The sequence below is a fragment of the Mesorhizobium sp. M7A.F.Ca.US.005.03.1.1 genome (assembly GCF_003997975.1).
GTDB lineage: Bacteria > Pseudomonadota > Alphaproteobacteria > Rhizobiales > Rhizobiaceae > Mesorhizobium > Mesorhizobium ciceri.
The window spans coordinates 1-46,722 of sequence record NZ_RZRO01000041.1 but is presented as its reverse complement, the minus strand read 5'-3'; the positions used below and the strand labels follow the sequence as shown (position 1 = coordinate 46,722).

38 protein-coding genes and 6 pseudogenes are annotated in these 46,722 nt (G+C 58.8%); 25 read left to right on the top strand and 19 right to left on the bottom strand.

The window, feature by feature from the left end; translation table 11 throughout:
* Nucleotides 1–560 precede the first annotated feature (560 nt).
* The 11 genes from EN990_RS18160 to EN990_RS18110 all read left to right on the top strand — a co-directional run bounded on the left by EN990_RS18160 (nucleotide 561) and on the right by EN990_RS18110 (nucleotide 12,486).
* On the top strand, nucleotides 561–842 hold the full coding sequence (locus EN990_RS18160) for an acyl carrier protein (RefSeq protein WP_029356603.1): 282 nt from the start codon (nucleotides 561–563) through the stop codon (nucleotides 840–842).
* Entirely contained in the window at nucleotides 843–2,051 is a 1,209-nt protein-coding gene (locus EN990_RS18155; protein ID WP_095794006.1) for a beta-ketoacyl-[acyl-carrier-protein] synthase family protein, read from the top strand. It abuts the gene before it with no gap.
* Nucleotides 2,052–2,904: 853 nt separating this feature from the next.
* Entirely contained in the window at nucleotides 2,905–3,495 is a 591-nt protein-coding gene (locus tag EN990_RS18150; RefSeq protein ID WP_063169401.1) for a NodA family N-acyltransferase, read from the top strand.
* Nucleotides 3,492–4,151, top strand: coding sequence for a chitooligosaccharide deacetylase NodB (gene nodB, locus EN990_RS18145; protein WP_063169400.1), 660 nt, complete (start codon nucleotides 3,492–3,494; stop codon nucleotides 4,149–4,151). The genes EN990_RS18150 and nodB overlap by 4 nt, the downstream gene beginning before the upstream one ends.
* Before the next feature lie 15 nt (nucleotides 4,152–4,166).
* The gene (gene nodC / locus EN990_RS18140) at nucleotides 4,167–5,492 is read left to right on the top strand and encodes a chitooligosaccharide synthase NodC (protein WP_063169399.1); all 1,326 of its coding nucleotides are present in this window, start codon (nucleotides 4,167–4,169) and stop codon (nucleotides 5,490–5,492) included.
* A 261-nt stretch (nucleotides 5,493–5,753) separates the two neighbouring features.
* Nucleotides 5,754–6,668, top strand: coding sequence for a nodulation factor ABC transporter ATP-binding protein NodI (gene nodI, locus EN990_RS18135; protein WP_024505873.1), 915 nt, complete (start codon nucleotides 5,754–5,756; stop codon nucleotides 6,666–6,668).
* Between the two features lie 3 nt (nucleotides 6,669–6,671).
* Entirely contained in the window at nucleotides 6,672–7,460 is a 789-nt protein-coding gene (locus tag EN990_RS18130; protein ID WP_063169398.1) for an ABC transporter permease, read from the top strand.
* Between the two features lie 283 nt (nucleotides 7,461–7,743).
* On the top strand, nucleotides 7,744–8,505 hold the full coding sequence (locus EN990_RS18125) for a sulfotransferase domain-containing protein (protein WP_063169397.1): 762 nt from the start codon (nucleotides 7,744–7,746) through the stop codon (nucleotides 8,503–8,505).
* 392 nt (nucleotides 8,506–8,897) lie between these two features.
* A complete protein-coding gene (locus tag EN990_RS18120) occupies nucleotides 8,898–10,181 on the top strand; it encodes a dicarboxylate/amino acid:cation symporter (RefSeq protein WP_210326678.1) in 1,284 nt (427 codons plus the stop codon).
* A 275-nt stretch (nucleotides 10,182–10,456) separates the two neighbouring features.
* Nucleotides 10,457–11,518 carry a LacI family DNA-binding transcriptional regulator gene (locus EN990_RS18115; protein ID WP_051695606.1) on the top strand — a complete coding sequence of 354 codons (1,062 nt, stop codon included), beginning with the start codon at nucleotides 10,457–10,459 and terminating at the stop codon, nucleotides 11,516–11,518.
* 164 nt (nucleotides 11,519–11,682) lie between these two features.
* Nucleotides 11,683–12,486 carry a TIM barrel protein gene (locus EN990_RS18110; protein WP_063169395.1) on the top strand — a complete coding sequence of 268 codons (804 nt, stop codon included), beginning with the start codon at nucleotides 11,683–11,685 and terminating at the stop codon, nucleotides 12,484–12,486.
* A 48-nt stretch (nucleotides 12,487–12,534) separates the two neighbouring features.
* Here EN990_RS18110 and EN990_RS18105 read toward each other — a convergent pair whose 3' ends face one another.
* Nucleotides 12,535–13,452, bottom strand: coding sequence for a LysR family transcriptional regulator (locus EN990_RS18105; RefSeq protein ID WP_063170390.1), 918 nt, complete (start codon nucleotides 13,450–13,452; stop codon nucleotides 12,535–12,537).
* A 701-nt stretch (nucleotides 13,453–14,153) separates the two neighbouring features.
* On the opposite strand from EN990_RS18105, the pseudogene EN990_RS18100 reads away from it, so the two are divergent.
* The 5 genes and pseudogenes from EN990_RS18100 (at nucleotide 14,154) to EN990_RS18075 (ending at nucleotide 20,933) form a co-directional block, all read left to right on the top strand.
* Nucleotides 14,154–15,377: pseudogene (locus tag EN990_RS18100) on the top strand (IS110 family transposase).
* Between the two features lie 1,218 nt (nucleotides 15,378–16,595).
* Nucleotides 16,596–16,877, top strand: coding sequence for an acyl carrier protein (locus EN990_RS18095; RefSeq protein WP_029356603.1), 282 nt, complete (start codon nucleotides 16,596–16,598; stop codon nucleotides 16,875–16,877).
* Entirely contained in the window at nucleotides 16,878–18,086 is a 1,209-nt protein-coding gene (locus tag EN990_RS18090) for a beta-ketoacyl-[acyl-carrier-protein] synthase family protein (RefSeq protein WP_095794006.1), read from the top strand.
* A 772-nt stretch (nucleotides 18,087–18,858) separates the two neighbouring features.
* Nucleotides 18,859–19,902, top strand: a pseudogene (nifA, locus tag EN990_RS18080) (nif-specific transcriptional activator NifA); the annotation flags it as partial.
* A 464-nt stretch (nucleotides 19,903–20,366) separates the two neighbouring features.
* Complete coding sequence (locus EN990_RS18075) at nucleotides 20,367–20,933, top strand: sugar O-acetyltransferase (RefSeq protein ID WP_024505228.1); 567 nt, start codon at nucleotides 20,367–20,369, stop codon at nucleotides 20,931–20,933.
* 307 nt (nucleotides 20,934–21,240) lie between these two features.
* On the opposite strand, the gene EN990_RS18070 is transcribed toward EN990_RS18075, so the two are convergent.
* The 14 genes and pseudogenes from EN990_RS18070 to EN990_RS18000 form a co-directional block, all read right to left on the bottom strand.
* Nucleotides 21,241–22,134 carry an SIR2 family protein gene (locus EN990_RS18070; RefSeq protein ID WP_024505229.1) on the bottom strand — a complete coding sequence of 298 codons (894 nt, stop codon included), beginning with the start codon at nucleotides 22,132–22,134 and terminating at the stop codon, nucleotides 21,241–21,243.
* Between the two features lie 34 nt (nucleotides 22,135–22,168).
* Nucleotides 22,169–22,381 carry a putative nitrogen fixation protein NifT gene (gene nifT, locus EN990_RS18065; protein WP_024505230.1) on the bottom strand — a complete coding sequence of 71 codons (213 nt, stop codon included), beginning with the start codon at nucleotides 22,379–22,381 and terminating at the stop codon, nucleotides 22,169–22,171.
* A complete protein-coding gene (locus tag EN990_RS18060) occupies nucleotides 22,378–22,698 on the bottom strand; it encodes a nitrogen fixation protein NifZ (protein WP_024505231.1) in 321 nt (106 codons plus the stop codon). The genes nifT and EN990_RS18060 overlap by 4 nt, the downstream gene beginning before the upstream one ends.
* 85 nt (nucleotides 22,699–22,783) lie before the next feature.
* Nucleotides 22,784–22,978 carry a 4Fe-4S binding protein gene (locus EN990_RS18055; protein WP_024505232.1) on the bottom strand — a complete coding sequence of 65 codons (195 nt, stop codon included), beginning with the start codon at nucleotides 22,976–22,978 and terminating at the stop codon, nucleotides 22,784–22,786.
* A 29-nt stretch (nucleotides 22,979–23,007) separates the two neighbouring features.
* Entirely contained in the window at nucleotides 23,008–24,489 is a 1,482-nt protein-coding gene (nifB, locus tag EN990_RS18050) for a nitrogenase cofactor biosynthesis protein NifB (protein WP_063169393.1), read from the bottom strand.
* Between the two features lie 273 nt (nucleotides 24,490–24,762).
* Nucleotides 24,763–24,849 (bottom strand): annotated as a pseudogene (locus EN990_RS18045) (helix-turn-helix domain-containing protein); the annotation flags it as partial.
* Between the two features lie 691 nt (nucleotides 24,850–25,540).
* Nucleotides 25,541–26,257: an alpha/beta fold hydrolase gene (locus EN990_RS18035; RefSeq protein ID WP_063169392.1), complete on the bottom strand. Its 717-nt coding sequence runs from the start codon at nucleotides 26,255–26,257 to the stop codon at nucleotides 25,541–25,543.
* Nucleotides 26,258–26,512: 255 nt separating this feature from the next.
* Complete coding sequence (locus EN990_RS18030) at nucleotides 26,513–26,812, bottom strand: ferredoxin family protein (protein ID WP_024505235.1); 300 nt, start codon at nucleotides 26,810–26,812, stop codon at nucleotides 26,513–26,515.
* A 12-nt stretch (nucleotides 26,813–26,824) separates the two neighbouring features.
* Nucleotides 26,825–28,129, bottom strand: coding sequence for an FAD-binding protein (locus tag EN990_RS18025; RefSeq protein WP_063169391.1), 1,305 nt, complete (start codon nucleotides 28,127–28,129; stop codon nucleotides 26,825–26,827).
* Between the two features lie 10 nt (nucleotides 28,130–28,139).
* Nucleotides 28,140–29,249: an electron transfer flavoprotein subunit alpha/FixB family protein gene (locus EN990_RS18020; protein WP_024505237.1), complete on the bottom strand. Its 1,110-nt coding sequence runs from the start codon at nucleotides 29,247–29,249 to the stop codon at nucleotides 28,140–28,142.
* A 16-nt stretch (nucleotides 29,250–29,265) separates the two neighbouring features.
* A complete protein-coding gene (locus tag EN990_RS18015) occupies nucleotides 29,266–30,117 on the bottom strand; it encodes an electron transfer flavoprotein subunit beta/FixA family protein (RefSeq protein WP_063169390.1) in 852 nt (283 codons plus the stop codon).
* A gap of 188 nt (nucleotides 30,118–30,305) precedes the next feature.
* Nucleotides 30,306–30,683, bottom strand: coding sequence for a nitrogenase stabilizing/protective protein NifW (nifW, locus tag EN990_RS18010; RefSeq protein ID WP_063169389.1), 378 nt, complete (start codon nucleotides 30,681–30,683; stop codon nucleotides 30,306–30,308).
* A 179-nt stretch (nucleotides 30,684–30,862) separates the two neighbouring features.
* Complete coding sequence (nifS, locus tag EN990_RS18005) at nucleotides 30,863–32,074, bottom strand: cysteine desulfurase NifS (RefSeq protein WP_063169388.1); 1,212 nt, start codon at nucleotides 32,072–32,074, stop codon at nucleotides 30,863–30,865.
* Between the two features lie 347 nt (nucleotides 32,075–32,421).
* Nucleotides 32,422–32,742 carry an iron-sulfur cluster assembly accessory protein gene (locus EN990_RS18000; RefSeq protein WP_029356570.1) on the bottom strand — a complete coding sequence of 107 codons (321 nt, stop codon included), beginning with the start codon at nucleotides 32,740–32,742 and terminating at the stop codon, nucleotides 32,422–32,424.
* A 210-nt stretch (nucleotides 32,743–32,952) separates the two neighbouring features.
* Between EN990_RS18000 and EN990_RS17995 the strand changes: the two genes are divergently transcribed.
* A complete protein-coding gene (locus EN990_RS17995; protein WP_126066777.1) occupies nucleotides 32,953–33,276 on the top strand; it encodes a hypothetical protein in 324 nt (107 codons plus the stop codon).
* A gap of 51 nt (nucleotides 33,277–33,327) precedes the next feature.
* Nucleotides 33,328–34,359: pseudogene (locus EN990_RS17990) on the top strand (ChuX/HutX family heme-like substrate-binding protein); the annotation flags it as partial.
* A gap of 261 nt (nucleotides 34,360–34,620) precedes the next feature.
* Here EN990_RS17990 and EN990_RS17985 read toward each other — a convergent pair.
* The gene (locus EN990_RS17985; RefSeq protein ID WP_063169386.1) at nucleotides 34,621–35,853 is read right to left on the bottom strand and encodes an MFS transporter; all 1,233 of its coding nucleotides are present in this window, start codon (nucleotides 35,851–35,853) and stop codon (nucleotides 34,621–34,623) included.
* A 1,487-nt stretch (nucleotides 35,854–37,340) separates the two neighbouring features.
* On the opposite strand from EN990_RS17985, the gene EN990_RS17980 reads away from it, so the two are divergent.
* The 6 genes and pseudogenes from EN990_RS17980 to EN990_RS17960 all read left to right on the top strand — a co-directional run bounded on the left by EN990_RS17980 (nucleotide 37,341) and on the right by EN990_RS17960 (nucleotide 42,951).
* Nucleotides 37,341–38,519, top strand: a complete 1,179-nt coding sequence (locus EN990_RS17980; protein WP_063169385.1) for a cytochrome P450 — start codon at nucleotides 37,341–37,343, stop codon at nucleotides 38,517–38,519.
* Nucleotides 38,510–38,671 (top strand): annotated as a pseudogene (locus EN990_RS36180) (ferredoxin); the annotation flags it as partial. The gene EN990_RS17980 and the pseudogene EN990_RS36180, both read left to right, overlap by 10 nt.
* A gap of 138 nt (nucleotides 38,672–38,809) precedes the next feature.
* A complete protein-coding gene (locus EN990_RS17975; protein WP_050580531.1) occupies nucleotides 38,810–39,397 on the top strand; it encodes a nuclear transport factor 2 family protein in 588 nt (195 codons plus the stop codon).
* 148 nt (nucleotides 39,398–39,545) lie between these two features.
* Nucleotides 39,546–41,147 (top strand): SDR family oxidoreductase, encoded by a 1,602-nt coding sequence (locus EN990_RS17970; RefSeq protein WP_063169384.1) that lies wholly within the window; start codon nucleotides 39,546–39,548, stop codon nucleotides 41,145–41,147.
* A 138-nt stretch (nucleotides 41,148–41,285) separates the two neighbouring features.
* Nucleotides 41,286–42,338: an LLM class flavin-dependent oxidoreductase gene (locus tag EN990_RS17965; RefSeq protein WP_063169383.1), complete on the top strand. Its 1,053-nt coding sequence runs from the start codon at nucleotides 41,286–41,288 to the stop codon at nucleotides 42,336–42,338.
* Nucleotides 42,325–42,951: a nitrogen fixation protein NifQ gene (locus EN990_RS17960; RefSeq protein WP_063169382.1), complete on the top strand. Its 627-nt coding sequence runs from the start codon at nucleotides 42,325–42,327 to the stop codon at nucleotides 42,949–42,951. Before EN990_RS17965 ends, EN990_RS17960 begins: the two co-directional genes overlap by 14 nt.
* Here EN990_RS17960 and rpoN read toward each other — a convergent pair.
* Both rpoN and EN990_RS17950 read right to left on the bottom strand, forming a co-directional pair.
* Nucleotides 42,948–44,381, bottom strand: coding sequence for an RNA polymerase factor sigma-54 (gene rpoN / locus EN990_RS17955; RefSeq protein WP_063169381.1), 1,434 nt, complete (start codon nucleotides 44,379–44,381; stop codon nucleotides 42,948–42,950). The two genes, EN990_RS17960 and rpoN, sit on opposite strands and share 4 nt — an antisense overlap.
* Before the next feature lie 68 nt (nucleotides 44,382–44,449).
* Complete coding sequence (locus EN990_RS17950) at nucleotides 44,450–44,983, bottom strand: peroxiredoxin (protein ID WP_063169380.1); 534 nt, start codon at nucleotides 44,981–44,983, stop codon at nucleotides 44,450–44,452.
* Between the two features lie 1,173 nt (nucleotides 44,984–46,156).
* Here EN990_RS17950 and EN990_RS17945 point away from each other — a divergent pair.
* Nucleotides 46,157–46,429 (top strand): hypothetical protein, encoded by a 273-nt coding sequence (locus EN990_RS17945; protein WP_199489650.1) that lies wholly within the window; start codon nucleotides 46,157–46,159, stop codon nucleotides 46,427–46,429.
* A gap of 161 nt (nucleotides 46,430–46,590) precedes the next feature.
* Here the strand turns inward: EN990_RS17945 and EN990_RS17940 are convergent.
* Nucleotides 46,591–46,722, bottom strand: a pseudogene (locus tag EN990_RS17940) (IS481 family transposase); the annotation flags it as partial.

Here is a 46,722-nt window from a genome sequence, read left to right as displayed (position 1 = left end):
GGCCGCACTCATGACCGGCTGGGCTCGGTTAATCCTGCATGCCGCGCCCATGAGGTTACTTGTCCGGAGTGCGTCGAGCACAACGAGGAGATGTAGTTCACGATCTTTGAAAAGCGTGGTCAACCATCCAAAGTGTGGATGCCTTTCATCGAAACAAACGATTTCATCAATGTTCTGGAATCCTGCATGGGCAGAAGCACCTGATGGACACCGATGCCCCCACTGCCTCATGGCGTGGCGAGCGTCTTAAGAAACCGCCCGAAAGGAGATTTTTCATGCGCTCTACCGGGCAGTGGAGTGCTGGGAAAGGGAGTTGCAACTGACCGGCCATGTCAAACTGTCCGACTTCTTCCGAGCCTATGGACAGACCGGGAGACGCGCACGTGTAGCGGCTCACATCGTCATACTGCACCTACGCCACACACCGGCCGGACCTGATCCGGCTTTATGAGCATTGGGCTTTGTCAGTTGCCCAAGCGTGATGGCTTTCGCGACGCGGCGCGCCTCAGGAACTGAGCCGCGTCCAGGTCGAAACGCGGGAAAGAAAGACAGGAAACAGAATGGCCGATCAATTCGCAACGGACGTCATTGCCCTGATCAAGAAACGCGCCGAGTCGGAGAGCGGTGAGGGAATGCCTGCGTCATTCGTCGGCGAGATAACAATCGCCACGGAACTGGACGCGCTCGGGTTCGATTCGCTGGGTTTGGCGGACGTCCTCTGGGATGTGGAGCAGGCCTACGGCATCAAGATCGACATGAACACGGCCGATGCCTGGTCCAATCTCAAGAATGTCGGCGACGTCGTGGAAGCCGTCCGCGGCTTGCTTGCGAAGGAGGCTTGAATGGACAGGCGCGTCGTTATCACCGGAGTGGGCGGCCTGTGCGGACTGGGCACCGACGCCGCCTCTATGTGGAAAGAGATGCGCGAAGGCCGCTCCGCCATCGGCCCGATCGCCAATTCCGAGCTTCATGACCTGGAGGGCATGACCGGCGCTGAGATCAAGGCGCTGCCCCAGCACGACATCAACCGGGGGCATCTCATCTCCATGGACCGCTTCAGCTTGCTCGCCGTGCTTGCAGCGCGCGAAGCCATGCGGCAGGCCGGACTTTCCTGCGACGAGGGGAATGCCCATCGCTTCGGCGCGACAGTGGGCGTCGGATTTACCGGTTCGTACGCAACAGAACAAACTTACCGCTCACTGCTTTTGGGTAGCGCAATCCGTGCTGAACTCTTCACTGGAGTAAAGGTGATGCCCAGCGCCGCTTCCGTCCATCTTAGCTTGAGCCTCGGCTTGCGCGGGCCGGTCTTCGGGGTGACCTCCGCATGTGCCTCGGCCAACCATGCGATCGCCTCGGCGGTGGACCAGATCAAGCTGGGCCGGGCCGACGTAATGGTTTCCGGAGGCAGCGACGCACCCTTCGCATGGGGCGTGCTGAAAGCATGGGAAGCAATGCGCGTGCTTTCACCCGATACCTGCCGGCCCTTCTCCGCCGATAGGAAGGGCCTGGTGCTGGGCGAGGGTGCGGGCATGGCCGTGCTGGAAAGCTACGAGCATGCCACGAGGCGTGGTGCCACAATTCTTGCCGAGATCGCCGGCGTCGGCCTTTCCGCCGATGCCTTCCACATTGCCGCGCCATCTGTCGAGGGGCCAGCGTCGGCGATGCGCGCCTGCCTTGCCGATGCCGGGCTGAATGCCGAGGACGTCGACTACCTCAACGCGCACGGCACCGGTACCAAGAGCAATGATCAGACTGAAACGGCGGCGATCAAGCGTGTGTTTGGAAACCACGCTTATTCGATGTCCATCTCTTCCACCAAGTCCACGCACGCGCATTGCCTCGGCGCAGCGAGCGCGCTTGAAATGATCGCCTGCGTGATGGCAATCCAAGAGGACGTCGTGCCGCCGACCGCCAACTATCGCGAGCCAGATCCCGCTTGCGACCTCGACATCACACCCAATGTGCCGCGGGAGCGCAAGGTGCGCGTCGCCATGAGCAACGCCTTCGCCATGGGCGGTACGAACGCAGTTCTGGCATTCAGGCAGGTGTAGAAGCCATGCAAGACGCCTCATTTGAGGTCACCTGTCGTATCTAGCTGCTTGCCGGACCACTATGTAAAGCGAGCGCTATTGGCTGCCTCTGCGATGCGGGAATTGGCAGCGGACGTCTCTCGATCAAACAGGCATCTTGCTTGTAGAATTCTTTTAATCGTGAAGCGGCGCGAGTGCGCTATCCGTTGAGGTGAGCAAGGCCGGCGCCCTGGGTGAGCGCTGGTGTCGGGTGGTGGAAAGTACAGGGGGAGCTGTGTGGCCCCTCTTTCTCGGCCTCGACGATGTGCGAAGGAGCCTGCGCGGCGAACGGGCCAACGCCCCAGGCTCAGAACCTGGGCGAACCTAACTCCCGCCAAAGGACAGCCCAGAGCTGGATACACGAAAGAGATACTGAACCCGCGAATCAGATTCTGATCAATCGTCGTGTCTGAGCTCCACTCGGCTCTTACGGAGATAATCGCGCGGCCCGGCAACGGCCGCGCGTGCCGCGGGCGTGAGCTTTGCGCTTCGTCAGAAGTGCCTCGAGCGTGACGACGATAATTGACCAGCCATATGGAACGCATTCGCCCAGTTATCCAAAGCGTGGATACCTTTCATCTAAACAAAGGATTTTACCGTTTTTGCTGCAGGTCCCATAGAAGCGCTTCAAGTTGGAAAGATAGGTAGTTCCGATGGTTGCGTTGGATCTGAGGAGCATCATCTGGTGTGCGGGGCGTACAAAGTCAGTCGCATCTGCATTGCGGCTTGGTCTTTCGGCGGTCCCCACAAGTTACGCCCCGTTGGCGCGACGCCAATTATTTAATCAATGCTTGGACATTTATCTCAACCAGACAGCTACAAGGTGAGGTCTTCCATGCGTCCGAATGTCGAGTGGAAGTTGTGCTGGGAAAATGAGCTGCAACTGGCCGACCATGTCGAACTCTCCGACTTTTTTCGAAAGACCTATGGACGGACTGGCGCCTTCAACGCGGAGCCATTCGAAGGCGGCCGCAGTTGGGCCGGCGCGAGGCCGGAATTCCGCGCAATCGGCTACGACGCGCATGGGGTAGCGGCTCACATCGGCATGCTGCGGCGCTTCATCAAAGTTGGCGAGGTCGACTTGATCGTCGCTGAATTGGGCCTGTACGCGGTTCGTCCGGATCTTGAAGGGCTCGGAATCGGTTTTTCGATGCGCGTGGCGTACCCAGTGCTCCATCAGTTGGGTGTTCCATTCGCTTTCGGCACGGTTCGGCACGCGCTGCGAAACCATGTCGAAAGATTCTGCAGAGCCGGCCTCGCGAACATTGTGTCGGGCGTTCGCGTACGGTCGACCCGTCCAGATGTGCATCCCGACCTGCCGCCCACGCGCCTGGAAGACGTACTCGTGTTGGTTTCGCCGATCGGACGCTCGATGGACGAGTGGCCGTCTGGTACCCTGATCGACCGGAACGGTCCGGAACTATGAAGCCTCTGGACTACATATGCGAAGGGCAGAGTGACAATGCCGATCGCATTGCAGAGCGCAGCGTCTATCTGACGTTTGACGACGGTCCCAATTCATTTTTCACACCGCAGATACTCAATGTGCTGGCGCAACATCAGGTGCCGGCGACCTTCTTCGTTGTTGGGGCCTACGCGGCCGACGAGCCGGAACTCGTTCGCCGAATTATTACAGACGGCCACGGTATAGCCAACCACACGATGACTCATCCGGACCTAGCTAAATGCGGGTCCGTCGAAGTCGACTGCCAGATAGTTGAGGCAAACAGAGTCATAGGGATGGCTTGCCCGCAGGCCATGGTTCGGTACTTTCGTGCACCCTATGGCATCTGGACCGAAGAAGTAATCGCTGCATTAGCGGGTGAGGCATTGGCGCCCGTCCATTGGTCCATTGATCCACGCGACTGGTCTCGCCCCGGCGTTGACGCCATCGTCGACAGAGTGCTCGCCGATATCCGGCCGGGCGCAATCGTGCTGTTGCACGACGGGTGCGCTCCCGACGAATTGCAACCAGGCAATCAAGCCAGTCTGCGCGACCAGACGGTGACAGCGTTGTCACGCCTAATTCCAGAATTGCACGGCCGCGGATTTGTAATCCGATCACTTCCTCAACATCCCTGAACAAACAGAGATCCTATGGACCTTCTCACCACAGCCAGTACTGTTGCCGTTTCGTCTTATGCGGTGCTCTCGACTGTTTACAGAGGCATGCAAGCGGTCTACTCCCAACCGGAAAATGTTACGCCGCCGTCGGAAAGCTTGTTCGGATCCGACCGTTGGCCGAGCGTGGATGTCATTATCCCCTGCTACAATGAGGACCCGCGCACACTCGCGGCGTGTTTAGCTTCCATTGCAAATCAAGATTACTCCGGAACATTTCAGGTCTATCTGGTTGACGACGGTTCTGGAAATCGTAATGCCGTCATCCCGGTACATCACGCCTACGAGGGCGACCCGAGATTCAATTTCATTCTGCTCCGCGAAAATGTTGGCAAACGCAAGGCGCAGATCGCCGCCATCCGCCGCTCATCTGGAGATTTCGTGCTCAGCGTCGACTCTGACACGACACTTGCGTCCGACGTCATCACGAAGCTTGCAGTAAAAATGCGGGATTCCATGGTCGGAGCGGCCATGGGCCAGCTGACGGCATACAACCGCAGCGACACTTGGTTGACCCGATTGATCGATATGGAATACTGGCTGGCTTGCAATGAGGAGCGCGCGGCGCAAGGTCGCTTTGGTGCGGTCATGTGCTGCTGCGGCCCATGTGCAATGTACCGCCGGTCTTGTCTCCTTTCTCTGCTGGATCAATACGAGACGCAGCTGTTCAGGGGGAAACCAAGCGACTTCGGTGAAGACCGTCATCTTACGATCCTCATGCTGAAAGCAGGCTTTCGAACCGAGTACGTTCCAGGTGCCGTCGCGGCGACAGTCGTTCCGGACAAGATGGGACCTTATTTGCGCCAACAACTCCGCTGGGCACGAAGCACTTTCCGGGACACGATGCTTGCGCGAGGTCTACTGCGTGGCCTGGATCGCTATCTAACTTTGGATGTGATGGGAGAGAATCTCGGCCCATTGTTGCTCGGCATCGCGGTAGTAACGGCGCTCGGTGAGTTACTATTTTCACATACAGTAAATTGGTGGACGGTGCTGGCTATTGTCACGATGACCATAATCAGATCTACGGTGTTATCTTTCCGCACTCGGCAGCTTCGATTCATCGGCTATTCAATGCACGCGTTAATCAGGATATTCCTGTTGATCCCCTTGAAGGCTTACGCCCTGTGTACATTGAGCAATAGCGATTGGCTGTCGCGTAAAAGTGTTCCCCTGCCCAACAGCAGCACAAAGGAAATCACAAGCGCGATGCCGCTTGGCGGAGCAAATGCTGCGGGCAATTCTGGAATTGCGGAGTCACTTCATACTGCAGATCTTTCGCTCACAGCTAGTGAAGTCTGACGGCCTTGCAGCGCCGAGTGACCGAGTAAGTTGTGTCAGTCGACACGGGGTGAAGCTTGTCGAGTTACCTATGGTCAGAACGGGGACTATGTGGAAGCGACACGTGGCATCTTGACGTTATTCTTTGGCGGAAGCGATACACACGTCGCTCCGGCCGCGACTTTCCAAAGGTGTCATCTCAAGGCGGTGGCCTGCTCTGAACCAGAATTCGCAAGTAAGCTGCCGGTGGCCAATCGGACTCATTCCGCTTGAGATAGACGCATGTCCAATGTAGCAATCGACCTTACCGGCGTAACCAAATTATTCGGAAACAAGCTCGTTGTGGACGGGCTGTCCTTCACCGTTGCATCGGGAGAGTGCTTCGGTCTGCTGGGGCCTAACGGCGCAGGCAAGAGCACGATTGCGCGTATGCTCCTCGGTATGACCCGGCCTGACGCGGGTGATATAACAGTCCTCGGTCTACCAGTGCCGGCACGCAGCCGCTTGGCCCGCAAGGGCATAGGCGTGGTCCCGCAGTTCGACAATCTCGACCTGGAATTTACGGTACGTGAGAACCTGTTGGTGTTCGGGCGCTACTTCGGCATGAGTACAAGAGAGATCAACGCCGTCATCCCACGGCTGCTCGAGTTCGCTCGCCTTGAGAGCAAGGCGGATTCACGTGTCGGCCTGCTATCCGGCGGGATGAAGCGGCGCCTGACGCTGGCACGTGCTCTGATCAACGACCCCCAGTTGCTTGTGATGGATGAGCCCACGACCGGCCTCGACCCGCATGCCCGCCATCTGATCTGGGAGCGACTTCGTTTCCTGCTGGCGAGCGGAAAAACGATCATTTTGACCACCCATTTCATGGAAGAGGCTGAGCGGCTTTGTGATCGGCTGTGTGTTCTCGAGCGGGGACGCAAGATCGCCGAGGGCAGTCCTCATGCGCTGATCGACGAGTACATTGGGTGCAACGTGATCGAGATCTTCGGCGGTAATCCACAGGAGCTGATTTCGCTGATCAGACCGTACGTTCAGCGTGTCGAGGTAAGCGGCGAGACGCTCTTTTGCTATGCGCCTGAGCCGGAGGATGTGCGCATCCAGCTTCGCGGTCGAGCGGGTCTGCGTATTCTAGAGCGTCCACCCAGTCTGGAGGACGTTTTCTTGCGGTTAACCGGACGTGAGATGGAGAAGTGAGCAATGGGTGAACGTTTTGCGGCCGCTCTACCCGCCAACGCCTGGAACTGGATGGCGGTGTGGCGCCGCAATCATCTGGCATGGAAGAAGGTGGCATTTGCTTCAATGCTCGGCACCCTTGCTGATCCGATGATTTACCTTTTCGGGCTCGGCACTGGCCTTGGACTGTTGGTAGGCCGCATCGAAGGTGCATCCTACATCGCCTTTCTGGCAGCCGGCATGGTTGCGACGAGCGCGATGACAGCATCAACCTTCGAAACAATTTACGCGGTTTTCGGTCGAATGCGCGATCAGGGCACTTGGGAAGCAATCCTGCACACACAACTTACCCTCGGCGACATCGTTCTCGGTGAATTGACCTGGGCAGCCACAAAGGCTTTTCTGGCCGGTACGACAATTGCGATTGTTGCGGCCGCGCTAGGTTATGCCGCGTGGACGTCGGTTCTCTACGTGCTACCGGTCGTCGCTCTCACCGGATTCGCCTTTGCGAGCCTGGCCATGCTCGTCATCGCGCTCGCGCCCAGTTATCACTATTTTATTTTCTATCAGACGCTTGTCATCACACCCATGCTGTTCCTTTCGGGCGCGGTTTTTCCAGTCGGCCAATTGCCAGGAGTGTTTCAGCAGATTGCGGCCTTCTCGCCCCTGGCGAATTCTATCGAGCTAATCCGTCCGGTGATGCTCGGCCGCCTGGGCGACAATGTAGGGCTGCATATAGGCGCACTTTGCATGTTCGCTGTATTGCCTTTTTTTCTGTCGGCTGGACTGTTTCATCGACGACTAATGCGTTGACGCTTGCTTACACCCATTAACCAGAAGGAGGTCCGCAATGCCGGATGCAAACTGCCCACAGCGGCCCGGAGGCATGCGTATGCTAGGAATCGCGAGTGGTACAACGCCGAAGCCGGGCGCCACCCAGCCGCTGCAGGCACCCGCCCAGCTTCGCGACCACACCTCGAAGAACAGGCTGGATGGTGAGGCGCGGACCCACCCGGAGCGTTCAATCGATAGCAGCCAAGCTTCTTGTGCGCGTCCACAGACCGTCGCGGCCATTATTTAGTTGGATACACATGCAATGACCCACAACGAAGCAACTCTTGAGCCTTTTGTGATCCTTGCTATGCCAAGGACCGGAACACACTATTTAGAAGAATTGCTAAACGAGCATCCGACCGTTTTGAGTAACGGTGAGTTGCTAAACGAATATGATCCCAATTGGCCCAGCACTGATCGCCTGCTAGGCACGGATCGCGAGCTTCTTGAGCTTGCCTATGTGCGCTGCCCTATGCGCGACTACAAGAATGTGACGCATCTTGGATGCAAGATCAATGAACCTCAGTTTCGCGAGCGTCCCGCATTCTTTGCGGAACTGGCTCGTTGGCCAGCACTCAAGGTCATCCTTGTTGTTCGCCGAAACGTATTGGAATCGCTCCGATCCTTTGTGCAGGCCAGGGAAAGCGGTCACTGGCTGAAGTTCAGCTGGGACAACGATACCGCTCGGCCACCGAGCGTCAGGTTGTCAATCGCCGACTGTGAGGCTTATTTCAAAGCCGCCGACGATTTTCACGCTCGCGTTATGGACTCCTTCACGTCGACCAACCTGCTTGTAATGGAATACGAGAGCCTACTTCACGAACCTGCCCAATGCCTGGGAGCGGTTTGGGATTTCCTGGGCGTTCCAGCGCTTGAGCCATCAGATAACGCCATCCTGCAGCGCCAGGAAACGCGACCGCTGGATCAAACGGTGGAGAACTTTGACGAGTTGCGGATTCACTTCGCACGGGGACCTTATTCAAGATTTTTTGACCTCGGAGATTCAATGCGCTCCTACGCTTAATCGCTTGTACCGCGTGCTCTGATGGGCGTGTAGGATATCCTGCAGTTTGCGCGCATTCCGTCGCAAAACTGACAAACCAAAGTCACCAAGACGACAGAGATATCGGCCGGCAGTCGATCTGCGGCAGACATCAAAGACACGGCCGCAAGGCGACCTGGTCAATTCCCTCTCTGGCGAAGCACTTCTTCAGACGCGATCTTTGGCGAGCCTTGAGTGCAAATTCCGGCAAAGGTGGAGGGTTCCAGTGCGCAACCCGCACCAATCTCGCTGGACGGGACAGGCCTCCAGTTGGCACGGCGCTTGCTCCGAGATGACAGCAGCGCTCGACCGGAGCGCAGCATGGGAGAAGGAGGAGCCCCCACCCCGATCCGGTCAGGGAGAGAGAAACGGTGTTGGTTCCAAGAGTCCCCCGCGCGATCGCAGCGCCCCGCAAGCCCCATTTTGCCCGGACCTACGTGCAGGTGCTTGCCGCCATAGTCCTGGGAGCCGCAATTGGCTACCTCTATCCGGAAACCGGCCAGAGCCTGAAGCCGCTCGGCGATGCCTTCATCAAAGTCGTCAAGATGATTATCGCACCTGTCATCTTCCTGACAATTGCGACCGGCATTGCCGGCATGAGCGATCTGCAGAAGGTCGGCCGAGTTGCCGCCAAGGCGATGGTTTATTTCCTCACCTTCTCGACACTTGCACTCGTTGTCGGACTGATTGTCGCGAATATCGTTCAACCTGGCGCCGGCCTCAACATCGATCCGGCCTCGCTCGATGTCCAAGCCGTTAAGGGCTATGTGGCCACGGCTCACGAGCAGTCCGTGACCAGCTTCCTGATGAACATCATCCCGTCAACGATTGCCAGTGCCTTCGCGGAAGGCGACATCCTGCAAGTCCTGTTCTTCTCGGTCCTGTTCGGCATTGCTTTGGCGATGACCGGAGAGACGAGCAGGCCGGTCGTTACCTTTCTCCAGGCGCTTACCGCCCCCATTTTTAAGCTCGTCGGCATTCTGATGAAGGCTGCACCCATCGGCGCCTTCGGCGCAATGGCCTTTACGATCGGCAAATACGGAATCGGTTCGGTGGCCAACCTCGCGATACTGGTCGCGACGTTCTATCTTACCGCCTTCCTCTTCGTGTTCGGGGTTCTCGGCGCGGTCTGCCGCTACAACGGCTTCTCGATCTTTTCTCTCGTCCGCTACATCAAGGACGAGCTGCTGCTTGTCCTGGCAACGTCCTCCTCGGAGGCCGCGCTGCCCTCGCTAATGGAGAAGATGGAGAAGGCCGGCGCCGCCCGTTCGGTCGTAAGTCTCGTCATCCCTACTGGATACTCATTCAATCTGGACGGTACCAATATCTACATGACGATCGCCGCCCTCTTCATCGCCCAGGCGACGAACACAGATTTGTCAATTGCCGATCAGATCCTCCTGCTGCTAATTGCGATGCTTTCCTCGAAGGGTGCGGCAGGCGTCACCGGCGCCGGCTTCATCACATTGGCCGCTACTCTCTCTGTCGTGCCGAGTGTTCCCGTTGCCGGAATGGCTCTAATTCTTGGCGTGGACCGCTTCATGTCGGAATGCCGCGCGCTGACGAATTTAGTCGGTAATGCGGTGGCATCGCTCGTTGTCGCTCGCTGGGAAGGCGAATTGGACCAGTCACGGATGGAAACCGCTTTCCGCGGTTAGGGTTACATCAAACTGGCTCCCCGCAAGCAAGATCGCAACAGCGCGACGTGTAAGTAGCGGCCTTGACACAACAGTCGAATTGCCAGCCTCCAAAGAGCGCTGGAAATAGAGTACTAACGCAGTGAGTAATACAACACCATGAAGCCCCTAAGCAAACGAACGGTTCACGGAGACTCATCTGGGTGCGCATGGAGCGCTGTTCGTCGAATGCGCTATCCGCGGGGTGGGGGAACTATTTCAGCTTGCCGCCCCAAGCCGTCGCGGGAGCGCACCGGATGATGGAGGACCGGCCGATCAGAATCGCTAGGGGAAAGCGCGTCACAATAGCCGATCTCGCCCGCGAAGCCGGAGTCAGCGTAGCAACAGTCGATCGGGTTCTGAACGTCCGCCTTCCGGTGCGAGAGGAGACCGCCCAGCGGGTCCATGCGGCCGCGCACGCGATCGGCTATCATGCTGCCGGTCTCATCAAACAGCGCTTGCAGCAGCACCTGCCGCACTACAAGCTGGGCTTCATCTTGAGAAAACCTACCCACGATTTCTACCAAGATTTCGCTCGCAAGATCGAAGAGTCGGTCAGTATGGCTAAATCCTTCCACGGCCTTCCGATCATCGAGTTCGCGCAGTCACATTTGCCGCGTGACCTGCTCCCGCTTCTTAAGGACCTTGGGAGCCGCTGCCAGGCGATCGCCATGGTGGCGGCCGATCACCCGAAAATCACAGCATCAGTCGAGGAGCTCAAGGCGAAAGGTATCCCGGTATTTTCGCTGCTATCCGACTTCGCCGATGGCGTGCGCGAGGGCTACATCGGCCTCAACAACAGCAAGGTCGGACGGACTGCCGCTTGGGTGTTTTCCAAGGCCGCAAAACGGCCCGGCAAGGTGGCGGTGTTTGTCGGAAGCCATCGCTTCCAGGCGCATGCGACGCGGGAAACGGCCTTTCGTGCGTATTTTCGTGAGAACGCGCCAAAATTCGAGGTGCTTGATGCGCTCGTGAACCTTGATGAACGGCAGCTCACTTACGAAAAATTGCTGGATCTTATGCAGCGGGAACCAGAGCTCGTCGGCTTCTATATGGCCGGCGGGGGGATAGAGGGGGCAATTTCCGCGCTCCGAGAAGAGGGGAGCGGTCAGGATCTCGTCGCGATCGTGAGTGAAATGACGCCGCAGTCACGTGGGGCGCTTGCGGATGACATCTTGACGATGGCGGTCGGCACGCCAATGCGCCGACTTTGCCAGGAGCTGATAATGGCAATGGAGCGGGCCATCAAAGCCGGCGTCGCGGAGAGCCCGGGGCAGACATTTCTGCCGTTCGACATTTATCTTCCGGAAAATATTTGACCTTGATGGATTTCTATCATGAGCGCCCATTTTCCTTTCACCGATGAAAGGAAAGCTCGATTGACTCGGCCGTCTCTGTCCGATCTGTGAACCGGCGTGGTTCCGTCTTGAAAGAAGCCGGATGCCGAAATGGCAGCCGCGCTTCATGGAAGGAAAGTCAAGCAATGCGCCAGGTATCGCCCCGCTTTGCACTCGATCACATGGCGGCGCCCCGCCTTGACGTCAGTGCGCTTTTCGCGCTTGCCCGTGACCAAGGCCTGACCGACGTCCAAATCCGTTACCCTCATTTCAGCAATCCTGTCGCACGCGGCATTCCGGCTGCGGACGTTCGGTTGGCCGCTACCGAAGCGGGCGTCACGATCATCTCTGTCAACGCCTTGCAGCGGTTCAACGACTGGACTCCAACGCGTCAGGCCGAGGCAAGCAACCTCGCCGATTATGCGACGGCGTGCGGGGCGGAGACGCTCGTGTTGGTGCCGGCCAACCGCAGCTCGTGGCCCACCAATAGCGAGCGCCAGGACAATCTTCGTTTCGCTCTAAACGAGATCAAGCCAATCCTCCAGTCGCGGGGTCTGATCGGTCTCATCGAGCCGCTGGGTTTCCGAACCTGCTCGCTTCGATCAAAGAAGGAAGCGGCCGAGGCCGTTGCCGCGGTTGATGGCCAGTCCGTCTTTCGCCTCGTGCACGACACGTTCCACCACACCCTGGCCGGGGAGACATGCCTGTTCTGCGAGCTTACCGGCCTGGTGCACATTTCAAGCGTAAACGACCCGACCTTCTGGATTTACCCCGATCGCTTTCTTGCAGGTTCCGACAATGGCAGCCAGATTCAGGCGCTGCTGGATGGCGGCTACGCGGGACCTTTCTCATTCGAGCTGGTCGAGGAAGTCCATTCTCTGGACGATCTCGCAGGCGCACTTGCCGCCAGCATCGACTTTATCCGGCGAGGGCTATTGTCGTCAAAGTAGATGGTGACAGGAGTAGTGACTATAGGTGCGCCTGAATTTTCCGTGGGTTCACAGCGGGGCAGCCATCCGAGATGCCTCCTGTATCATTATCTCCCGCATCCAGATGCTTGCCGGATCGCTATTGTGGAGGGCCGGCCATTGGAGGGTCTCGGTGAATGTGGGAAATGGCAGCGGAAGTTCGATAACCCGCAGGGGGAACGTTTTTTCGAAATGCCTGACCAGCCGTAAGGGCATGGTCGCTATACGAGCTGTGCCGGACACCATAGGTGGAATCATGCTGAAGCCCTGCACGGCGACCTCGACACGTCTCTTAAGGCCATGCTCAAGCAAAAACCATTCCTCGATAGACGGCTTCATCGTACGCCCGAACCTGACCGCGACGTGCCTCATCGACATGTATCTCTCGAATGTAAGCTGCTGTGGCAGCTGCTTGTTTGTGGGACAGCCTACGCACACGAGCTTCTCGTCAAACAGCGCAACGCTTGAATGCACACTCGACGTGAACATATCCGGTAGAATTAGAAAATCGACGTCACCGCGCCGGAGAAGCTCATCGGGGCTATCGTCGACAGGCAGCAGTTCGAAGCTGACGGCGGGGGCTTCCCGTGAAATACGCTCCACAAGCTTTTCGAAAAACACGAGCGTGACGAAATCGGAAAGAATGATCCTGAAGAGGCGATCGGCTCGAGCTGGGTCAAACGGATCCGAAGAAATAATCGAGCACTGGATGTGCTGGAGAGCGTCGCGAACTGCGGGGGCAAATGCTGCCGCACGCGGGGTTAGAAATCTTTCGCGACCTCTTATCGTAAACAGTTCATCGCGGAAATAATCGCGCAGTCGGGCGACGGCCGCACTCATGGCGGGCTGACTCAGGTTAATCCTGCGTGCCGCCGCCGAGAGATTACGCTCCGTCAGGAGTGCGTCGAGCACAACGAGGAGATTTAGATCAAGTCCTTTGAAACGCATGTCATCAGCCATCCATGGGATGGATGCCTTTAACCGAAACAAACGACTTTAACAATTTAGCATTCTTGCAATCTTTTGTCGCAAAAAGTTTATGATGGATGACGTTAAGGTCCGACATATGAGCCGCGTGATCTGCCGAAGCGAGCAATCGTTCGTACTGTGCAGGTCAGAGATTGGCAGTTTGAAACGCCGGGCCGATGGCGCCGGTCTATCAACCAGCGTCTTCGGCGGCCCCGACCTAGCTAGGCGTGGAACCTAATAGGGTGCACCTTTCCAGTCCGAGGCGACTGATGGGCGGTTTGATCCTAAGCTGCCGTGAGGCCTGTGCCAATTGTATCGGCGAGCCAATGCAGCAGTCCGGCAGCGTTTTTGAGAGCTGTTGTAGGCTCGGCCTAAGCCCATTGGCGCAAGCCTATCTGAACGAAGCGCTTGGCCTTGCCGCTATCCGGTATGTGATCTGTGGTGCCTTCTCGTCCTGCTGTTCTTGTTTTGGAACGCCCTTATGGTGAGCCCATCCGGGACGTGGGGCACCGGGAGCACAAAGGTGCAGGCAGGCCGTCAATAGACCGTGGGCTGAGAGCCCGAGCTCGTTACATGGCCGCCCCTCGCGACTTTCCCGGATGCGCTGCGAGCGCGGATCAGTAGATGTCGTGTTGCCCGCCAGCTCCCGTCTTTGACCGAGCCAAGAAGGAGGAACGGGCATGCTTATCATCGGACTGGATATTCACCGCGCCTTCGCCGAAGCAGTGGCATGGGAGGAGGGCAGGCTCAGGCGACTCGGCCGCGTCGACATGCGGCGCGATCTGCTGGCGGCGTTCGCCGCGAAGCTGTCGCCGAACGATGTCGGGGTGATCGAGGCCACCGGCAACGCGACGTCCGCTGCAGCTGTGGTTGCGCCGCATGTGAAGAAGGTGGGGATCGCCAAGCCGAAACAGGTGTTTATCGTTGCCTATGCCAAGATCAAAACGACGATCGACGCCGACGTTCTTGCGCAGCTCTATGCCAGCGGCTTCTTGCCAGAAGTCTGGATTGCGGACGAGCCGACGCAGGCTCTGCGTCGACAGGTGACACGGCGCAATCAGATTGTCCGACAGAGATCTCGATTGAAGAGCGTCATCCAGTCGATCCTTCATAGCCACCTGATCCGTCCTGCCCGCATGCTGACCTGTGCGGCGCCAAGGGTCGGACCTGGTTAATCGAGCAGGTCGTACCGCAGGACGAGCGCCTCGCGATCGATGGGCATCTGCGCGAGTTCGACCGATTGGGCGAAGACCTCCAGGTCATCGAACGCGATCTTGTCCGCTCGGCTCTCGAGGATGAAGGCGTGAAGCGGCTGATGACCATTCCCGGCGTCGACATCACCGTCGCGCTGGCGATGAAGGGCGGCGATCGGCGACGTGTCGCGCTTCGACGATCCGCAGAAGCTCGTGACCTATCTCGGGTTGAACCCAAGCGTCCAGCAGTCCGGCCAGGTCCGGCCTACCATGGGCGGATCACCAAGCAGGGCCGTGGTCATGCGCGCGGCATGCTCGTCGAGGCGGCCTGGGCGGCCGCTCGTGCTCCCGGACCGTTGCGAGCCTTCTCCCTGCGGCGTGCGAGCCCGGCGCGGACAGCATGTCGCGGCCGTGGCAACCGCACGCAAACTCTCTGTCGTGATCTGTCATCTGTTGAGAAGGGCGAGAGTTACGCGTGGGCTCGACCCTCCCTGCATGCCAAGAAGCTTGCGCGATGTGGAACTCAAGGCCGGGAGCAAGGCTGTGCGCGGCCAAAAGGGAGCGCACGCCTACAACATAAAGAGCCACCGGGAAGAAGAGCGCCGCTGGGTGGAGCAGGCCGAGGGCGCCTATGCACGCCTCGTCGCCGGTTGGAACCCACGAGGTCCGAAGAGGGTAGGCACGGATGCCGCAAACGAGGCGCGACGATAGAAGCTGCGCGGCAGGGCTCTCATCTCGGACCCTGCTCTTCGCCACGCGGTCGTCCGTGCGCGACAGGAGAATAGCGCAGATTTATCAAAAAGGCTCTTGTCGATCACATCAGTGGTCTTGGGCGCTGTACGGCCGGGTGAAGACTTTGCAGGTGGCCCGGAAAGCGTTTGACCTGCAGCGAAGCAATTGTCGTCATTACGCGCTCGACCCGGGCGCCCAGCTTGGCATAAGGGCTACGTGGCCTCAGGAAGCGTCGTCGCCAATGCAGACCATGGACGAATTCCCAGCCGATGCCGAGATGCCGGTCGACCGTGCCTGTCGCCGTCCGGTGATGCGATGCCCCCGAGCGGATGAGTTCGCCCCGGATGCTCCCGGTCACGACGCACGGGTTCGGGTTCCAAGGCGCTCAGTTTTGTTCGCGCCCAATCGGTGTAGGACGCGGCAGAAATACGAGCGTGACGAAATCGGAAAGAATGATCCTGAAGCGGCGATTCGGTAGAGCCGGGTCAAACTATCCGACGAAATAAACGATCACTGGATGGGCGGGGGAGCGTCGCAAACTGGAGGGCAAGAGCTCCCGGACGCAGCGTTAAGTTTGAATACCTCCGCGGACATGGTCGCGAGCTTATCGCGCAAATAAATCGAGCAGCCGAGCGCCGGCCGCACTCATGACCGGCTGGGCTCGGTTAATCCTGCATGCCGCGCCCATGAGGTTACTTGTCCGGAGTGCGTCGAGCACAACGAGGAGATGTAGTTCACGATCTTTGAAAAGCGTGGTCAACCATCCAAAGTGTGGATGCCTTTCATCGAAACAAACGATTTCATCAATGTTCTGGAATCCTGCATGGGCAGAAGCACCTGATGGACACCGATGCCCCCACTGCCTCATGGCGTGGCGAGCGTCTTAAGAAACCGCCCGAAAGGAGATTTTTCATGCGCTCTACCGGGCAGTGGAGTGCTGGGAAAGGGAGTTGCAACTGACCGGCCATGTCAAACTGTCCGACTTCTTCCGAGCCTATGGACAGACCGGGAGACGCGCACGTGTAGCGGCTCACATCGTCATACTGCACCTACGCCACACACCGGCCGGACCTGATCCGGCTTTATGAGCATTGGGCTTTGTCAGTTGCCCAAGCGTGATGGCTTTCGCGACGCGGCGCGCCTCAGGAACTGAGCCGCGTCCAGGTCGAAACGCGGGAAAGAAAGACAGGAAACAGAATGGCCGATCAATTCGCAACGGACGTCATTGCCCTGATCAAGAAACGCGCCGAGTCGGAGAGCGGTGAGGGAATGCCTGCGTCATTCGTCGGCGAGATAACAATCGCCACGGAACTGGACGCGCTCGGGTTCGATTCGCTGGGTTTGGCGGACGTCCTCTGGGATGTGGAGCAGGCCTACGGCATCAAGATCGACATGAACACGGCCGATGCCTGGTCCAATCTCAAGAATGTCGGCGACGTCGTGGAAGCCGTCCGCGGCTTGCTTGCGAAGGAGGCTTGAATGGACAGGCGCGTCGTTATCACCGGAGTGGGCGGCCTGTGCGGACTGGGCACCGACGCCGCCTCTATGTGGAAAGAGATGCGCGAAGGCCGCTCCGCCATCGGCCCGATCGCCAATTCCGAGCTTCATGACCTGGAGGGCATGACCGGCGCTGAGATCAAGGCGCTGCCCCAGCACGACATCAACCGGGGGCATCTCATCTCCATGGACCGCTTCAGCTTGCTCGCCGTGCTTGCAGCGCGCGAAGCCATGCGGCAGGCCGGACTTTCCTGCGACGAGGGGAATGCCCATCGCTTCGGCGCGACAGTGGGCGTCGGATTTACCGGTTCGTACGCAACAGAACAAACTTACCGCTCACTGCTTTTGGGTAGCGCAATCCGTGCTGAACTCTTCACTGGAGTAAAGGTGATGCCCAGCGCCGCTTCCGTCCATCTTAGCTTGAGCCTCGGCTTGCGCGGGCCGGTCTTCGGGGTGACCTCCGCATGTGCCTCGGCCAACCATGCGATCGCCTCGGCGGTGGACCAGATCAAGCTGGGCCGGGCCGACGTAATGGTTTCCGGAGGCAGCGACGCACCCTTCGCATGGGGCGTGCTGAAAGCATGGGAAGCAATGCGCGTGCTTTCACCCGATACCTGCCGGCCCTTCTCCGCCGATAGGAAGGGCCTGGTGCTGGGCGAGGGTGCGGGCATGGCCGTGCTGGAAAGCTACGAGCATGCCACGAGGCGTGGTGCCACAATTCTTGCCGAGATCGCCGGCGTCGGCCTTTCCGCCGATGCCTTCCACATTGCCGCGCCATCTGTCGAGGGGCCAGCGTCGGCGATGCGCGCCTGCCTTGCCGATGCCGGGCTGAATGCCGAGGACGTCGACTATCTCAACGCGCACGGCACCGGTACCAAGAGCAATGATCAGACTGAAACGGCGGCGATCAAGCGTGTGTTTGGAAACCACGCTTATTCGATGTCCATCTCTTCCACCAAGTCCACGCACGCGCATTGCCTCGGCGCAGCGAGCGCGCTTGAAATGATCGCCTGCGTGATGGCAATCCAAGAGGACGTCGTGCCGCCGACCGCCAACTATCGCGAGCCAGATCCCGCTTGCGACCTCGACATCACACCCAATGTGCCGCGCGAGCGCAAGGTGCGCGTCGCCATGAGCAACGCCTTCGCCATGGGCGGTACGAACGCAGTTCTGGCATTCAGGCAGGTGTAGAAGCCATGCAAGACGCCTCATTCGAGGTCACCTGTCGTATCTAGCTGCTTGAGGGGCGGGGCATTGTGATACAGGGAGGGCTGTGGGGTCCCTCCTTCTCGGCCTCGACGATGTGGGAGGAGCCTGTGCGGCGAAACGGGCTAGACGCCCCCAGGCCCAGAACTTGGGCGAAACCAACTCCCACCAAAGCACAGCCGCTTTAGTAGCCGAACAATGAAGCCTCGCTCGACGAGCCGCCGCCTCTACTGTCAGCGGCATCACGCGGTTGAAGCGAACAGCGCAGCGGCTACTGTTTCCCGCACAACTCGGACGGCAATTGGGACAAGTCCGCACATGTCGTCACGTAAGCTGAACGCCGCAGGTACAGCCAAATTGGGGGCGGGGCGTTTCTGCCGTTTTGATAGAATTCTATCAAACTGACAATTTTCCTTGCACGAATGCAAGGAGAGCTCGATTGACTCCCCTCCTTTCTTGTCAAGGATGGGTTTGCAGGCTGCGGTGCGGCAGAAGCCGGACAGAACGGCGACCGGTCGAGTAAAGGCCTGCGCAAACAAGCGCGCATATTGCGGGCGCCCGCACGGAGGAGAAGACGCTCGTCCTGGTGAAAGACAACGATGCTCAGGCGCCATTGCCATTTGCCGAGGGGGTCCGCGCGCCGGAAATTTCGAAGCAACAAAGGTGAGATCGAGAATGATGATGGCGAAATACAACACAGCTCACCGTCCAGTGCAGTTCTACCGGCGGGTGGCGGAGTGGGATGGGCTGCCAAATGGAACGTAAAAAGATCAGCAAGGAGATGCTTGGCGATAGTCAGGCGCTGCGCAAGCTGCGTGAGCACCTTGTCAAGGTGGCCAAGGCGAAGACTACGGTCCTGTTGCGAGGTGAATCCGGAACCGGCAAGGAGCTGGTTGCCAAAGCCATTCACGAGCTCTCGCCTCGCGCCAAGCAGCCCTTCATCAAGGTCAATTGCGCGGCGCTCACCGAGACGCTTCTGGAATCTGACTTGTTCGGTCATGAGAAGGGTGCCTTCACCGACGCGAGCAGTTTGCGCAAGGGGCGCTTTGAGGCTGCCGACAAAGGCACATTGTTTCTGGACGAGATTGGCGAAATATCAGGTTCGTTCCAGGCTAAGCTGCTGCGTGTCCTGCAGGAGCAGGAGTTTGAGCGCGTCGGCAGCAACCACACCATTAAAGTTGATGTTCGCGTGATTGCCGCAACGAACAGGGACTTGGAAACGGCAGTTCAACGCAAGGAGTTCCGGCAAGACCTCTATTATCGCATCAACGTCGTCACTTTACGCGTGCCGGCATTGCGCGAAAGGCGAGGTGATATTCCGCTCTTGGCCGCTCAGTTTCTCAAGAATTTCAATACTGAGAATGATCACACGCTGACCTTCGCTCCCGAAGCGATTGAGGTGCTAATGAACTGCGAATTTCCAGGTAACATCCGAGAGCTCGAAAACTGCGTTCAACGGACGGCAGTTCTGGCGACGGGTCCATCAATCCTCAGAACTGACTTTGCCTGTTACGCGGATCAGTGCTTGGCCGCGGCGCTGTGGAAGAACGGACAGCCGACGTCAGAGAAGTCGACTACGATCGAGCCTTCCGCCGCCTGTGCCGCCCCGCCCGTCGGCGACGGGCAAGCGCCGATAGGCCCTGCCACGACTCGTGGTAGGGTGCCCGATGCCGATACGGTCATTGCTGCCATGGAAAAGTGTGGCTGGGTGCAGGCAAAGGCGGCGCGCCTGCTCGGTTTGACCCCGCGCCAGATCGGCTACGTGCTGAGAAAACGCGGTATCGAGATCAAGCGTCTCTGAAACAACCCGCCGAGCAAGAGCTGGAGCAGGTCAAGCATTGGTGCTCTGGCGCCGAGCCCATCGGCCAGGCTTACGAAGTGGGTGTGAACAGCGCTGCCAAGATTCCGGCCGTGTGCTTTCTACCACCAGTCGTACTGGGGCTCTGCGACTGACAAACTAAAAAGGAGTAATCCTCTGGCGGGACCTGGTCGATACATTAGCTGATGGCTTACCGCTCGATATCACGCAATCTGAGATGGGCATGAAAGTGAGTTCGACCGCTGGACAGTTGCCGACTTCGTCAGGTATTGGCCCCTGCGACCGGTTGATCTCCGATATCCAAATTCTTGGAAGTTGGTCGAGACGAAACTGTCGCCCCGGCTCGTGACCGACCGCGCGCCCGGCAAGATCGAGTTACAAAGTTGCCGAGGCAGTTTGATGTGCGTTCCTGCATCACTGTACGGGACACGACCTGACGGGAGACTATGATGCGTAGCCAAAAAGAAAAGATGCTCGCAGGCGAGTTTTACAATGCGGCGGATCCGGAGATCCAAGCTGACCTGTTGGCAACCGGGGCTTGGCTCAAGCGGTACAATGATACGCTGGGGCAGACCACGGGGCATTGGCATGAGCTTTTGTCCGAGCGGCTGGGAGAGGTTGGGCGCGGAACGGTCATCCGTCCGCCCTTTTTTTGCGACTACGGATTCAATATCCGCATTGGAGCCAATGCCTACATCAACTTCAACTGCGTTATTCTTGACGTGGTAGAGGTCAAAATCGGGCAAGGAACGGCAATTGGGCCTGCTGTGCAGATTTATACCGCCGATCATCCACATGATGCCGAGCAGCGGCAGGCCGGCCTGCAGGTCGGGCGTCCTGTTCACATTGGCAGCCGTGTCTGGATCGGCGGTGGAGCAATCATTCTGCCTGGCGTCACGATTGGTGATAATGCAGTGGTAGGCGCTGGCTGCGTGGTCACACGAGATGTTCCCGCCGGGGCAAAGGTAGTGGGAATTCCTGCTCGCGTGGCCGACCCACATAAACAGGCATAATCAACCTCGTTGACCCTGGAGGTGCATGCGAACTGTCGAAACTGTGCCGAATTTTTGTCGAAGCCATTGAGCGCTGCATATGTTGTCGCGACTCGGGCGCTTCAGTTCTTTTGCCACGGGGGTCACAAGATCATGTGCGTAATGCCGCCGCAACGTGCTCACGTCCCGCAGCAGCGGACCCTTTCACATGGCCCAACGAATTCAGAGCCTACGTTGTGCTGCCACTAGCATTACTGCTCACGAATGTATTCCCAACTGAGTTTTCGCCCTTGGAGGCAAGCAGCGACTCACCAGCAATCGCCGGCCATTAATCCTGGCTAGCATCGACCCCGACGAGGCGAGCCGCGGCGTTGCGGATCGGCATGTCGATGACCGTGATTGCGCCTTCGGCAAGGAAACGACGTTCGTTTCTGGTCAGCGTAGCCGAATCGATCACCGCAAAATGTGGGCCAGTGGAGCGCTTCATCAGCTGTCTGGCATATGTGCGCAGCATCTGATCGTTGAAGCGGCAGCCCACGAAGAAAAAACCCCGGTTGACGCGCCGTTGCTTCACCGCGTCCGGGATCGGCGTCTGGATATCAATTTCGGTTAGGACTTCGACGTAATCGGAATCAGCCACGAGGAAGTTTGCCGCCGGCCTGACGCTGCCGTGCGGCGCATAGAGCACCGTCCTAGCCACTTGTTCGGCCTCGAGTTCTGTTCCTGACAAATCGTAAGTTCTCGTCCAGATGTTACCGATTCCGGTCGCGCGCGTCGTTCCTTGTATCTCGACAACGTCTGTTTGGCCGGCCTCTGCAAGGGCTGCTCGCATGGCGCCATCGTACCAGCTGTCGATGATGACAGACAGTTGAAGGGTTGCGAGCCAGGCGTGAAGAACGGTCGGCTCGGCGGGGGCTGCGAATATCTCCGCCATCCACGCTTGGAGAGTCCGACGATGTCGGCGCTGCTCGATAAACTGCGCGACCGACCACATATTGGTGCGAATCCTGGAAGGGGCAGGCGCCCGCTTGTTGAGGGCCGCGGCGACATCTTCAGGGGTGCAAGGTACAGGGGATTCCGGTGGGTTAAGCTGCAGAAGACCAGGACCGAGATAGGGGATCACTCGATCGGCCTTGAGAGCGCCGTTCAGCAGGTCAATCAGTTTTTTGGCAAAACTGCCCCGGACGACGACGAGATGGTCCCAGCTCAGCATCGTGTTCATACGCGTTTCCTCTCCGCCACTGAACCCACCGGCATCAGGCCCCGTCGGAAATCTTCATCGCCTCGACGGTGATCGGCAAACGCGTGTCGCGCGGAAGGTCGGGCAGCATGAGCCGCCAACCGTTCCTGAGCGTCACGGTCCCGCCCCATAAGTCAGCGTTCTCAATCTCGGTGATCGGCTCTTCGAGATCCTTCTTGGGGACATAAGCCGACAAGCCAGTAGCGGTCCTGCGAATCATTACTTTCATCCGGCTGTTCCCCCGTTGGAAATGCCTTCAGCTCCGCAGGGAACCTCGACTTTGTCGAGGCTAATGAGTTCGCGCGCTCGCATGCCGACGACCGTGCCACGATCGATCCATTCGACCGCATAGATGAAGAATTGCTGGAGAAAGGTTCCAATGTCGCGCACGTAGCCTTCGTCGCCCTTCCGCACGAGGTTTTCGCCGATCTCCTTGCCGGGATAGGTGCCGTCGTTTTTTATGTGGCGTATCGCACGGACCCGCTCACCCTGCATGAACCGTGGCGGTCTGCCGATTTCGACCTCCTGTTCGCGTCTGGACCACATGCTGTCCATTCCTTTCTCGAGGCTTTTGTTGTGGTCGCGGGTTGCAGGCGTCGTCGTGCGGCGAACCCGACCGTTTCGGTAGGAATCAAGCGGGAACGCAGGTTTTCGGTACCGGACAGACCGACACGCATTGCTGCGTATCGAAGGCCTCCTTGCATTCGGTGCACTTGTTTGGATCGATCACATAGGCGTCGCCCTTGAACTTGATCGCTTCCGAAGGACATTCGAACTCGCAGGCCCCGCATTGGGTACATTGGGATGCGATGATCTTTAAAGCCATTCTAACTCCTGGTTATCGGACGAGACGGCTCAGGCCGTCGCCGCTAGTGGTCTGATCCCAAACTCTGCCGCGTAAAGTGCGCTGACTGCGGTCTCGATGTAGTCATGGCCATAGGCGTCGGTTACGCGCAGTCCAACTCGCGAGAGTTGTTCCTTCGGGCGATTTCCGATCTTGGCGCATAGCACTATGTGTATGCCTTCGAGCGCTGCGATGACGCCCTCGAGGATGGCGTCTTCGCCCCCGCCTCCGAGGCAATACCGCTCGACCTTCCGATGCCCGACCAAGCTGATCCCTCTAGGCGAGACTTCATAAACCTGGAATTCCTTCGCGTGGCCGAAGTGTTCGTTGACCCGTCCACCTCCCTTAGTGGCCACCGCAACCAGAAGCGACTTTTCGGAGTCTGTTGCCTTGACCATACCGATGGCCTCGCTCCTCGCCGCCTCATGATCACGGCGCTCGTGTGCGACCACCTGCCGATAGGCCTGACGCTTGCCAGCATCGTAGGCGACATCGTCGGGAATACCGTCCAGCGTGAATTCCTGGCCACGATCTTCACCGAGCAGGCCGACAGCATCTGCCCGGCACTGCCGGCAGTGGCGCATCAACTTGGCGCCACCTTCAAGTCGATCCTGAAGAGCCATCATCTCCGTTGCCGTTGGGCCGCGCTGCCCGATGAGTCCGTAGTGGGTACCGTGCGCCGGGTCCGAAATCAGAGGCATCACGTTGTGCAGAAACGCGCCCCGCTCCCTGACCATTTTGTTCACCTCAAACAGGTGCTGGTCGTTCACTCCAGGAATCATCACCGAGTTGATTTTGGTGAGGATGCCGCGCGCGCTCAGCATCTCCAGGCCCAGCATCTGCCGCGCGTGCAAGATTCGAGCGGCTTCGATGCCGAAGTAGCGGCGATTTTCATAAAAGATCCATGGATAGATCTTCGCGCCGACTTCCGGGTCGACCATGTTGATGGTGATCGTCACGTGATCAACATTCATTTCGGCAAGCTCGGCGACATGGTCCGGCAGCACGAGCCCATTAGTGGAGACGCACAGCTTTATGTCGGGGATTTCCCTGATGACGCGGTCGAACGTTGCCTTCGTTTTCTCCCAATCGTAACAGGCATCCCCCGGCCCAGCGATGCCAAGAACCGAAAGCTGCGGAACTTTGTTGGCAACGGCGATGACCTTGCGTAGCGCTTGGTCGGGCGTCAACTTCTCAGACACAACACCAGGCCGGCTCTCGTTGGCGCAATCGTATTTGCGATTGCAATAGTTGCACTGGACATTGCAAGCCGGCGCGACCGCCACATGCATACGCGCGAAATAATGATGCGCTTCCTCCGAAAAGCAGGGGTGATCCTTGATCCTTTCCCAAATAGCCGGATCCTCTTCGCCCGGGCTGGTCGGCGACGAGCCGTAGGAAGACGATGCGCAGCCACCGGATTTCGCGGCTGCCAGAAGACCCTCGGATGTCGTGCTAGTCGGCCCCTCAATCGAAACTGTCGGTGAGGACATCAAACGGCTCCGTTGCTGGTAACGTCGCGGTTCAAGGTGCAAGAGCCATACCAACTGAAAAAAGCGGCTTCAGTTCACTATTCGGGTCGATATCGCATTGTGTCAGGCCGGCGCGACACAATTTTGTCCTGCTTGCGACAGTGCAAGTCCAAATCCGTTCAGAAGCACGAAGCACTCCTTGTCGCGCACAGGGCGCGCAAGACCACTGGCCTGACGATTGGCTCATCAGGCTCTTAGAAGTTCCTTCACCTCGATACTATGCCGGCGTATCGCCTAGCCGACTTGTCGCAGCTTGAGGCCGAGAATTCGAGCCGCATTAGCCTGAACCCAGCCGGCCTTCTCCATTGTGTCGATCAGCCGTCACGCTTCGTCCGCCGCGGTCCCAGCCCCCGTCCGGCCGTATCGTTAGAATCGCAAGTGGCCATCTCGTGTTCAGGCGGGCGCCGATGCGCCGAACCGGCATCGTGCTGGCCCGTGAGAGCTCGTCGATGACATTGCCACGTTCCGAAAGATTGGTTCCTTCCAGAGGAGAACGCCAAGCACGCAGTTCTCCGGCTCGCGGACGTTGCCGGGGAAATAGCATTGCGAGATCAGCTCAACTGCCGACGGCGCAAAGCCATGGTTCTCCATATTTCAAGGGTAAGCGCTGTGTCCTTCCAGGAGGACCCGCGATCTGTGGGCCTGCCGATTCTGAGGTGGATCGGAGATCGGCTTGTGTCTGAACTTGAACTTACGATTGACCCTGAGCGGCAGCCTCGGCGTTTTCGAGGGTGATCAACGGCGCTGTTGGTCGGCGGCATTGGTCGATGGACGACAAGGCACGGAGTCATCTCCGAGACCCTGGAGCCGACGCGGTGATCTCGGAGGTTGCCCGGCGCTACGGGCTGCGGCCGCGGCGGAACGCTCGCAAGCTTGCGACGTCGGCAGGACAGGCCACTCCCGCCTAGTGGTTTCGGTGGCGCCACCGGAACGACCCGTTGGGCCTACATCCTTGCACCAGAGCTCAAGGCCACGGCCTGAGAATCGGCCGCCGCTCCCCCTACTTGGTTCCTCAGCCGACAGCGCTAAGAAGGAGAGCAACTTCCGTCGGCGCGAGGATCATTGCGTCGTGGCCAGTGGCGAGTTCCTGCCACGCCCAGCCATCCTGCTTCGCGACCCATTCTCGCGCTCCCGCCATCGGCGGGTGGAGTGGATTAGTGCAGACGACATAGGTTCGGGGTCTGCCGTTGCCGAGCGGGTGCTCGAGCTTAAGTCCGCTTTCGTAGGTGCCTGCCGGATGCGGTGTTATCCGGCGCCGCACCCAGTCCGTGAGCGAGTGTCCCTCGGGAGTGCCGAATGCTGTTGGCGGCGGAGTCGGCATGAAGATACCCCGTCCTTCCTCCGCAACCAATTTTCGACGGGCGGCGACGATGTCGGGGGGCATGGTGCTGAATACACTTTGACCGCTCTCGACGATGGCGCCGTCGAGATAAACGAGATGGCTGATATGGTCGGGTATCCGGTCGGCGGCGCCGGTGATGCTGATGCCGCCTAGACTGTGACCGACAAGGATCACATCGCTCAGCTCTTCCGTTACAATGTGGTTGACGATGTCGGTCACGAATGTGTCGGGCGTGATGTCCTTGCACAGCAAACGTGCGCGTTCGCCGACACCTGTCTGGGTAGGCGTGGTCACGTGGCATCCCATCTTGCGAAGATTGGCGGCGACGTCCCGCCAACACCATCCGCCATGCCAGGCACCATGCACTAGCACATACGTCTTTATCATGGATTGTGCCGTTCCATTTGCTCACCGGCCGTTGTGGCTGCCATCCGGCACGATGGCCGGACATTGTCCAAAGGGGCTCGACCACGTTACCGGTGGTAAGTCCGGCACAGGCGCCCCGTGGCCTGAGGATACCCCTACCAAGTCGAGGAAACTTGAATTGCGAAACCCAATATTCACTAGCTCTTTGCAAGTGGATGGAGAGGCTCATGGTGTGCCGCAGTTGCTCGCTGCCGGCATGCTCTTGGCACCGGCTGATCATCCGAACTTGAACAGGACACCAAAGCCGCCGCGCGGATAGTTCCACTCGATGTCGCCGCCTTTCTCGCACAATATCCGGCAGGTGCCGCATTCCATGCAGCCGTCGGCGGTGATCTCGACTTGACCCTTGTCATTCAACTCATAGCATTTCGCCGGACAGACGTAGGTCAACGCAAGCAAGTTCGCGCTTGGCTTGTCGTGCGGTCGCACTATGATATGGGGGCGGCCGGAATCGACCAGATAGCGGTTCTGGTAAAGTTTGTCCTCGACACGAACCTTCGTCACTGCGATCGTCATCTTGTACCCTCTTCAGCGCCATGCCAATGCCAGGCGGACCGCGTCGCTGACCAACCCCCAGCGCGAGCGCGCGTTGATGAAGGCGGCCGTGGTGTTCTTTTCCTTCTCGATCTTCGGCGTGCCGTCGACACGCATGAAGGTCTGAGCGGCATGCGACATCAACCGCGGATAGCTGTCAAAAAAGTTGCTGGAATTGGTGTGGAGTAAGGCTGGCATGTCCTTGTATTTCTTAAGATCCTTGATCACAAAGGAGTCATCCAGCATCGTCTTGTAGAGCGCAAGGTTCGCTTTGGTCATAGGACCGTTGCGGCTTTTGACTTTGATGATCGCCTCAGCCGCGACACGACCCGAGGTCATGGCAAGGTTCGAACCCTCACGGTGAATGGCATTGTTCAGTTGCGCTGCGTCGCCGACGATGACCCAACCGTCGCCGAATAGCTGCGGAATGGCCCTGTAACCACCTTCGGGGATAAGATGGGCGGCATATTCTTTCACCTCCGAGCCAGCGATCAGCGGCCGGATCGAAGGATGGTTTTTCATCGCATCCAGGAGGGCGGACGGGCTCTCCATCGTCGCGGCGAAATCCGAGACCAGGCAGCCGATGCCGAGTGAAATCGACTCCTTATTGGTGTAAAGGAAGCCGAGCCCGGCCATGCTGCGAGAGATCGTGCCCACGGCCTCGATTACGCAGCCTTCATCGCCCTTCACCCCGAACCGCTGGCCAATGACCTCTTCGGGCAAGAAATGCATTTCCTTGACGGCAATCGCCACGGTCTCCGGCTTCGGCATCTCGCGCAGGCCTGCGCGAGTGCCAAGCAATCCCGACACCCCTTCTGCGAGAACGACCACATTCGCGAAGACCACTCCGCCAGCCCGGTCTGTGCGGACGCCGATCACCTTGCCATTGCCATCACGGACGAGTTCCGTCGCGGTCGTCTCACACAGGACCGTCGCGCCAGCCTCGCGCACCTTGCGGGAAAACCATTTGTCGAACTGGGCGCGGATGATCGTGTAGCGGTTGGGTTTCGCCTCATTGAAGTCGTCCGACCGGTAATGAATTCCGGTGTGAGACGTGTCGTCCATCACCCAAAGTCGCTGTTCGACCAGGTGCCGCTCGAGGGGCGCATCATCCCGGAAGTCCGGGATGATCTTCTCCAGCATGTTCGCGTACATTATGGCACCCTGGACGTTCTTAGAGCCCGGATATTCCCCGCGCTCCAACTGCAGGACCTTCAGCCCCTGGCTTGCCAAAGTGTAAGCAGCTGCGTTTCCAGACATGCCGGCTCCGACCACAATGGCATCGAATTGTTCAATCATGTCCTCTCCCTCAACTCGCAAGCTTGTCTCGACTGTGCGGCGACAGCCGCCGGGTGAAGGCTTCCGTCAGTGCGGGCAGGAAGCGGATTGCATCCGTGACGATCCCGAGGTGGGCGAACTCGAAAATCGGCGCGTTCGGATCGGTGTTGATCGCGACGATGAGATCGGCCCCCTCGACCCCAACTCGGTGCTGGATGGCGCCGGAAATTCCGGCCGCGATGTAAAGCTTCGGTCGAATGGTCTTGCCAGTTTGTCCAATCTGTCGATCAGCCGGCATCCAGCCCTTCTGGACCAAGGGGCGCGAACAGCCATGCTCGGCGCCGATCGCTCGGGCAAGATTCTTCACAAGCTGAAGGTTCTCCGCCGCTCCGAGACCGAGGCCTCCCGCAACCACGACATCCGCATAGGCAAGATTTGCCATTGCCGACTGGTTATCCGGTAGGAAGCCGAGGACTTTGGTGACGATATCGTCCTCAACGAGCGACAGCTTGTGCCGCATGACACGCCCGACCGGCTTATCCACCCGTTGCGGCATAGGCATGACCCTTGGTCGCACCGTCGCCATTTGCGGCCGGTAATTTAGTGTATAGATCGTACACAACAATGAGCCACCAAAAGTCGGACGGGTCGCGGCGAGTGAACCGTCGGAATCTACATCAAGTTCGGTGCAGTCGGCCGTGAGCCCCGTCTGCAGGGTCGTCGCTACCGAGCCTGCAAGATCCCTGCCCAGTGTGGTCGCGCCGAGAAGGAGGATTTCGGGTTTATGGGTATTGACCAGATCCGTGAGCGCCTTGGCGAACGGCTCGTTCCGGTAGTCGGCGAGCGGCGGCGCATCGACGATGTAGACAAGATCCGCCCCGTAAGCGAAGGCCTCGGCAACAGCGTCCTCGACCATCTCGCCCGGCGGTCCCAGCACGACGCCCGCGAGCTGGACTTCAAGCTTGTCGGCTAATTTGCGGCCTTCGCCCAGCAGTTCGAATGATACAGGATGCACATTGCCGCGTTCGAGCTCGAGGAAGACCCACACGTGCCGGTAGTCTTTGAAACGGTCGGGAAGTTCTTTCTTTACACCGGCACGGCCGGGGGCAATGCGAGGGGTAGTTTGGCTTGCGGTCGACATTTTCTGCTCCTGGCCGTCACGTGCCGCTGTTGAAGGCCAGCTCATGTTCCAGCGCCGGCCGGCGGGTTAAGATATCGGCGATGAGTTCATCGGCTATGTCCTGCAAGCCCCTTTCCGCGGTGTCGATCTGCGCCGCCCTTTCTGCCCGTGCGGTGGGGGCGAAAACACGCTTGACGACTGTAGGCGAGCCACGCAGACCGCACCGGGTGAGATCGTCAATGCCGGCGTCGGCTGCAGTCCACTTCACGACTTGGCTGCGCGCCGCGCACAGAGCCTGCTGGAGCGAGCCCCGGCGGATTTCGTTGGTGTCTTCCAGCATGGTAATGAGGCAAGGGAGTCTGCTCTTCAGCAACTGGGTGCCGCCTTCGGCGCGACGAGCGACTTCGATCTCTCGCGTATCGAGATCGATGGAGGCAATCTTCGCGACATAGGTAAGTTGCGATAAATCTAGGCGCTTGGCTATGCCCGGTCCGACCTGGGCGGTATCGCCGTCAATCGTCTGCTTGCCGGTGAAGACGATGTCCGGCCTGCCGAAAGTCTCCCCAATTTTTGCGATTGCTTGCGAAAGAGCAAAGGAAGTCGCCAGCGTATCGGATCCGGCAAAATAGCGGTCCGTCAAGAGAACTGCTCGGTCAGCACCGTAACCGAGCGCCTTTCGCAGCGAGTCCTCCGCCATGGGCGGACCCATTGTGAGCACAGTAACCTCGCCACCATGAACGTCGCGCAGTTTGAGCGCTTCTTCGAGGGCGAACAGGTCGTAAGGATTGATGATGGTCGGAACACCCTGACGCATGATCGTGTTCGTCACCGGGTGCACGCGGATCTGTGCCGAATCCGGCACCTGCTTGATGCAGACTACGATATGCATTGGCGGTTTCTCTAAGCTCCCAGTCCGGATTCGTGCTTGGCGGTTCACCTCATTGCCTGCATCGTTCATGCCAAGTCGTCTTCCTGCCTCTATTCCAGAAGGTGGCTTCGTTTGCTTCCGAGGAGGCGTCATGAGGACTGGATTTGTCGACTTCTCGACATTGTCGCGTCGCAGCCGTGTCGGGCTCATTACTTTCCGAACCGCTTCAGTGCAGAGTCGAGCGGGACGAAGGCGCGGCCAGGTGCGGGACATATGTTTGGATCGTGGTCCCTTAGCACCTTGAACACACGTTGCGTGAGCGGCGAGGAAGTCGCGAAATCTTCGTAGGCGCGTTCCAGCTTGGCGCGCACCCGCGCGGCGATTACCTGGTTAGGCAGACCGGAGAAATCTTCTTCGGCAAGGTATTGGCCCACGCGCTTCATGATATGGAGCCGCGAGACATTCATCACTTTCGGGTCGTAGGAGACGTCAAGGCAGGCGAAGAAGTCCTCCGCGGCCGACAGGCCCTTCAGTCGCGCTAGGATATCGGTGCGATCGATCGGGCGGCTATCAGCGGAGCAGTTCATTGTATTCTCCCGGCGCGAAATTGTGGTGTCGATGCATTGGTGACATTGCTGACGGCGTGCCGACCTCTGGCACGGCGGCTGGGCAAGAGACTTGGCGATCTCAAGCTTTTCTGAAGTGGTGAAGGCGACCCCGAGTTTAACTGCTCTCCTTGCGCAGGGTCGTCACGTTGAGGAAGACCTCACGGCTCGTCGGCTATTGTGCCGCTCGGACCCGGGCCGGAATGAAGCTGTTCTGCACCTCGCCCGCACAGTCCAGCACTGGGAACGGCCCGTAGCTTCTCGGTGATCGCAGGCAGGACCTCAAGCACGCGGTCTACGTCATCTTCGCCGTTGTCACGCGACAAGGAGAAGCGGACTGCCCCACATGCCGCGTTCATAGCGATCAGAACATGGCTCGGTTCCAGTGAGCCAGAGGCACAGGCGGACCCGGCGGAACAGGCGATTCCCAGCCGGCTCAGGACAATTGGAATTGCATCGCCTTCGATACCTTCGAATCCAATGTTTGCAGTGTTTGGCAATCGCTCTTGCGGATCGCCGTTGATGGATGTGTTTGGGATGCGCTGGATGATCCCGTTCTCAAGGCGGTCGCGCAACCATTTTATTCGTTTTGTCTCGTCCATGAATTTCAAGGCGAGTTCGGCCGCCATGCCCAGTCCGACTATGCCGGGTGTGTTTTCAGTGCCTGCACGCCGGTCGCGCTCTTGGTGCCCACCCTTGATCATGGAGGAGAAGCGCACGCCACGTCTTACATAAAGCGCGCCTATCCCCTTTGGACCATGCAGCTTGTGGGCGGAGAGCGACAGCATGTCGATCGCGGTCGATTTCAGCTCAATCGGAAGCCTTCCGACCGCCTGCACTGCATCAGTGTGGAAAAGCGCGCCGACTTCCCTGGCTAGATCGGCAAGCTTAACCACGGGAAAGATCGTACCGGTCTCATTGTTCGCCCACATTATCGAGACGATTGCCACTTGTGGGGTGAGGGCGGTTCTGTAGGCGTCCAGGTCGAGCCGGCCGTAGTGATCGACTGGGATAATGTGCACCTTGACGCCGCGCGTCTTCTCAAGGTGCGCGCACAACTTCAGAACGGCCGGATGTTCAACCGCGGAAGTCACTATTTCCGTTCGGTCGGGCATCACCTCCAGCGCCGAAAGGATGGCTGTACTGTCGCTTTCAGTCCCGCCCGAGGTGAAGATGATCTCGTCCTCGAATCCCGCGCCGATGAGGGCTTGCAACTGTTGCCTCGCCTTTCTCACGGCTTCAGCAACCGATGCGCCATAGGCGTGCATGGACGAATGATTGCCAAATTGCTCCGTAAAGAAAGGCAACATCGCTCCAACGACTGCAGGATCAACCCGCGTCGTTGCGTTGTTGTCGAGATAGACAGGGTTCATGGGAGTGATCCTTCAACTGCTGAAATGATTCAAGGGTAGTCGGGCCATTGAACCTCTGGCGCATATCGTATCTGGTAAGGTGGGCGGCCGGGGGAGCGATGGCTTGGCTGACCGGTCGCTGTCGACATTGCCCTTTGGTGGCGGCATCCGCCGGGAATTCAGCTGTTTCGGGCAATTTTGTTTGCTTGCCCACGGCAACGATCGATGATCGCGATTTGGTGCATCACCGAACGCAATTGTTCCGGGCCGACAGTGCGTGTCGGCCGGTTCCAGAGCGCCGGCGGTTACCGGTTCGACGCAGTATTCCTTGGCGTCGCTATAGTCGAACATAGCCTGTTCCCTCGCAATCATTTGCAGGACTTGCCGCAGCCGCACGTCTCACGCGCATTGGGGTTATCGAAAACAAAGCCGGATGTTTCGAGCCCAGTGACGAAGTCCACGGTCATGCCGGCGGCATGGGGTTGGGAGCCTCTATCCATGAACACCTTGAGCCCATCTCGCTCGATGATCGCATCGCCCTCACGTGAGACGCTCTCCAGGCCCATTGAGTATTGGAAGCCGGCGCAGCCGCCGGCATGGACCATGATGCGAAATCCTTCCGCCGGCTCGCTGGCGCGGTAAAGAGCGGCCTTGATGGCGGCAACAGCGTTGTCGGTGAGCGTAATCATGGCTCGATTTCTCCTCGGTCCGGCGTTTTCGTGGATCATCTCGCATGGACCGTGCCAAAGGGAAGACGTGTCAAAAACCGTAGGACATCCCGACGTCTCTTATGCTCGATTGCTGGGGAGACGTCCGACAACCGACACTTACTGTCGGGTTTGTCGCGTCCGCGTCACAGGAAGGGCGCCTGAGTTCGCGATGCACTCACGCGTAAAGCAATGAACAGAGCCAAAGATGTTCAGAGCTTGCCGCGGAGCAACTGGCACGATTTTTGTGAAGCCTTCGTTGCGGCGGCAAAATTGCCGGCCGATTCACCTTTGGGTTGCCCTCGCAATCGAAGAACGAAGGAAAGCAATATGATCCATCAGACCCGCCTTGGTGGGAAAGCAGCACCGCCGGTGGTACCCGAATGCTCGATCGGCCGATTGGCGCCGACCACCCAACAATCGCTCGCTACCGGCGATTGGCCGCTGACCGCCCGGAGACAGGATTCGACTGGCATGTGCCTGACGATCGATCGCGTCCGCCGTGCACATCCCTGAGGCCCGTTTTTCGATCGATCGTCAAAAGAAGAACGGGGCAGGGGTAAAAACATGGATCAGCGCAAGAAGCGGTCGCCCAACGAAATCCGGCGTGCGTGGGAAGTCTGTCCGAACATTCCCGCGCGTGATTTCGCCGCCCAATTGGCCATTTCGGAAGCGGAACTGGTCGCGGCCCATTGCGGTTTCGGCGCGGCACGCATCGACCCGCGCGTCAATCACCTTCTGACGGGCCTCGAATTCGTGGGCGAAGTGACGGCGCTGACCCGCAATCAAGGTGCCGTGCACGAAAAGATTGGCGTCTTCAACAGAGTGATAACCGGCAACAATCACGCCATGGTCCTTGGTGACGAATTCGACCTTCGCGTCTTCCCGCAGGCTTGGAGGTATGGTTTCGCTGTTGAAAGGCGCCATCGCGGCGGAATCCAGCGCAGTTTGCAATTCTTCGACGCCGCCGGCGCAGCAGTGCATAAGGTGCATCTCAGGCCGGTCTCCAACCTTCATGCCTATCGAAAGCTGGTGGCCGAGCTCGTATCCGCCAACCAGGAGCCGACCATGTCGCTTAAGGCGAGAGTAGCCGACCTGGGCGCGAGGACTGCGGACTGGGCCGGCACGGTGGACGACCTACGCGAGTACTGGAGCCGGCTGACTGACGTCAACCTTCTAAAGACGCTCAAGCTCAGCCGCTGCCAGGCTTTGCGCATGGTCGGCCAGGATTACGCTTGGCTGCTCGACAATGCCGCAGTTGGCGCCGTGCTCCAGCGTGCGGCCGAAGACGAATTGCCGATCATGTGCTTCGTCGGCAACCGAGGTTCTATCCAGACCCATTCCGGCTTAATCAAGTCGGTCAAGCAGATCGGGCCGTGCATCCATGTGCTGGACGAAACGTTCCGGCTGCATCTCAGGACCCACCAAATCCGTGAGGTTTGGGCCGTGCGCAAGCCGACCAATGACAGTCACGTCACCTCGCTCGAAGCATATGGGTCCGACGGCAAGATCATCATCCAGTTGTTCGGTGCGCGCAAGGAAGGCGAACGCGAGCGCGACGACTGGCGGGTTCTGGCGGAAAACCTGCCTCGTTTCCCCGACAGCTACATGAGAAAAGACCGATCGTCGTCGGTGGGACGCCGGCGCCCATCTGCCTCCGCAGCCAGTAGCCGGGCATTGAAGCCGAGACCGGGGACACGATGACGCAATAAGCGCGCTGTATTATCGCAACGCGATGAGCAGGAAGCAATTTGGCGCTGCCCCATCGACCGCATGGTTACGACGAAGCCGCGGCCTTTGGGCCGAGCTCAGAGGTGACAATAGCGTGAACGCCGCCGACCGTCACTCCCCACCAGGCGGTCAGGTTTTGCGGTTCGGGCCGAGCAAAAATACTGTCAAGACAGCGAGGAACGTGGCAACCGCGCTGTAGACAAAGACACTGGCAATACCCGTGTGATCCACCAATAGGCCACCGCAAGTTGTGCCGGCTGCGATGGCCACTTGGAAGGTTATGACCATCAGTACACCAGCGCTCTCGGCCTGTTTCGGAGCGGCGCGTAGCACCATCCATGTCTGCAATCCGACCGGGACCGCGCCAAAAGCAAAGCCCCATACGGCAACTGCAATTGCCGAGGTCAAGGCCGATGCTCTCATGGTCAGGAGCGAGACAGCGGCTACGGCAATGAGCAGGGGCGGCAGGGCCGCGACCGCCTTGAGACTGTGTTTGGTGAGGAATGCGCCGGCTAAATTGCCGAAGACGCCGGCCGTGCCAAAAGCAAGGAACACGAGCGGGATTGACTTCTTGTCGAGCGCAGGAACGCTCTCGAGAAAGGCGCGGATGTAGGCGAAGCTGGCAAAATGGCCGGAAGCGACCAATAGCACGACTAGCACCGCAACCTTCATCGCCGGATTCTTCGCGACATCCAGCGGACTGCGGAATCTGCGCACTTCGATCGGAGGCAGTGGCGGAATGGTTACGAGTTGCACGAGCAGCGCAACGGCACTCACGATTGCGGCGACCTTGAACGAGGCTCGCCATCCCCAAATGTCACCGACATAAGCGCCGATTGGAGCCGCGCAGACGGAGGCGACAGAAACGCCGGTGAGGATGACCGACATGGCGCGCGGCATGAGGTGACTTGGAACCAGCCGCATCGCCAACGCTGCCGAAATTGACCAAAAACCACCAAGCGATATGCCAAGGACGACGCGTGCCGCCAGCAAAACCGGCAGCGACCCCGCAACCTCCGCCAGAACGTTCGACAGGATCAGCAGGAGCGTCATCGCCCAGATGACGACCCTGCGGTCCAGACGCTTTGTCACGATGGCGATTATCGGTGCCGAGATCGCCGCGACGATTGCGGCCGCTGTTAGCGCCTGTCCAGCCGTGCCCGTGGTGATACGGAGATCATGCGCGAGCGGTGTCAGAACGCTGGCGGGCAGAAACTCTGCCGTCACAAGCCCGAAGGTGCCGAAGGAAAGCGAAATGATGGCACCCCATGCAGGGCCAGAACGTTGATAGGGACTTTCTGGGTCAAGCCGATCTCGGTCGAACAAAGCCGCGTCCACTAAATCTGTCGCCGATTCGGTCATGAATGAGTTCTCCGGCTAGGAGCTGTTGCAGCAGGGGTGGCTACATCGCCGGGGATCAAAGCCGCGAGACCTTCCGGCGGCGGCCAGTCGGCATCAGTCGAGGCCTCGGAGCCCGACGCATCCGAGGCCTCATCGGAGGGCCGACGGACCCAACCGTCGACAATGCGGGAGAGTTCTCGGCGCGGTCGCATCGATCGCATTCGTCGAAGTGCGGTCTGTTCACTGCGAACCAAGCAAGCCGAACGCGGTGTCCTCGATCGAGGCCTTGATGGGGGGATGATCGACGATCTCTATATTGCTTTGAAGCAGGAAGTTCCGTCGCCATATGTGGTTATCCTGGCAGCCAGAATTGAGCGGTTGTCGCAAGCACCAAGGCGGTCGCAATGAGTGCAACGAGGCGGAAGTCTGATCGATGGCTGCGGTTCGATGGCCGCGCGATCGACAAAATTGAGGTGATGAGTTATCCCTTTTGAAGCCGTTGCTCCCAATTCTGGGATAAGGTAATTGCAGGCGGTCCCAGCAACGTCGGGCGGCCTTTTTGGTGATCGAATTCATGGGACGACACTCTCGGTCCGTGACGCATCTGCGAATGACTCCGCAAGTTCCGTGCCATCAACGACAAATCTGGCTCTGCTGAGCGGGTGGTGGAGGCACGAGCGTGGGCTATCCCAAGAGCTTGCCGCAAGGTTGTTCGAAGTTGAGGTGCCGGATAGACCGCAAATATGTCGGGCGGCCTGGGGTTGGCCAACACGAAGATGCGCAAGTTCAAAAGGACGAGCTGAACCCTTGCCGATATCCATCCGAGGCTGATCTGGAGAAGGTCAAGAACTGCGTCTTGAAGGCTTCCGCCGCACCGGCAAATGCTAAGCCAAGGTGCTGGGCAAGATGGACAGGGCCATCCAACCCGTCGACTGGACGCTCATTAATGGCGTCGGTGTGGCTCTGTAGCTGGCGAGAAAAACGCCCTGCTGAAAGACAAAAGCTCGTGTGGCCGGCTCTGAAGGACGGCCAATGAGGCATGCGAGGAGAGGCTATAGTCCATTCGTGTAGACTGATCTTGTCCTACGGAGGCGGCTAACCACCCCGCCAGACATCATCGAGGGGAGCGCCACTAGGCTCACCCCAAGTGTTGGTCGTTTCCACCTGGTGACCTCGGCCAAGTCACCAAGCCGCTTAGCGCAAGCTTTCGAACTGGATGCTCCCCGGGCACATGATCGGCTAGCGATCCCACCAGTTGAGTTGCTCCAAGTCGCTGTCTAGCATTCTACATTCTGTGTCCGACGCTGGACAAGAATGTTGCAATCCCGACCAGCAAGTCAGCGCAGGCGCCACCTGTTGCCCAGCAAACGGCAAGGATTATCGAAAGACGAATTCGGCACGGAGCTTGCACCGACGATTGCATGCAAATGCCGACAGCATCTCATGAACGGTCTCTCGATTCTGGCGCGGTTAAATCGCGGCCGGTTCCAGATCATGTCCCGCCCGAAATGGTGAGGGACTTCAACCTGTTTACGTCGCCCGGCATGTTGCCGACGGCTAACGGGGATCCGCATGCAGCGGTTGCTTGCGTTCATGCCGGGCCTCCGATCTTTTATTCAACCAGCAACACGCGCGACGGTCGGGGTACCTGGGTCATCACTCGCGCGAGCGACCAGCGCCGGGTGCTGCAGGACACCGAAACGTTTTCCAGCCATCGCAGCATCTTCGCCTCTGTGCTCGGCGAGAGCTGGCCGATGATCCCGCTTGAGCTCGATCCGCCATTCCACGGTGTTTTTCGCTCACTGCTCAATCCGCTGCTTTCGCCAAAGCGGGTAATGGCATTGGAGCCGGCTGTCCGGGAACGAGCGATCAAGCTGATCGACAGGATCGCCGCATCAGGCACGAGCTGCGACATCATGAAGGATTTTGCAGTTCCGTTCGCGGTCAATATCTTCCTTCGCTTTATTGGGCTTTCGGACAACGGACTAGAAACATTTGTCGGCTGGGCTAGAGATCTGCTCCACGGCGATAAGGAGCAACGACCACCCGCAGCCCGGACGATCGTGGCCTTCATCGACGAACTTGCCACCGAGCGCCGCAAGGAGCCGGTCGATGATTTCATGACCTTCATCGTGAAGGCAAAGGTCGAGGGTCGTCTGCTCAGTGACGAAGAAGTCCGTGGCATCGGCGTGCTTGTGTTCGTCGCGGGACTCGACACGGTCTCAGCAGCCATATGCTTCGACTTGGCCCATCTCGCGCGCAACCCCAAAGATCAGGAATTGCTACGAAGCGAACCTGACCGGATTGCCGTCGCTGCGGAAGAATTGCTGCGCGCCTATTCGACCATTCAGATGATCCGAGTGGCAACGAAGGATGTCGACTTCAAAGGCGCGCCGATCCGCAAGGGAGATTATGTTTCCTGTGCCACGATGATTGCCAATCGTGACCCGGCGGAATTCGAATGCCCGAATGAGATCGATCTGGCGCGCGAGGACAACCGGCACGCTGCCTTTGGCTATGGTCCCCATCGTTGTCTTGGCTCACACCTTGCCCGGCGGGAGATTGTCATTGGCCTGGAGGAGTGGCTGGCGCGCATCCCAGCCTTTCGGATCAAGACAGGGACTGAACCTATCACCTTCGGCGGCCATGTGTTCGGGATCGAGAATCTGATCCTGGAATGGTCCTGAAGTTTCAGCCAACGACATTGGAGTTCGCTATGCGTGTCGTCGTACATAAAGCCAGATGCCAGGGTCATGCGCGCTGCTGGGCGCGGGCGCCGAGAGTCTTCAAGCTTGATGACGCCGGCTACATCTTGCCCGGTGATATTGATGTTGCCGATGGGGAGCAACTGCTTGCCTCAAAAGGGGTACGAGCCTGCCCCGAACAAGCTCTGGAAGTTGACGAGCCCCCCGCTAACTCAGTTGTAGAGAGAGACACACGCAAAGTGCAGACTGGCATCGGGAAGGACAAAACAATCATACAATTCGCGACAGACCCTGTCGACCACGCGAAAATTACCGAACTGCGTGACCGAGAGGCGATCCGCAACTGCCTGTATCGGTACTGCCGCGGGATAGACCGCGCCGATGAGGCGGCGCTGCGTAGCGCATACTGGCCCGAAGCGTATGACAGGCACGGTCCCTATTGCGGACCGGCAGAGGACTTCATCCAATTTGCTCTCGGTCTGCCGGGGCACCGTAACATCCATCAAATCACGAACAGCCTGATCGACTTCATCAGTTCAGCAGAGGCCGCGGTCGAGAGCTATTTCACCGCGCTGCAACGCGGACCGGATACAGACCAAGAAATACGTCAGACGCTGCTTTGCGGCCGTTACTGCGATCTGTTTCAGAAGAGGCAGGACGAGTGGCGAATTGCGGAACGGACAGTCGTCTACGATTGGGTTGAGGAGCAAATCCCGCCAGCGATTCTTGAGGCAGATAGGTTCGGCCGGCGACAGCCGATTGGAGCACCACATCCAGACGATCCCATCTACCAGTTGCTCAAGGGTCACATCCCCACCGACCAAGATGGCGTCGAGGGTCCCCAACTGGGAGCTGCATAAGTGGGTAGGAATGGAGGATGAGCGCCCTACGGGAACGACATCTGTGTGGGGCCGCGACTGGCGGTCACTGCAACGATTTGGCTCGGCCCTTCATTCCGCCCAAGGTTGATGGGCTGAGATCACAAGCGGTCATCGTGGAGAAGCTCTCGTGAAACTGGCAGCACGCACCGTAATCATCACAGGCGCTGCGGGCGGGATCGGCCGTGCCCTGGTCGATATCCTTGCCGCGGACGGAGACACTGTAGTTGCGGTGGACCTTCCGGGCAGTGGTGTGGTTGAACTGGCTCGGGATCTCGGGTCGCCGCACGTCGGTCTGGAGTGCGATGTGTCGCGAGAGAAGGACATGCTCTCACTTTTCGGCCAGGTCGAAGCACGGTTCGCGCAAATCGATGTCCTCATCAACAATGCGGCGGTTGGACCCACGATGGATAGGATCATCGACACCGCTGTCGATACCTTCCGACGCGGCGTGACAGTGAACCTTATTGGGCCATTCGTTATGGCCCGGGAAGCGGCGCGGCGCATGAAGCCGGGCGGTGCGATCGTCAATGTGGCTTCGATGGCGGGCGTGGTCGGCAATCCCAGGCGCAACGCCTACGCAGCCTCGAAAGCTGGCGTGATCTCGTTGACAAAGTCCCTTGCATGCGAGTGGGCTATGCGAGGAATCCGCGTCACGGCGGTGGCGCCGGGCTCCGTCCGCACCCCAATGGTCACAGAACTGGCACGCGCTGGCAAAATGGACCTCGCGGCGATACGCCGCCGCGTGCCGATGGGGCGCTTGGCTCGCCCCGACGAGATCGCCAGGGTCGTGCGTTTTCTGAGCAGCACGCAGGCGCGCTACATCACCGGCTCGGTGCTGGCAGTCGACGGAGGCTGGATGTCATTCAACCAGCCGGGGGATGCTCACCCGCCGGTGGATGGTGCGCTCCAAGCCGAGCTCTCCTGTCCGGCCGAATGCACAGATGCGCGAATCGTGCTCGTCACCGGTGGCGCAAAAAGCATTGGCGCGGCCGTCGCTCGCCGCTTTGCCGCGAACGGCGACACCGTCGTGATTGCTGATAAAGATGGCACTGCAGCGGCAGAGCTGGCTACATCGCTCCCCGGCAAGCATCTGGCGAAATCGCTGGACGTGGCCGTCGAGAGCGATGTGGTGTCGATGTTCGAAGAACTGAGGGGACGCTTCGGGTATATCGATGTTCTGGTCAATAGTGCTGATACCGCCGACAGGATTGTGCCTGCGATCGAGCAACTGTCGAAACAGCTCGAACACGTCCTGGATGTCAACCTTACCGGCGCCTTCACCTGCGCGCGCGAAGCGATCAAGGCTATGCGCCCGGGCGGCGTGATCCTCAATCTCGGGTCGATCGACAGCTTTCTGCCGTTCGCGCCGCGCCATGCCTACGGCGCCTCCAAGGCGGGGATGGATATGCTGACCCGTTGCATGGCGGCCGAACTCGGGCCGGTCGGAATTCGGACAGCCACCGTCGCTCCTGGCCACATCCGCACGCCCGCACTTGCTCAGTTGGCCAAAGCCGGCCGCATCGACCTGACAGCAATCGGACGACGCATCCCCATGGGCAGGATGGGACGGCCAGAAGACGTCGCAGATGCATCGTTCTTCCTTGCTTCGTCTGACGCCTCATACATCAACGGCTCGATCCTCTACGTGGACGGCGGCTGGACCTCGTTCGGTGATGCGGGAAACGCCAGCGAGCTCTATGACGAATGTTTTGCGGAGGCCGCAGGTTAATTGCCAGGCCTTCGCAGGGCGACCGGCCGAGCATTATGAAGCCTCGGCTCCACGACGCACCTGAGGTGCTTGAGATCCAAGCATGCGCATGCCGAGCACATTCCCGGTCGGCTGACGTGTCTATAACGAGGAGAAATCATGGAATTTGCCACTTTCATTCTGGCCGCCCAGCGTGGCTATCACCAATCCTCAGAAAGCGTCATCCGCAACTCCATCGAACAGGCCGTCGCTTCGGAGCAGGCTGGGTTCAACACCGCGTGGTTTGCTGAGCACCACTTCAACAATTACAGCCTCATACCATCCCCGCTGATGATGGTGGCGCACTGCGGCGGCTTGACAAGCACGATTCGCCTGGGCACTGCCGTCTGCGTGCTGCCGCTTTACCAACCGCAGCGCCTGCTGTCCGAGATCGGCTTCGCCGACATCGTTGCGAACGGCCGTCTCGAGCTCGGCGTAGGCTTGGGATACCAGCAGTTCGAGTTCGAACGGTTCGGCGTGGACATCGATGAGGCGCCGGCCGTCTTTTCGGAATACCTGGACATCATTCTCAAGGGCCTCAACCAAAACGTCTTCGAACACGACGGCCAGTATGAGAAGATCCCCCCAACAGCGATTTCGGTCCGCACAGTCCAGCAGCCGACGCCGCCTATCTGGATCGCTGGCGGAGCCGCACGGATGGCTCGGGCCTACCGCGAGGGGCACAATTTTTTTGTCACAGCCTTCCACGACGGCTTAGAGACTTTGACCACACTGCGTGAATCAGTCGAGAGGGCGGCGGCATCCGAGGAAAAGAACGTCACCGACGTCAAGATATCGCTGCTGCGCTGCTGCTATGCCAGCCACGACGAGTTGGAGATCAACAGCTATCTCGACAATGCCCGCTTCCAGCGCCGGCTTTCTGAAGCCCTGCATCAGCGTCGCCAACAGAGCCACGATGGCTACCTGCTGCAGGAGACACCGACCCAGCAGGATCTGTCCTTCGAGACCATGCGCAAAAATTTGCCGATTGGCAGCGTAAATCGCGTGATTGATCGCCTGCTGGAAGAGATCGATATCTTGAAACCGGACCAGATCGCAGTTCAGACTCAATTGGGCGACTTCGACCAAAAGACGATGCTGCGCCAGATCGAGCTCTGGGGCGACAAGATCATCCCTGCGGTCAACAAGGCGCTTTGTCATGCCGGAAGCTGAAGCCGGCCGTTACGATGATGGCTGCCTATCCAGCGCGCAATGGCGTGGGTCCGAGCTAGGGAGGAGCTTCGATCAGCATGTGCTGCCCTGCGTACATTCACGTTCGCTTGAGGAGGTCCAGGCGGGCGAGGTGTTGGCGACGGAGGGGACAGGCCTTTCGTCTGTCGAATTGCGTGATGTCTTGGCCGCAACTTTCCCGTCTACCTCCAGCAGCGTATTCGCTTTGGAGGAGTTGAGCGAGCCCGAGCCGGAACTGGAAGAGGAACTGCTACGCCGGCTGCTGCTAGCGCATGCTGCGCCGGCCGACCCGGCGAGCGCCCGCTTGGCCAAGATCATCGCCCGGCGTGCGATGCGCATGGACCATCTTTGGCGGGATCTTGGCCTCTCAAATCGCGCTGAGCTCAGCCGCCTGCTTGCCAGACATTTTCCCGCGCTGGCGGCAGGCAACACAGAAAACATGAAATGGAAAAAGTACTTTTACCGCAAGCTGTGTGAGGCCGAAGGCTTTTCGTCATGCACAGCACCCAGTTGCGGGGAATGCCATGACTTCGAAAGCTGCTTCGGCCCGGAGGAAGTTGAGAGTCGCCTCTCGCCGACCACGAATGTCGGTTAGTCACTTCGCTTGATCGCAGCTGCGGACAAACGCTTATCGCGGCGCCGTCGTATGGAGGAAGGGATGTTCATCGCCTCGCGATATTTGGTGACGGTACGGCGAGCGACATCGATGCCGGTCTCCTTGAGTTGAGCAACGATGTCTTCGTCGGAATGTACCTTGTCGAGCGATTCTTCGGCTATGATTGCCTTGATCCGATGGCAGACAGCTTTGGCGGAGTGCGCATCGCCGCCCTCGCAGGATGCGATTGGCGCAGCGAAAAAATACTTCAGCTCGAACACCCCGCGCGGAGTCAACATGTACCTGTTCGAAGTCACCCGGCTTACCGTCGACTCGTGCATGCCGATCTCGTCAGCGACATTTTTGAGACAGAGAGGCCGCAGATGGGCGGCGCCGTGTGTAAAAAAGGCATCCTGCTGGCGCACGATTTCGGTCGCAACCTTAAGGATCGTCTTAGCGCGCTGCTTGAGACTGCTGATCAGCCAGTTCCCTTTTTCCTGGCAATTGTCGAGAAACGCTTTGCCTTCCGGATTTTGCTTGGTCAGCTGCGAGATTTCGGCGACATAGGTGTGGTTGATCAACACTTTGGGCAGCGTGGCCGGATCAAGCTCCACCCGCCATCCACCTTCGGACTTGGGCATTACCCAGACGTCCGGTACGATGGTTTCCGGCGTCCCGGACTGGAACCGGTCTCCAGGCTTGGGATCGAGCGCGCGGATTTCGTTCCTCATGTCGAGGAGATCCTCCTCGTCGACTCCGCAACGCTGCTTCAATCCCTGAAAATCCCCCCGTGCAAGCATCTCGAGATTGGCGACCAAAGCTGCCATAGCCGGGTCGAACCGGTCTTGCTGGCGCAGCTGAATCTCCAGGCATTCGCTGAGAGTTCGCGCAAAAATGCCCGGCGGATCAAATTGCTGCAAGATTCCGATGACCCGTTCCACATCAGCTTGCCGAACGTTTAACGTCCTGGCCAGATCGAAAAGGTTTACCTGAAGATAGCCAGTGTCCTCCAGATGAGCGGCGAGCTGTCCGGCAATCAGCCGCTCCTGGGGGGTGAACGGGTTGAGGGCGACCTGGCGGGCGACATGGTCGTGCAATGTTTCGGTGTGGGCGGTAAACTCCTCGACGGCAGGTCGATCGTTGCCGCTACTGCGTTGCGACTTCCATTGCCCGCGCCCGCCAGACGGCCCGCCAATGGGCGATTCGCCGATTTCGCTTCTGCTTTGACTGCTCCGCTGATCCACCCCTGGCAGCGGCGAATCGTCGTCAAACGGGTCAGGCTTCAAAACGGGGTTCTTCTCGAGTGCCTGCTGCACGAGCTGATGGAGTTCAGTATGCGTCAATCGCAGCAAGCGAATAGCTTCAATGGCTTGAGGCGATAAGACCATACGTTGCTTCTGGCGTTGAAGCAGGCTTGCTGAGAGATGCATGTTGAACCGTGATCTGCCGAGGAGGCTCTAGTGTGTGCTTGGGTTGTGTGAGACTTTCCACTTCTGGGTCATGCCGCCGCCTTCAATTTGTCGAGAACGTTTTGCGGGGATGAAACGCCATAGGGGTCCGTCTCGCAGTTGTCACAGAAGCCTTCCTCCTCGAACCACTGCTCCACCACGCCATCGTCGATCAGAGCGGCGTATCGCCAGGAGCGCATGCCAAAGCCCAGATTGTCCTTCGCGACCAGCATGCCCATTTTGCGCGTGAACTCGCCCGACCCGTCTGGGATCAGCTCGATCTTCTGCAGCCCCAAGGACTTTCCCCACGCATTCATGACGAAAGCATCGTTGACCGAGACGCAGTAGATCGCGTCAATTCGCAGTTCCAGAAATTGATCATAGAGTTTTTCGAAATCGGGCAGTTGGAAGGTCGAGCAGGTCGGGGTGAAGGCGCCAGGCAGCGAGAACAGGATGATGCGCTTGCCCCCGAAATAATCGTCGGAGGTCTTGTTCTCCCACTGATAAGGATTTGGCCCCCCGATCGACTCATCGCGAACACGCGTGCGAAAGGTCACGAGAGGAACGTTCTTTCTATAGGTCATTGATTTGCTTCCAGGCCAAAGTGGTACGGTGCATTTTTCGGTTAAACTGAAGCGGCATCGACTTCGGTCGACAGTTCCGGCAGCCTCGCGCCTTGGCGTGGTTGCCTCGGACCGGTCTTGTGCAAGACCGCCCCCGAGCAGGCACGTTTAACGGCGACGAGCTTCCGCGGAGACGGGGAATTTTGCTCGCGTGCTTTATCGAGCTTTGAGAGGTAGGCATGGTCTGCAACCGTGATTTTGACTGCGTTCTATCGACCGAGTCGCAAGCGCCATGCCAATTGACCCGATGCCTTGGGTTCACTTCGGTTTTTGCAGCAACTTTCGTGTTGTGCAGTAATGCCGGTCGATATTATTGCTCAAGCAGCACTGGAAATTGGGTGCGACTCCGTTCGGCAAACCCGGCCTTTGTCCGAAGCCGGACACGAATGTCGGAAATAGCCAAACGCCAGGATCTGGGGCGGGTTAAGAAACGTTGCCGTGGGCACCGGCTTCAGCACAATTGCGCCACGCGAGCATGGCTCCCAGCGTCAATGCCGTGCAGCAGCGAGACGAAGTCACTGCAGAATATCAACCTCTGCGAAGTCGTTGAAACCCAGCATGTGCGAGCCGTTCGAGGCGCAGATCAAGGCATGCTCGAGGAAGAGCTCGTGCTCTCGGCAGCAAGTGTTGCGACGTCTGACAAGGATCGTCGCGCTTCAAGGAAAAGAACCTGAATGGTGCACGGCTTGTGAAGGCCGGCGCATGGAAATGGCTGGGCTGATCATCCTCCATGAGGGTTGAATGAAGAGCTGGCCCCTATCTCCCTCAGCTGCAACGGGGGGAGATAGGGCATGTCCGTCTATCGCGCTGGGTAACATTCCTCGGTGATGCAATAAGGGGGAGCAATTTCTCATTTCGGCAGACACGACCCAGCTCTCCTTTCATGCGCTGATTCCCCCAGGGGAAATCGCGACTCCAGGCTTCCTATGCAGCGAATCGCGGTGCTGTCCGATGTCCGACAATGTCGGATGCGGATCGTAGCTGGGCTAGATCCGTCACTTTGCCTCGATGGTTTCCCACTGGCCTTATATCTGCTTCGCCCAAATGCGGCGACATAACCTGTGCGGCATCTGTGAATGGATCGACTTCAATCGAGACCTCGGAGGTCCCGATGCGCGAAGGGAGCTTGCCGATATGACGGCCACCATAGCGAACCACGGTCCGGACGACGAGGGGACTTGGATCGGCGGGCCTGCGGCGCTGGGACACCACCGCCTGGCAATCATCGATATCCAGGGCGGCCGCCAGCCGAGGATGCTCCAGGGGGATGGCCGACCTGACTTGGTGCTCGTCTACACGGGTGAGACTTACAACTACCGCGAGCTGCGTCAACAGCTGGCCGGCCTAGTCCATCGCATGAACACGAGCAGTGACACCGAGGTGGTGCTGCACCGCCCCCGCGAGTAGGGCTCTTCGGCGGGTACACTTTTTTCACGAAATCCGTGAATGTTTCTCGCGACATCATCCCGCAATCGGTGGTGCAGCGGGTGAAGAGCCCGTATCCGGCTATCCAGAATGCCGCCTACGACAAAATACTACGTACGCGGTTCACTGTGATGCTGGACGACCTAGTTGTGGAGCTTCAACAGGTTGTCCTCGATCAGGGCGAGGCGACTGATAGGCGTTTTTGACTTTAGGCTGCCATGTGGACGATGCCAATTGTATCTGTGCAGCCAGACAGGCAGTTCGGCGGCACGATG

Coding starts and splice junctions, on each gene's coding strand:
- EN990_RS18160 (WP_029356603.1), top strand. CDS start 561: ATGGCCGATCAATTCGCAACGGACGTCATTGCCCTGATCAAGAAACGC.
- EN990_RS18155 (WP_095794006.1), top strand. CDS start 843: ATGGACAGGCGCGTCGTTATCACCGGAGTGGGCGGCCTGTGCGGACTG.
- EN990_RS18150 (WP_063169401.1), top strand. CDS start 2,905: ATGCGTCCGAATGTCGAGTGGAAGTTGTGCTGGGAAAATGAGCTGCAA.
- nodB (WP_063169400.1), top strand. CDS start 3,492: ATGAAGCCTCTGGACTACATATGCGAAGGGCAGAGTGACAATGCCGAT.
- nodC (WP_063169399.1), top strand. CDS start 4,167: ATGGACCTTCTCACCACAGCCAGTACTGTTGCCGTTTCGTCTTATGCG.
- nodI (WP_024505873.1), top strand. CDS start 5,754: ATGTCCAATGTAGCAATCGACCTTACCGGCGTAACCAAATTATTCGGA.
- EN990_RS18130 (WP_063169398.1), top strand. CDS start 6,672: ATGGGTGAACGTTTTGCGGCCGCTCTACCCGCCAACGCCTGGAACTGG.
- EN990_RS18125 (WP_063169397.1), top strand. CDS start 7,744: ATGACCCACAACGAAGCAACTCTTGAGCCTTTTGTGATCCTTGCTATG.
- EN990_RS18115 (WP_051695606.1), top strand. CDS start 10,457: ATGATGGAGGACCGGCCGATCAGAATCGCTAGGGGAAAGCGCGTCACA.
- EN990_RS18110 (WP_063169395.1), top strand. CDS start 11,683: ATGCGCCAGGTATCGCCCCGCTTTGCACTCGATCACATGGCGGCGCCC.
- EN990_RS18105 (WP_063170390.1), bottom strand. CDS start 13,452: ATGCGTTTCAAAGGACTTGATCTAAATCTCCTCGTTGTGCTCGACGCA.
- EN990_RS18095 (WP_029356603.1), top strand. CDS start 16,596: ATGGCCGATCAATTCGCAACGGACGTCATTGCCCTGATCAAGAAACGC.
- EN990_RS18090 (WP_095794006.1), top strand. CDS start 16,878: ATGGACAGGCGCGTCGTTATCACCGGAGTGGGCGGCCTGTGCGGACTG.
- EN990_RS18075 (WP_024505228.1), top strand. CDS start 20,367: ATGATGCGTAGCCAAAAAGAAAAGATGCTCGCAGGCGAGTTTTACAAT.
- EN990_RS18070 (WP_024505229.1), bottom strand. CDS start 22,134: ATGAACACGATGCTGAGCTGGGACCATCTCGTCGTCGTCCGGGGCAGT.
- nifT (WP_024505230.1), bottom strand. CDS start 22,381: ATGAAAGTAATGATTCGCAGGACCGCTACTGGCTTGTCGGCTTATGTC.
- EN990_RS18060 (WP_024505231.1), bottom strand. CDS start 22,698: ATGTGGTCCAGACGCGAACAGGAGGTCGAAATCGGCAGACCGCCACGG.
- EN990_RS18055 (WP_024505232.1), bottom strand. CDS start 22,978: ATGGCTTTAAAGATCATCGCATCCCAATGTACCCAATGCGGGGCCTGC.
- nifB (WP_063169393.1), bottom strand. CDS start 24,489: ATGTCCTCACCGACAGTTTCGATTGAGGGGCCGACTAGCACGACATCC.
- EN990_RS18035 (WP_063169392.1), bottom strand. CDS start 26,257: ATGATAAAGACGTATGTGCTAGTGCATGGTGCCTGGCATGGCGGATGG.
- EN990_RS18030 (WP_024505235.1), bottom strand. CDS start 26,812: ATGACGATCGCAGTGACGAAGGTTCGTGTCGAGGACAAACTTTACCAG.
- EN990_RS18025 (WP_063169391.1), bottom strand. CDS start 28,129: ATGATTGAACAATTCGATGCCATTGTGGTCGGAGCCGGCATGTCTGGA.
- EN990_RS18020 (WP_024505237.1), bottom strand. CDS start 29,249: ATGTCGACCGCAAGCCAAACTACCCCTCGCATTGCCCCCGGCCGTGCC.
- EN990_RS18015 (WP_063169390.1), bottom strand. CDS start 30,117: ATGCATATCGTAGTCTGCATCAAGCAGGTGCCGGATTCGGCACAGATC.
- nifW (WP_063169389.1), bottom strand. CDS start 30,683: ATGAACTGCTCCGCTGATAGCCGCCCGATCGATCGCACCGATATCCTA.
- nifS (WP_063169388.1), bottom strand. CDS start 32,074: ATGAACCCTGTCTATCTCGACAACAACGCAACGACGCGGGTTGATCCT.
- EN990_RS18000 (WP_029356570.1), bottom strand. CDS start 32,742: ATGATTACGCTCACCGACAACGCTGTTGCCGCCATCAAGGCCGCTCTT.
- EN990_RS17995 (WP_126066777.1), top strand. CDS start 32,953: ATGAACAGAGCCAAAGATGTTCAGAGCTTGCCGCGGAGCAACTGGCAC.
- EN990_RS17985 (WP_063169386.1), bottom strand. CDS start 35,853: ATGACCGAATCGGCGACAGATTTAGTGGACGCGGCTTTGTTCGACCGA.
- EN990_RS17980 (WP_063169385.1), top strand. CDS start 37,341: ATGGTGAGGGACTTCAACCTGTTTACGTCGCCCGGCATGTTGCCGACG.
- EN990_RS17965 (WP_063169383.1), top strand. CDS start 41,286: ATGGAATTTGCCACTTTCATTCTGGCCGCCCAGCGTGGCTATCACCAA.
- EN990_RS17960 (WP_063169382.1), top strand. CDS start 42,325: ATGCCGGAAGCTGAAGCCGGCCGTTACGATGATGGCTGCCTATCCAGC.
- rpoN (WP_063169381.1), bottom strand. CDS start 44,381: ATGCATCTCTCAGCAAGCCTGCTTCAACGCCAGAAGCAACGTATGGTC.
- EN990_RS17950 (WP_063169380.1), bottom strand. CDS start 44,983: ATGACCTATAGAAAGAACGTTCCTCTCGTGACCTTTCGCACGCGTGTT.
- EN990_RS17945 (WP_199489650.1), top strand. CDS start 46,157: ATGACGGCCACCATAGCGAACCACGGTCCGGACGACGAGGGGACTTGG.